A 52,916-nucleotide genomic window follows, 5' to 3' on the forward strand; every position below is an offset into this window, starting at 1 on the left:
GAACGCCCCGGTCGGCCCGGCGGGCGGCCCGCCCGCGTTCGTGACCATGATGTGGACGGCGCCGTGCTCGGCGGCGGCGTCGTCCACCCACGCCCGCGCCGCCTCCGTGTCGCGCACGTCCAGCGGGCGGGTCCCGACCTCCGCGCCGAGGTCCGCGCGGATCGCGTCGCGGGCCTTGGCCAGCCGGCCGGGGTCGCGGCCCGCGATCGACACCGTGGCGCCCTCGCGCACCAGGTCGCGGGCGATCGCGAGCCCGATGCCCGCCGACCCGCCCGCGACCAGGGCCACCTTCCCGTTCAGTCCGAGGTCCACGTCACACCCTCTTCTCGTAGCCGTACCGGTGCAGCAGCGGGAGCGCCATGAGCGTGGTCGCGGAACGCTGGGGGCGGGGCAGCGCGGCCTGCCACCTGCGGTCCTCCTCGATCCGGGTCCGGCCGCGGCCGAACCGGTTGGGGTTGCCGGTGACCGTGTGGTTGCCGCCGAGTTCCACCGTCCCGTCGGCGGCGACGGGGTTGCGGCCCTCGTGCCCGAGCAGGTCGAGGATGGTGCCGACGGCGGCGCGGGGGCTGCGCACCAGGGCCTCGTAGCGCATGTGCAGCGAGCGGTCCCGGTGCGCGCGGCCGACCGCCTCGGCCGCCAGGTTGAAGCCGGTCCAGTGCCAGGTGCTGTTCAGCGCGGAGCGGCGGCCCGTGTACGCCTTGGGACGGAGCCACGACCAGGCGACCGCGCGGGGATCGCGGATCAGGTGGACGTAGCTTCCCTCGACGCCCGGCAGGGACGCCAGCAGCGCGGCGTCCGAGGCGAACTTGGAGCTGTCGACGATGACGCGCGCCCCCGAGACCCGGGCGATCGCGCGGTAGGTGGCGGCGAGCACGTCGGGCCAGCCGTCCCGCGGCGGGTCGCGCAGCACCCGCCAGGTGTGCCGGGTCCGGTACGCGCCCTGCCAGGCGACGACGTCGGCGGCGTGCCGTTCGAGGGACGTCCCGGGCGGGCGGACCTCCTCCAGCACCTCGGACCAGAACGGGCATTCGCGGTGGCCGAGCCCGCAGCCGCACCGGCCGTTGCTGCCCGTTCCGAGAACCCCGTTCAACCAGAGAAAACGCAGTTCGCCGACGTGCACGATCCCGGGGACCTCGGCGAGGACGTTGCCCAGCATGGTGCTGCCGCTGCGACACCAACCGGTGATGTAAAGCACCTTCATTGGCAAACCGCGACCTTCCGGGGTGTACCGGCACAAGCTGGTCGGGAACATAAAAACATGATCTTCCGTAAAGTGGAACCATCACGAGTGAAACAGGATTGATCCGTCTTTTTGTGACGTCATGACATAACAGAGGGCGGTCACGACGGTCCGATCGGCCAGCGCTCCGCAATGTCCGCGGGCGTCAGCCGCCCCAGCCGGGACGCTCGATGATCTCGACGGCGGCGCACGTCCAGGCGAACCCGGCGCCGATCCCGACCAGCAGCACCCGGTCGCCCGGCCCCGCCTGCCCGGTCTCGACCAGATGGGTCAGGCCGGTGAGCTGGTCGGCCGCGCCGACGTGCCCGGTGCGGCGGCCCCACTCCCACGTGGTCCGCTCCACGTCCAGGCCGAGCGGCTCGGCGTACCGGGTGCGCAGCACGTGCAGGCCGACGTTGGGGAAGGCGAACCGGGAGACGTCGGCGAGCCCCAGCCCGGCCTCGTCCAGCGTCCGGCCGACGGCCTCGCTCAGGCCCGACGTGGTCCGCTCCGCCAGGCTTCCCGCCAACCGCCTGGCGTGCGCGGCGAACGCGGCGCGGCGGGCGCGCACGTCCACCGGGCGGCCCGGGCCCGCGGCGAACGGCTCGTCGCCGCGGTACATGCCCTCCAGCGCGGTGTCGACGACCGTCGAGACGGCCAGCAGCCGCGCGAAACCGTCCCGGGCGAGCACCGCCGCGGCCGCGCCGTCCCCGTAGACGATGCCGCGCACGTCCCCGCGCCACCGGTCGAACCCGGGGTCGGTGAACCGGTCCGCGGTCGTGACCAGGGCGGACGCGCGGGAGGCGTCGGCGGCCAGGTAGGAGGCGGCCAGCTCCAGCGCGCCGAGGGCGCCCGCGCACATCTGCTGGACGTCCAGCGCGGGCGCGCGCCGGCCGTCCTCGCCGAGGACCTCGCGGTGCACGTACGAGGCGGCCGGCCAGTAGTCGACGCCCTGGAACCAGGCCGACGCGTGCAGCAGGAGCGCGACGTCCGACGGCGGGATCTCCGCCCGGCGCAGCGCGAGGCGGGCCGCCGCGGCCGCCATCTCGGGCGGGGCCTCGGCGGCGGCGACGGCGACGGAGGCGTACGCGTCGGCCTTCCGGTCGGCGGGGTCGTAGCGGCCGTCGTCCACCGCCCCGTCCACGTCCACGGCCGCGGGGATCCGCTGGGCGAGCCCGGCGAGGAACAGACCGTCGCAGCGCATGTGCGGACCTCCGGGAGGGTGACGGCAAACAAATCACACATTATGTTGATCTCCTTCGCGGGGCGAGAGCCGTTTCCGGTGGCGGAGGGAGATCGCATGGGCGATGGACGGCACTCGGTGCCGCTACCCGGAACGCGATGGACGGTTTGGCGAGATGTGCTGATCCGCTCCACCGGATTCCCCGCGGACGGACTCGCGCTTTTCGCCGCGCCGGAATGCGCCGCGACCGCCGATGATTTTCTCGACGGCACCACCGGTGAAACCGAATTCGCGCAGGCCATGGACGCCGCATTGGCGGACGCGAGCCGCGCCGCCGCGATGATCGCCGCCAACCCGCTCTTCCGCGAGGCGGTGACATGGCAGAATCCCGCCGCCGCGCTGCATTTGGCACGTCTCGCCGACGGCGCGGCCGTCCGGCCGGGGAAGAACCCGAGGCTGGAGCGCAAGAAGCGGCGGGGGCGCGAGAACACCCTCGTCCGCTACTGGCAGCGCTACTGCGGCAAGAACGACACCGCGGGCTTCTTCGGCCCCGTCGCCTGGGGCACCCTCGACCCGGAGGCCGCGGACGCCGTCGAGGCGCGCCCGGGTGAGGGGCTGGTCAGGTCCCGCAAGGTCGACTTCGAGTTCTGGGCGCTGGAGGCGTACGTCGCCGCCCTCCTGGACGACCCCGACGTGGCGCCGTGGCTGCCCGCCGGCGTCCACCCGCACCTGCTCACCGACGGCGACCGCGTCCTGCGCCCGGGGAAGGACCCGCGCCCCCTGACCGCCGCCGAAGCCGAGGTGCTGTCCGGCTGCGACGGCACCCGGGCCGCGGCCGGGATCGCCCCCGACCCGCCCCTGGCGGCCGCCCTGGACGGACTGGTCGACGAAGGGATCGTCTGGCGGGGCGTGGACATGCCGTACAACCCGCAGGCGGAACGCGTGCTGCGCGGCACCCTCGACGCGATCCCCGAACCGATGGCCCGGGAACGGGCACTGGCCGGACTCGCCCGGCTCGACCGGGCACGCGCGTCCGTGGCCGCCGCCGCGGGCGACGCCGGCGCCCTGGCCGCCGCGCTGGAACACCTGGACGCCGAGTTCACCGCCGTCACCGGAGCGGAGCCGGAGCGGCGCAGCGGCCAGATGTACGCGGGGCGGCGGCTCTGCTACGAGGACACCGTCCGCGACCTGGACGTCACGTTCGGGCGCCCGCTCCTGGACGCGCTCGCCGGCCCGTTCGGCTCCGTCCTCCTGCCCGCCGCGCGCTGGCTGTCGGCGACCCTCGCGGACGCCTACGACGCCGCCTTCCGCGACCTGTACCGCGACCTGCTCGAACCGGGCGCCGGCGGCGTGCCGATGCCCGCGTTCTGGGACGCGGCCCAGGCCCTCCTGACCGGGCCCGACCGCCCGGTGGACGCGGTCGCCGCCGAGTTCGCCCGCCGCTGGAACGCGCTGTTCGGCCTGGACGGCGCGCCGGGCGAGCGCCGCCTCGCCTTCACCGCCGCCGACCTGGACGAGCCCGCCGCCCGGCTGTTCGCCGCCGAGCGTCCCGGCTGGGCGGGCGCCCGCATCCACAGCCCCGACCTGTGCCTCGGCGCGGCCGGCGCCGAGGCGATGGCGGCGGGGGAGTTCACCCTCGTCCTCGGCGAGATGCACACCGCGTGGCCGACCCTCGACTGCGCCGTCTTCGCCGACCGGCACCCCGAGCCGGACCGGCTGCGCGCCGCGGCGGCCGAGGACATCGGCCCCCAGTTCCGGCCGCTGTACCCGACCTGGTGGCCCCAGTACACCGCGCGCATCGCGCCCGTCCTCGGTGCCACCGACCACCAGCTCGCGTTCGCCGCGGCACCCGGAGCGGACCCCGCCCGCGTCCTGCCGCTGGTCGCGCTCACCGTGGCCGAGCACGACGCGGCCCTGGAGGTCACCGGACCGGGCGGGCTCCGGCGCCCGCTCCGCGAGGTGTTCGCGCTGCTGTTCGGCTGGCTCGGCGCCGAGGCGTTCAAGCTCGCCGGCGCCGGCCCCCACCACCCGCGGCTCACCCTGGACGGGCTCGTCGTCGCCCGCGAGACCTGGCGCACGACCGTCGGCGGAACCGGCATCGCACCCGCGCACGGCCCCCGCGAGTACCTCGCCGCCCGCCGCCTGCGCCGCGCCCTCGGCATGCCCGAACGCGTCTTCGCGAAGGTCGGCACGGAGGTCAAGCCCGTCTACGTCGACTTCACCGGCCCCCGCTACGTCTCCTCGTTCGCCACGCTGCTCCGCGCCGCCCGCCAGACGTCCGGCGACGACGTTCCCGTCGTCTTCACCGAACTGCTGCCGGACCTGGACGAATCATGGCTGCCCGGCGCGGACGGCCGGCGCTACAGCTGCGAGCTGCGGCTTCAGCTCTGCGATCCGGAACGTCCCTGAGCGCGGAAGGCGGCCAGCGCCACGAGCATGCAGGCGGTGAACGCGACCCCGGCCGTGAACGCGTCCCGCATGCCGTCCACCTCCGACGAGCCGCCATGGTCCACGGTGACCAGGACGGCGACGCCCAGCGACCCGCCGATCTGCTGCATGCTCTGCAGCAGCGCCGAGGCGGCCCCGGATTCCCCGGGCGCCACCGACCGCATCGCCGTGAACGTCGCCGCCACCGCCACCAGCCCCGTCCCGGCCCCGAACAGCAGCACCGGCCCGAGGATCACCGCGACGTAGGAGCTGTCCCGCGACACCTGCGTCAGCCACACCATCCCGGCCACGCACAGCACCGCCCCGGCCGCCATGATCGGCCGCGGCCCGTACCGGGGCAGCAGCCCGGGCACCGCCCGGCTGGCGGCGATCAGCGCGATCGTCGTCGGCAGGAACCCGAACCCCGTCGCCAGCGGCCCGTACCCCAGCACCCCCTGCACGTAGAGCGTCAGGAAGAACAGCATCCCGCTCATGGCCGCCGTGAGCAGGAACCGCATGAGGAAGGCGCCCACCCGGTCCCGGTCGGCGAACAGCCGCAGCGGGACGATCGGCTGCCGCGCCCGCGACTCGATCACCGGGAACAGCGCCAGCAGCACCCCCGCCCCGCAGAAGGCGCCCACCGTGAGCGTCCCGGACCACCCCCGCTCGGCGGCGCGGATGAACCCGTAGACCAGCAGCGCCGACCCGACGGTGCACGCGAGCGCCCCGCCCACGTCGAACCGTCCCTCCTGCCTGGGTGACTCCCGCACGGCCCGCGGCACGAGCAGCACGATCGCGAGCCCCACCGGCACGTTGACGAACAGCACGGCCCGCCACGACGCCCACGCGGTCAGGACGCCCCCGAGCACCAGCCCCACGACCATCCCCGCACTCGCGACCATGGAGAACACGGCCAGCGCCCGGCTCCTGCGTTCCGCGTCCTGGAACGTGGTCGCGATGAGCGCCAGCGCCCCCGGCCCGGCGAACGCGGCCCCGACGCCCTGCAGCGCCCGAGCCGCCAGCAGCCACCCCGGCGCGACCGCGAACCCCCCGGCCAGCGACGCGACGGTGAACACCCCCACCCCCGCGGCGAACACCCGCCGATGCCCGAGCAGATCCCCGGCCCGCCCCCCGAGCAGCAGCAACCCCCCGAACGCGAGCGTGTACGCGTTGACCACCCACGAGAGCCCGGCGTCACTGAACCCGAGCCCCCGCTGAATGCTGGGCAACGCGATGTTCACGATCGAGGCGTCGACCACCAACGTGAGCTGGCACCCGCACAACAACGCCAGCGCCAACCCCCCACCGCCCCCGACCATAGGACGCCGCCCAGAAACCTTCGCAGGAAGCATGGATTCCCTAACCACGAGCGACCAGCCCAAAAACTAACCAACCCTCACGCCCCTACCAACCCCCAAAACCAGGGGATTTCGCGCCTTGCCCACATGAATGCGGCGCTACCTGGTGGAACTGCTGAAGCCACGAGTTCGCTACTGCTCGTGCGGGTCTGTGTCCTCGTTGTTCTGGGCGAAGGCCCGCAGCCTGTGCAGATCAACCACCGTGATTTTGCGCCAGCCAGTACGAATCAGACCCTGCCTGCGCAGGCGGGCCAAGGACCGCGCGACGGTCTCACGGGAGGCGTCGATCCAACTGCCGATCTCCTCCTGGGACAGCTGGGGTGCTATTTCCACGCTCCCGTCCGCCCTCGGGGGGCCGTGCACGGCGGAGAGCTCGGCCAGATCGAGGAGCAGCATCGCGAGGCGCTGGGCCCCCGTGCTGGTGACATGTACTTCCAGGCGCCGATCCGCGTCATCGAGCCGTCTCACGAACGTGCCGCTGACCAGCATCCATGCTTCGGGATGCGCGTCCAGAAAGGCGATGAATCTCGCTGCGGGGAACACCAGGGCGTTCACGGGGGAAAGGGCTGTGACCGTCGCCGAACGAGTCCGGGCGCCCAGAACCGCGCTTTCGGCGATCAGGTCGCCGGGACCCCGCACGGCCAGGACCACGTTGTGACCGTCTTCCGTGCTGCTGGTCACCTTGGCCCAGCCCTCTTGGATGATCAGCACGTGGTCGGACCCGTCGCCTTCGTGCACCAAGGGCGTCCGGGCATCGAAATGCCGTAGACGCCCCACGTCACGAAGCGCGGCGCGCTGTTCGGACCCGAGGGCGTACCAGAATCCACGCCGAAGGGAGGACGCGTCCGCGGAAGCGCGCCCGCGTCCTCCCCTGTGTGAGATCTCCTCGGCCATCTACCCGCCGTTGAGGGCGCGGATGATGACTGGAAGAACGGCGATGACGCTGGCGACCGCCGTCAGAACTGCGGCGGCGGCCGTGAGTACCGCCGCGGGCCGTAAGGCCGGGGCGGTGAGAGCGCGATGCACGATGAAACCGATGAGGACGAAGAGCGCGATCGCGATCACCGTGACTGCGATGACCACGCCCGTGTTCGGATCCTGTGAGGCCAAGGGCGATCTCCTCTTGTGCCGGTGCCTGGACTGCCGTCGCGGGGCTGACCCGCCGCCGGTGCTCACGGTGCTGAGAGGAGGGAGGGTGGAGCCTCCACGGTCTTCAGCGAGCTCGGGCTGCGGGCTACTTTGGACGGTAGCCCTCGGCCAATGAAGATCGGAAGGGCCGCGGAAATGCCGAAAGGGCGGTACGTCTTCGGGCTCCACCCCGTAGACCCGCCCTCCGGCCGGCGGTCTGAGTCCAGGCACCGGACACAAGTCACGCCTCGGGTTCATTGAACAGGTAGTTCTCCGGCGTCATTGTGACGCCAGGTCACGGATCGCGAGCCGATTCTCGCCGCCTCTTCGAACCGGAGACCGGGGTGACCTCCAGGATAGATTTCCGGGACCGCGGCCGGACGCGCGCTGGGCACGGAGATCTGCAGAGCGCTTCGTCCGGGGTCAGTGGCGGGTGTAGTGGGCGATGATGACGCCCTTGGGGGTGGTGACGGTTTCGGTGAGGTCGAACTCGGTCAGGGGAGCGGGGCCCTCGAAGAGGCGCTTGCCGGTGCCGAGGGTCAGGGGATGGATCAGCAGGGTGTAGCGGTCGATCAGGCCGGCGGCGTGCAAGCTCTGGACCAGGGCGGCGCTGCCGTTGATCGCGAGATTCCCGCCCGGCCGGGCCTTCAGTTCCGCGACCGTCTCCGCGGCGTCGCCGCGCAGCAGGATCGAGTTCTCCCAGGCGTCCGCGTCGTCCAGCGTCATTGACGCCACGTACTTCGTGGCCGCGTTCATGTGCTTGGTGAACGGGTTGCCGTCGGTGGCCCGTCCCCAGGCGTTGAGGAAGTCCTCCCAGGTTCGGCGGCCGAACAGCATGTCTCCTGCGTTGGCCATCCCCTTGGCCATCTCGCGGCCCATCACCTCGTCGTTGTACTTCGGGCCCCAGCCTCCGTGGGTGAACCCGCCGCGGGTGTCCTCGTCCGGGCGCCCCAGCCCCTGGACCACTCCGTCGAGGGAGACGAACATCGTGACGCTGATCGAGCGCATAGACCTGATTCCTTCCGCTGCGCGGGCCGCTCTGCCGCGGCCCTGTCACCCCCTACACGAACGCCCGCCCCCGAAATCGACACCGCGATGGAGAGACCTCGGCCGGGAGTCGTCGAAGCGCTTCGCTCAAACTTCGGTCGGTGGGCCGGATTCGGTCAGCTAGAGGATTTTATAGCGGAGCCGTGGCCTGTGAGCGCGTTCTATCGGGAATGGCGGGCGAGTGCGGGGTGGCCGGTGGCGGGGTGGGCGGATGCTGTGCGGAGGTCGGCGGCCGAGGAAACGCTCGAACGTGGGCAGGGTATTGACCCGAGAGTTCACTCGGCGTTGGTGGGACGGTGGATTTTCCGGCGGGGGCATCGAGTGGAGTTCGGCTCGACCACATATGTGCTGACCAGCTGGTATGTTCTGCGCTTGGCGCCGTGGAGTTCGGGGTGGGCTCGCCGGCCGGATGTGGCGTGGGCGATGGTGGGCGTGCCCGGTAGACGCCGGGGCGGCTCTGTTGCGGAACGGCGTCCTCGGACGCGGAAAGTCTTCATGTCCGGGCCTCGGGGGCGTTAATCCGCGCACCCTTCCGGCTTCGGGGTCGCGTGCCGTGCATCCGGCTCTGGATAGCTAGTAATTAGTATAGTAAATTGACGCCGATCGGCGATCCCGCCTGCAGAAACACGGGGGAGAAGGCCATGGTCGGCATCGAACCGTTCTCGAACCTGCGCCGAAGGGCGATCGTTCTCATCGCGCTGGCGGCGACCGCCGCCGGGCTGGTCGCGTCCCCACCCTTGGCGGGGGCCGACGCCGGGGCCGGTGACGTGGTCGTCAGCACGTCCAGCATCAAGGGACGCGACGGCACCACCTACACCGTCACGAACCACGTCGTGCGTGCGAAGGGCGAAGGCCGGCGGAAGGAGTGGCTGCTGGTCTGGACGGGCGACGCGAGCGTTCCCGGCGGCCCGGTCGGCGCCGCGAGCCACGCCGCCCACCGGAAGGCCGACGGCGAGGGCTCCGCCGACCCCGACTTCCTCGCCGTGATCGACGCGACGAAGGGCTCCCGCGACTACGGCAAGGTCGTCAACACCGCGACCATCGGGCCGCTGCTGCAGAACGAGCCGCACCACATGCAGTACGTGTGGCACAAGGGCGACAAGGTGTACGCGGGCGGGCTGCTCAGCGACACGACCTACGTGTTCGACGTCGCGCGGCTTCCGCAGGTCAAGCTCAGCGGCGTCGTCACCGCCACGGACACCCCCTGCGGCACGGCCCCGGACGCCTTCACGACCCTGAAGGACGGCACAGCGTACGGCGCCTACATGGGCGGTCCCAACGTCCCCGGGCCGTGCACGTACACGCACGGCGAGGTCAGGACCGGCAACGGCGCGGCCGGGACGCCCGGCGAGGTGCTCCGGCTGGACCAGAGCGGCCGGGTGCGGGTCGAGTACCCGGCGGCCACGGAGGCGGCCGAGCCCGACACCTGCCACAGCATCCCGCAGGTGGACCCGCCGACCTGTGCCAACCCGCACGGCATCCGGGTGCGCGAGGACCTGAACCGGCTGGTCACCAGCGACTTCGCCGAGGTGCGGAGCCTGATGCTGATCCCGTCCGCCGACTTCTACATCGCCCGCGACACCGTGCGGATCTACGACATCGCGCACCGCGACCGTCCCAGGCTGCTGTCGGTCTCCCGCCTGCCTGACGGCCCGCGCAAGGAGCCGTTCCTCATCGAGGAGGAGCCGCGCGTGGTGATGGAGACGGCGCTCACCAACGAACGCCACCACAAGGGCGGATTCGTGTCGACGATGGGCGGAGCGTCCATCTACTACACACCCGACATCACCGATCCGAAGCCGAAGTGGCGTGAGGTCTTCGACGACACGACCGCGTTCACCAGGCTCGCCCCCGAGCTGGACAACCGCGTCGGCATGGACGGCGGCTCCTGGCTCCAGACCAGCGCGGACGACCGGTACCTGTACCACGTCGTCATGCGCCGGGGGGACGAGTCGTCCGGCGGCAAGGACACCGGCATGGTGTACGTGCTGGACGTCCGCAAGCTCGTCGACGCGGGCAAGCGGACCCGGTGCAACATCGACACTCTGGAAGAAGTCAAGCGCGGCGGCGCCGAGCCCGACTGCCCGTCGCTGGTGAGCGTCCTGCCCGTCGAGGACCCGACGACCGGCGGCCCGCACTGGGCGGCGCTGGACAACTTCCGGCAGGGCCCCGGCGGCTACTACCAGGAGACGCGGCAGCCGACGCGGCTAGTGCTGGCGAACTACTTCGTCGCCGCTTCGCCGTTCGACGGCGACCACCGCGTCTGCATGGTGAACATCTCGCCGCGGCAGCAGCTCTCCCTGGACCGGACCTTCAAGGACGAGCACACCGGCCGGCCGTGCGTGGAGTTCAACCGGTCCGCGTGGCCGCACGGCGAGACCGGCGACGCCCGGCCGCACGGCGTCCTGTTCGCGGTCTCCGATGCCGACGTCCGCTGACGTCCTGCGCGTTCCGGCGGGGGCGGCGGCGCTGCTGCTCGTCGCCTCCCCGGCGTGGGCGGACGGCGGGCACGGCGGCCACGGCGCGGTGCCGGACGACGGCTGGACGACCACGGCGATCCGCGTCGTCGCCCTGCTCGCCACCGCCGTCGTGGCGGGCGCCGCGCTGCTCCGGCCGCGCACCGGCCCGCCGTCCCGCAGGCTCACCGTGCTCGTCTCCGTCGTCGCCGCCGTCGCGGCGGTCGGCTACCTCGTGGCCGTGGACCGCGTCCTGGTTGCCTTGGCGCTGGCCGCGGTGGCGCTCGCGACGCCCCGCGCGTTGCAGCACCCCCGGCGCTCCGTCGCGTCCGGTGCGGTTCTGGCCGCCGCGCTCGCGACGCTCACCGTGGGCGGCTCGCTCGCGGTCGTCCGGGACCGGGTCACCCCCGGCGTGCCGCTGTTGCGCGAGGTCGACGTGGCCGGGGAGCGGATGCCGGTCCTGGTGACGCCGCAGCGCCCCGGCTGGAACCTCGTCCACGCCGGCGACCGTCCGGTGTCGGTGGGGACGTCCCGCGATCCGGCGAGCGCGACGTCGCGCATGCCGGGCGCGCCGGGGACCTGGCGGCAGGTGTGGCTCCCGCCCGGCCGCAGCCGGATCAACGTCGGCTCCGGTGGCCGGACGGCCTCCATCACCGTCGACACCGGCCGGGACGCGGCCGCGTCGCCGCAGCTCCGCACGGACGGCCCGGAATGCGCGAGCGCCGCCCTCGGAGCCCTGGTCTCGGGCGGCTCCCCACCCGCGTGTCCCGCCGACCGCCTCGGCACCGCGGACGCCGCCGCCCTCCGCGCGACGGTCGGCTTCCTCGCCGGACGCGGGGTCCGTTCCGTCCACCTCATCGCCGACGGATCACCCCGCTCGCGGGCCGCGGCGCTGGCCGTCCGGGAGGCGACCGCGCGAGCCGGAATGAAGATCACGACAGCGGGCGCGAACCGGCCGGTCGTCGTCGTCTCGGGCTGGTCGAAGGCGGACGCGGTCCTCCGCCAGATGGCGCGGGGCAGCCTGCGCGGGCAGGGCGCCTACCTGGCACCCTGGCTGCTCAGCGCGCCGCTGCTGGCCATCCCGGCCGCCCAGATGCTCCCGCTGCGCTTCTCGCCGCGCGCCCCGGACCCGCTCCGCTACGCCGCCGAACTCCGGGCCCGCTTCCCGGACGAAACGCCCACCGCCGCCGGCTACGCGGCATGGCGCGGCAGCAGGGAGGACGACGACCCGCCCCGCCTGTACGCGGCCTCCCTCGTCACCTTCATGCCGTCGAGAACCCCGGCGCAACACACGCACACCGGCACCAGCTGGCTCCCCGGCGGCACCATCACCGTCGCCACCGGCCCCCTCGCCTGACCCCTCGGGAAACAACGGGCGGCCACGCCGCCTACCCGGCGGAACCGGTCTCGACGCGGCGCGTCACGATCGCGGCGATGAGCCGTCCCAAGGCCGGCACCTCCAGGGGCAGGAGCGACGTCGCCGGATGGGTGCGGCGGCGCCCTCCCCTCTCGACGGCCTTCACGATCGCCTTGGCCGCCGACTCGGGGGTGACCGGCGGCGGGGTGCGCATCGGCCCGGCCCGCCAGGGGAGCAGATCGATGTCGCGGGCGGCGGTGTCCGTGGCGCCGGGGACGATCTCCAGCACCGACACGCCGGTGCCCTTCAGTTCGTTCCGCAGCGTGAGGGTCAGATGCGCCAGGGCGGCCTTGGACGCGCCGTAGTAGCCGAGAAGCGGGATCGGCACGGCCCGCAGGGTGGAGGTCACGTTCACCACCACCCCGCCGCTGGAGCGCAGGGCGGGGAACAGGTGGCGGGTCAGGGCGAGCGGCGACCAGAGGTTCGTCTCGAACAGCGCCCGCGCCTGGTCGTCATCACCGGTGATGCTCTGCGCGGCCACCAGACCGGCTCCGGCGTTGTTGATCAGAATCTGGACACCGCCCAGCGCGGACATCGCGTCCCGCGCCAGTTCGGCGGCCGCGCCGGGACGGGAGAGATCCGCCTCGATCACGCATGGACGTACCCGTCCGGCGTCCTCGATCTGGTCGGCGACGTCTTCCAGGGCCGCCCGGCGCCGGGCGGCGATCGCCAGCCGCCCACCCCGCTCCGCCAGGGCGAACGCCACCGCTCGGCCGATCCCGCTCGAAGCGCCCGTCACCAGGATCGGCGCCCCTGCCACTGATCGACGGCTCACCCGCCCGCTCCCGCCGCAATGGTGGCGCCCATCAGGCCTCCCAAGTTGACTGATTATCAATCAATCTGGACGGTAATACCGCTCTCCCGCACCGTCAAGCAAGAGCCGGCGCCCTGCGCCGCATCCGAGCTCCGCGGCCGACCGCCGACGCGCTCTAGGCTGCTGCCATGACCGGCCCGCAGCCCGACGGCTCCGAGACGCCCCGCGTCGACCGGCGCGTCCGGCTCGTCACGGCCGCCTCGCAGCTGTTCTCCGAACGCGCCTACGACGAGGTGACCACCACCGAGATCGCGCGCCGAGCGGGCGTCGCGTACGGGCTCATCGCGCACCACTTCACCAACAAGCGCGGGCTTTACCTGGCCACCATCCGTGCGGCCGGCGAAGCGCTGCGAATCCTTCAGGAAACCCCGCCCGAAGGCGAGACGCCGGCCGAGCGGCTGCGCGACGCCATCAGCCGGCACATCACTTACATGGACCGCCACGCCGCGGGATTCCTCACCCTCATCCGCGGCGGAAACGGTTCGGACCCCGAGGTCCGCGCCATTATCGAAGACCTGCGCTGGCAGGGCGCTCTCCGCATTCTCGACGCCCTCGGCGCCGGACACCCCGTCCATCCCGTACTCCGCGCCTCCATGCGCGGCTGGGTCGGTTATCTCGACGAACTCATCGTCGACCACATCCAGCACCACGACGTCCCGCAAGAGCATCTCGTCCGGCTGGCGACCAGCGCCCTGACCGCCACCTTGCGCACGGCCTGCGCCATCACCCCCGACGTCGGGATCGCCCCGGCCACGGTCGATCGTCTGGAGGACACCTCGGCCGGCGCGCCGGGGCCGAAGACGAAGAGGCAGGCCAGGGAAGGAACGCCATGACAGAGCGCACGCCGTCCGGGGAGATCCCGCAGGTCGTCGCCGCCGCGCAGGAAGCCGCTTCGGCGGCCGGATTCACCCGGTCGTGCACCGACGAGGTCGGGCGGTTGCTGCGGGTTCTGGCGGCGGGAAGCGCCGGGCCCATCGCCGAACTCGGGACGGGCTGTGGAGTCGGCGCCGCGTGGATGGCGGCCGGCAAGCGGCCGGACACCCGGCTGGTCACCGTCGAGGCCGACGCCCGGTACGGGGCCGTCGCCCGGGACGTCCTCGGCGGCGTCCCCGGCGTCGAGGTCATCACCGGCGACTGGTCCTCCGTGCTACGCCACGGCCCTTTCGCCCTCGTCTTTCCAGACTGCGCCGGCGCCAAGGAACTGGGCGACGACCTCGCCGACTCCATCGCGGTCGGCGGCCTCGTGATCATCGACGACCTGACGCCCGCATGGCGTCCCCGCCCGGCGGACCGCGCGGGAAAGGACCGCGACGAAGTCCGCGAGTCCTGGCTGCGGCGCCCCGGCTTCGCCGGAACAGAGGTGCTGGTGACGCCCGAGTCCGCCGTGCTCCTCGTGTCCCGCCTGGCCTGATCCGGGTCTCGGCAGACCACCGACGCCCGCCTGTACCGGGGCGTCCTTCGGACGAAGCTTCTGCGCCCTCGCGGAGAACATCCTGTTCGCCCGGCTCGCGCTGCGCAGCCGTCCGGGCTTCCCGGGCACGGGCTCGATCCCGGGCGGGCAGCCCCTCGCCCACCACACCGCCGTCCTTCACCCAGTGCCAGAACCACATGTGACGCCGGCCCTTCCCGGAAAGACATACGATTCCGAAAATGAGTTCCCTCTATCCGGTAGAGATGAGCCTGAAGGAGCGCCACCGCCTGGTCGGCAGGCTGGACAACAGCAGCCGGTCATTGCGAGAGAACGGCGACGTCGCCGAGGCCGGCGAATACAGCGCGATACTCGACGAATTGTGGGAGCACACCGGCCACCACGCCATCGATCTGCCCGAGGACACCACGGTCACGGTGTCGTTGACCCCCGACCACTGGTTCCTGCTCTCCGGCCTGCTCGACATGGACGCCTTCCAGTCCGCCGCCCGCGAGCCGGAGGAATCGACGCTCGTCCGGCGGCTTCGGGACCGCATCGGCGAAGCCCTCGGCGACCGCCTGCCGGCGCCCCGGCAGCCTTCGGCGCCGCAGCACCGCACCGTCACCGTCCAGGTCGACGAGCTGGGGTGTTACGTCCTGTTCGCCGCTCCCGGCGTCGATCACCCTTTCCCCGTCACCGCGTACCGGTTCGACTCCTACGCCTGGCTGGACGAGGGCGACGGCGTCGCCGTCCGCTCCCACATCCTCACCGGCACGCGCGACGGCGCCGTCCGCCTCACCGCCGAACTCCTGGACGGCCCACCCTCGCTGGACACCGAGCCATGGGACGGCGTAGCCGAATACTCCTGGACGTTCCACACCGTCGACGTCCCCGGACCGCCACCGGCGGCGGCCACGCTCCGGGCCGCCGCACCCGGGCAGGAGGCGGTCAGCCTCTTCGAGTTCGACCTGGTGTGGCCGTCCACGTGCATGTACCGCGTCCGCGCGAGCGTCCGAGACCGCGACGCGGGCGCCGACGAGCAGCACCTCGTCCAGCTGTGGCGGGCGCCCTCCGCGCCGCCCCGTCTGATCAAAGCCACCGGCCGGCGCCGCCGCGGCGGATCGTAGGCGGCGCGCCGTCAGACGCGGATGAAGTCGTAGGTGAGCGTGTTCGTTTTGGCGTCGTGGCCGATCGCGACCCAGTCGTTCCCGAGCCCTTGCAGCCAACCCGGGAAGCGGCCGAGGCGACGTCCCGTGGACGCGTCGTAAATGAGCACGAACGGGTGGTCGCCCTCGGCTCCGCTGACGGCGACGCGCCGCTGCGTGACGGCGGTCTCCCAGCTCGCGGACGTCCCCGGCAGGCCGGGATCGGGCGCCTTCCACAGGACGCGGCCGGTGCCGAAGTCCAGCAGCGCAAGGGCGCCGGTGTCCGCGTGATCCCTGACCAGGAGCGTGTGCCCGTCACCGTCGATCGGGACGCCCGGAGCGTCGCCGCGCCAGACCGTCCGGCCCTTGACGAGATCGAAGACCTGCGGCCTGCCGGTGTCGGTGGACGCGGCGATCCGGCGGCCGTCGCCGATCAGGTCGAGGCCGGTGCTGGACGGGGCGAGCCGCTTCTCGCACTCGCCGCCGGCCTCCCGTCCCGCGAAGACCTTCCGGGTCCATTCGCGGTGCCCGGTCCCCGCGTCGGCCGCGGAGACGGTGACCGTGCAGTTCTCGTCGCCGGACGGAGGATCGTGGTCGGTGCTGATCAGCGTCCGCCCGGCCACGACCGAGTACCAGCCGCTCCCGCCGGAGGCCTGCGGCACGGGCCGGTCGTCGCCGCGGCGGGAAACGTAGATCCGCCCGGTCTCCGGGACGGCCGGCGGACGCACCCCGACCGCGGTGTTCGCCAACCGCACGCCGTCGCTCCCGAGCTTCCAGCGGACCTTCCCGGTGCGCAGATCCCTCCGCGTGATCTCGCAGTCGGTGCCCTCGCCGCAGACGGTGGTGAGGACGGCGTCCTGCGTGACCTGCACCCTCATGGCGGGACCGTCCTGCCAGAGCGTCCGGCCGTTCGCCGCGTCGATGACGCTGAACCGGACCGCGTCGGCCCCGGCGGCCTTCCGCCGGTGGACGATCAGGTCGCCGGCCACGTCGACCTCGTCGTCCTCACCGGAGGGCACCCGCCACAGCTCCCGCCCGGACCCTGGGTCGACGCCGAGGACCGCCCGGTCGTTGGCGATCACCGCGACCCGTCCGGCGATCGCCGTGGTGTTCTCACCGGTCGGCACGGACAGCGACCAGGCCGCGCGCGGCCCCTCGCGGGTCGGAGTCTTCAGCGAGGTGCCGGAGCAGGAGGCCCCCGCCGTGGACACCAGGAGCACGAGGGCGGCAGTCCCCAAACCGAGCCGGGAGCGAATCATCCCGACATCATTCCGGCCTTCGCCCCTCGACCGCCATCGGGCCTTGGGAAATGCCGGCACGCCTCACGTCCAGCAAGAGCGTCGGGCCGGATCACGCCGCGGCGCTCACCCGCCACAGGTCAACCGCTCTGCGGACCCGTCTGAGTCGGGTCCTCCGGGAGGATGCTGGCGGCGTTGTGCAGGAAGGAGACGACCGCGGTGATGAGCGCCGCCAGGCAGGCGTAGCCGAAGGTCTGCCAATATCCGGTGGAAAGGACGACGGTGCCGGCGCCGGCGCTCGGGAATGCGCTCGCGAGCCCCTGCAACAGGGTGCGCAGCGCTCGCAGCGAGGCGGTCCTGAGCTTGGCGGCGAACGTCTGCCCCGGTGAACTGCCGATGAGTGCGCTCGTCACGGCCATGATCCGTTCCTCCTGACGCGAGGGTGCGCACATGGATCGACCGCCGTCACGGCCGCCTGGTGAGGGGTGTGCGGGCACCCGACTCCCGTGGCGAGGATCCACAGCTCTCGCGCTGGGCGTCAAGACGCTCACGTCGTGCGCCCGTGGCCACGTCCGGCCTGTTGAACGCGTTCAAATAGTCGCGCTAGGCTCGTCGTACGAGACGGGGAGCCGCAATGAAGATCGTGATACCTGGGGGAACCGGGCAGATAGGCCCGATCCTGAACCGCGCGCTGACCGCCGCCGGCCATGACGTGGTCGTCCTGACCAGGCGCCCGGCGAGCGAGCACGAGATCGGCTGGGACGGCGAGACACCGGGCCCCTGGACCGAGGCGATCGACGGCAGCGACGTGGTGATCAACCTCGCCGGACGCAGCGTGAGCTGCCGGTACACGCCCGCCAATCTGCAGGACATGATGGATTCGCGGGTGCGCTCCACCGAGGCCGTCGGCGCGGCGATCGCCGGCGCCGCGAAGCCTCCCGCCGTCTGGCTCCAGATGAGCACCGCCACCATCTACGCCCACCGCTACGACGCCCCCAACGACGAGGCGACCGGCATCATCGGCGGCAACGAGCCCGGGGTTCCCGGCTACTGGGCCTACAGCGTGAAGATCGCCAAGGACTGGGAGCGGGCGCAGCAGCGGGCCGAGACCCCGTCCACCCGCAAGGTCGCCCTGCGCTCCGCCATGGTGATGAGCCCCGATCGCGGCGGAGTCTTCGACTACCTGCTCTGGCTGGCCCGCCTCGGCCTCGGAGGCCCGGTCGCGGGCGGCGCGCAGTACGTGTCCTGGATCCACGACCAGGACTTCGTCCGCGCGGTGGAGTTCCTGATAGCCAGGGACGACATCGTCGGCCCGGTGAATCTCGCGGCCCCGGCCCCCGTGCCGCAACGCACCTTGATGCGGGAACTGCGCGCCGCGTGGGGCGTCCCGATAGGCCTGCCCGCGACGAAATGGATGGCCGAACTCGGCGCCCTCGCACTGCGCTCAGACACCGAACTACTACTGAAAAGCCGCCGCGTAGTCCCCGGCCGCCTTCTCGAGGAAGGCTTCACCTTCCACCACCCCGGCTGGCAGGTGGCCGCCGAAGACCTCGTCCACCGCGTCCGCACGTCCCGCTAGCGGTGGATCACCCGTCCGCGCGGGAGCCCCGGCGGTGGACACTGACGGCGTAGCCGCCGCCGCGGTAGTCGTCGCCGTCCCAGGTGGCGAAGCGCCGGTGGAGGCTCAGCCCGGCGGCCGCGCACCAGGCGTCGTAGCTCGCCAGATCCACGCTCGGCGGCACCGGAAGGTGAGCGGCGTCCAAGCCGAACCCCGCGACGAGAAGGCCGCCTGGACGCAGGAGCTCGGCCAGTGCCCGGATCGCCGCGGGCTCGGTGCCCTGCGCCAGCAGGGGGATGACGTTGCCCGCGGCCACGACGAGATCGAAGGGATCGGCGTCCGGCAGTTCGAAGTCGGCCAGATCGGCCCTGATCCAGGTCATCTCGGGGGCCGCCCGGCGGGCCTCGGCCAGCATGGAGGCGTCCAGGTCCACTCCGACGCAGGTGTAGCCGAGTTCGGCGAGCCGGATCGCGACCCTTCCGGTACCGGTGCCGGCGTCCAGCACTCGCGAACCCGGAGGGACCAGCGACGCGCACAGCCGCGCCTCACCGTGCACGTCCGCCCCGGTGGCGGCGAGGTCGGCGAACCGGGCGGCATAGTCCGCCCCGGAACTCCCACCGGTCAGATCGGACCAGCGGCTCATCGGCACCTCCTTCGCAGTGGCCGGGTACGCCAGGGTAGCCGAGCACATCCGACGCTCTGATCCACCTCGACGCCTCCGATCCCGACCGCGGCGAGCCGCCGGCCTCCCGCCGGCGGGCGTTATCGCAGCGCAATGCCGCTGGACGTTTCCGCGGGCGCTTCTGAGAAAGATCTCTGCGTGTTTCGTCGCCTCCGCCGAGGGAGGACGGCCGGTCCTCGCACTCGGTGGCGGGGACACTGCGCGAGGAGGACTGAATGGGCATGCGGGTCGTCTGGGGCCGGATGGGCAGGCGCCGCCGGTTGCGCCGGGTGGCCAGGGAGGTCTTCGGCTGGCCGGACCTGCGCCCGGGCCAGGGCGAGGCGATGGAGCACCTGCTGCGGGGCCGCGACGTCCTGCTGGTCATGCCGACCGGCGGCGGCAAGTCCGCCGTCTACCAGGTCCCCGCCCAGCTGCTTCCCGGGCCGACCGTGGTGATCTCGCCCCTGATCGCCCTGCAGCGGGATCAGATGGTCGCGCTCACCGGCCGCGACGCAGGCGGAGCCGTGATGGTCAACTCCGCCCAGTCCGACGGGGCGAGCGAGGACGCCATGGACCAGATCCGGGCGGGCCGGGCGGAGTACATCTTTCTCTCACCCGAGCAGCTGGCCAAGCCGTCGGTCGTGGAGCGGCTCGCCGCCGTCCGCCCGTCCCTGATCGCCGTGGACGAGGCGCACTGCGTCTCGTCGTGGGGCCACGACTTCCGCCCGGACTACCAGCGGCTCGGCCGGGTGATCGAGCAACTCGGGCACCCCCCGGTGATCGCGCTGACCGCGACCGCCTCGCCGCCGGTGCGCGACGACATCCTCGCGACACTCGGGCTGGGCGAGGCACAGCAGATCGTCCGCGGTTTCGACCGGCCCAACCTGTCCCTGGAGGTACGGCGGTTCCACGAGGAGGCGGACAAGCGGCGGGCGCTGGTCGAGGACGCCGCCGGACGGAAGGGGCTGGGCCTCGTCTACGTCGCCACCCGGCGTGACGCCGAGTCATACGGCGAGGAGTTGGCCGCGGCGGGCCTGCGCGCCGCTTCCTACCACGCCGGGATGAAGGCGGCGGACCGTCACCGGGTGCATGAGGCGTTCCAAAGCGACGAACTCGATGTCGTGGTGGCCACCTCGGCGTTCGGCATGGGGATCGACAAGCCCAACGTTCGCTACGTGCTGCACTCCGCTCCGCCGGAGTCCCCGGAGTCGTACTACCAGGAGATCGGCCGTGCCGGACGGGACGGGGAGCCCGCGACGGCCGTCCTGTACTACCGCTCGCAGGACCTGGGCCTGCGCCGATTCTTCGCCGCGGGTAAGCCCGACGAAGAGAAACTTCTCCAGACCGCGACGCTCCTCCAGACCCACGGTGGCCCCGTTCGGGCAAGCGAGATGCGTACCACCCTGGGCGTCGGCGCATCCAAGCTCACCAGCATGGTGAACCTGCTGGAACAGACCGGAGCCGTAGAGACGACAGGCCGCGGAAACCTGCGCTACGTCCAGGAGGGTCCGCCGCCCGAAGATGCCGTGGCGCGTGCAGTGGAACTCGACGAGAACCGCCGCCGCGTCGACGACTCCCGCATCGACATGATGCGCGCCTACGCGGAGACAACGGACTGCCGCCGCCGTTTCCTACTGGAATACCTGGGCGAGCCCCACCCAGGCTCATGCGGCCACTGCGACGCCTGCCAAACCGAAACAACCACCGAACCGGCCCGCGCCGACGAACCGGCCGCATCCCCGAGCGATGCCGACGACGCCCCGTTCCCCCTCCACGCCGAGGTGCAGCACGCCACGTGGGGACCCGGAACGGTCATGCGACTAGAACCCGACCGCATCACCGTCCTCTTCAAGGACGCCGGCTACCGCACGCTGGCCCTAGAGGCGCTCCAACGAGACAACGACCTCCTAACCCTCAACCCCGGCAACCCCCGCCCACGAACCCGCCGCGGCCGGACACCCCGAAAACGCCGAGACAAGGCCACCGCAGGCAGCGAGAAATCCACCACCGGCGTCTCCTGACCCTAGGCGCAGATGCTGTGCTGATAGCAGCCGAGATCACGGCTGGGGGCGAAGAGTTGTCACCGTCCGGCAGCGCCGTAGGCCGGGCACGCACATCTTCGACGCGAAAAAGGTCGGCGGCGCGGGGAGGTCCCCGCGCCGCCGATCGGTCGGTGCCCCGCTCGGGGGCGTTCGAGTGGTGTGGCCCCTCGGCTACATCATGCTGATGACATGGCAGAGGGGCTGGCCGTCCCGCAGGATCAGCAGCGAGCTGCCCCTCTGCAGGCCCCGGTCGACCTCCCGCCACTTGTCGGCCAGGAGGACCGCGATGTCGAAGGCCACCGCGGTACCGGTGATGAGCGTGCACGGCATCGCGTGCCCACCGCACCCACTGGCGTCCTGAGAGGGGAACAAAGGCGACAGTTCGTAGCCGCCCTCGGTCACCGCCAGGCCGCACTCGCGGGCCAGCTCGGCCAGGTGTTTCGGCGCCCAGTGACCGATCGCGGTGAGGGTGATGTCCACGGGAGCCGTCGGGTCGATTTCTCTGGTTTTTGTGATCATGCTGTCTACCGTCGGCGCTTCCGCCCGACCGGCAAGCCACAGGCGCTGTCGGGCACGTACGGCGTTACCGGTGACCCGGCAGGCGGGAAGTGGGCGTGTCGGCGAGCTTTCGGCACGGTGGCGCATCGGCGACGGCCGGTATGGAAAGGTCGACTTCCTTGCCTACACGGGGACCTTCCACAGGTGGATGGTGCCGTTTTGGGTGCCGGTGGCGAGGGTGTGGCCGTCTGGGCTGAAGCGTACGGCGAGGACGGCGCCGTCTTTGCCCGTGAGCGTCGGGCCGCGCTGTCGGTGGCTTGTTACGTCCCAGAGCCTTGTGGTCCCCTCCGAGTCTCCGGTCGCGAGGGTGCGGCCGTCCGGGCTGAACACCGCCGTGTGGCAGCGGCCGTCGCACTGGAACGGAGTGCCCTTCTGCAGGCTTTGGGCCACGTCCCACAGGCGAACGATCTTTCCGCCCGCCGTCGCGAGTGTGTGCCCGTCGGGGCTGAACGCCACGTCCTCTATCCAGGAGTCGTGCCCGGACAGGTTCCCGCTGAGCTTCTTGCGGTCGTACACCTCCCACAGCTGCGTCACACCGCGGGTGTTTCCGGTGTTGGGATCTTCTTCGGTGCCGGTCGTGCCGATGGCCAGCATCCGGCTGTCCGGGGCGAACGCCAGGGCCTGCACGTTGCCGGCGCCGGTTTCCAGGAGCGGGCCCACCTTCGCGTCGTCGAGGTCCCACAGCTGCACGGACTGGTCCGTGTTGCTGGTGGCCAGGACGCGGTCGTCCGGGCTCAGGGCCAGGGACGTCAGGGGTCCGAGATCGATGTCGAGGTCGGTCGGTTCGCCTTTGCCCGACACCGGGAAGAGGCGGAGGCTGCCGTCGTCGCCCGCGGTGTACAGGGTGCTGCCGCCGTGGCTGATCGCCAGCGCGTTGACGCCGTCGGGGTGGTCGAGGGGCGCGCGGCGCTGCTTCCCGTCCGCGACGTTCCAGAGCCGTGCCGTTGAGTCGTCGCCGGCACTGGCCAGCGTCCGGCCGTCCGGGGTGAACGCCAGGTCGCGCACGGACGCGGTGTGCCCGCGCAGCGAGCGGCTCGGCAGCGGGGCCGCGGACTGGTGCGTCCCGGAGTCGCTCCGGGCAGCCGATCCAGACCATGGCGACACGACGAGGGTCGCCACCACCAGGGCCGTGGCCAACGCCGCCAGGACACCGCCCGCCGCCAGCGCGCCGCGCGGGGAGCCGAGGGCGGGGCGGGGACGGCGCGTGTAGACGAGGGTCGCCGCAGGCTCCGGGCCGGGCACCCAGCCGATCCAGGCGCGCCGCTCGTCGATCATCCGCTGCACCGCGGGCGGCCACGGCTGCGCGGCCGGGGCGACCCCGCCGACCATCGCCGCCAGCCGGGTGGGGGTCGGCCGCCTGGCCGGGTCCTTGGCCAGGCATGCCGCGACGGCCGGGCGGAGCCGGTCCGGTACGCCGGACAGGTCGGGTTCGGCGTGCACGACGTTGTAGAGCGCCTGCGCCGGGCCGGGCCCGTCGAAGGGGCCGCGGCCGGTGCAGGCGTACACCAGCACCGACCCCAGGGAGAAGACGTCGCCGGCCGCGGTCGCCGACCCCTCCTCGGCCTGTTCCGGCGACATGTATCCGGGCGTTCCCGCCAGGACGCCGGTCGGCCCGTCGCCCTCGCTCTCGGCCGCCCGCGCGACCCCGAAGTCGATCACCTTCGGGGCGTCGGCGGCCAGCAGCACGTTGGACGGTTTGAGGTCGCGGTGCACCAGCCCGGCCCGGTGGATCTCCACGAGCGCGGCGCAGAGCCCGGCCGCCAGCCGCAGCACCGCCGGCTCCGGCAGCGGCCCGGCCGCCCTGACCGCGTCCCGCAGCGACGGCCCCGGCACGTACACCGAGGCCAGCCAGGGGGTCGGCGCGTCGGCGTCCGCGTCGAGGACGGCGGCCGTGTACGCGCCGGACACGCTGCGGGTGGCCGCCACCTCGGCGCGGAACCGCTCCCGGAAGCCGGGGGTGCCGGCCAGCCGGGCGTGCATGAGCTTCACCGCGACCGGCCGCCCGTCGGGCGCGGACCCCAGCAGCACCCGGCCCATCCCGCCGCGGCCGAGCTCGCCGAGCATCCGGTAGTGCCCGACCCGCTGCGGGTCGGACGCGGCGAGCGGTCGCATGGTCACGTTGCCCACCGATGGTTCAGGCGCGGGTGCGGCCGGCGACGTCGTAGAGCCACACCTTCTCGTCGCCGCCGACGGCGAGGGTCTTCCCGTCCGGGCTGAACGCGACGGCGGCGGCCTTGCCCGGGAGGGTGATCGGCTTCCCGACCTCCTTGCGCCCGGCCACGTCCCACAGCCGCGCGGTGGTGTCGTTGCCGACGGTGGCCAGCAGCCGTCCGTCCCCGCTGAACGCGAGGCCCTGCGGGGCGTGGTCGCTCGCGGGGACCATCTCACCGAGCGGGGCCGCACGCGGGACGTCCCACAGCCGCACGGTCATGTCGGCGCCCCCGGTCGCCAGCGTCCGGCCGTCCGGGCTCATCACCGCCTTCGTGATCTGGACGCTGTGCCCGCGCAGGGGCTGTCCGACGTCCTTGCGGGAGTTCACGTCCCACACCCGCACCACATCCCGCTGGGTGAAGGCCAGCAGTCGCCCGTCCCCGCTGAACGCGATGAACGACATGATGTTCGCCGTGTCGAAGGTGAGCCCGCTCACCTCCTTGCGGGACTCGGTGTCCCACACCTTCAGATGGGAGCCGATGGCCGCCAGCCGGTCCCCGGCGGGGCTGAAGGCCACGTCGCTCACCGGGGCCGGGTCGTCGGAGAAGTCGAACATGGGGATGCCGAGGGTCGCGCCGACCTGCCGGCGGGTCCGCACGTCCCACACCTTGACGCCGCCGTCCATGCTGGCGGTGAGCAGCAGCAGCCCCGTCCTGTCGAACCTCGCCTTGAGGGCCGACTTGGGGGCGATCTTGAGCGGCTGGCCGGACGGCCGCCGGGCCCTGGCGTCCCACAGCCGTACGGTGCCGTCCTCCCCGGCGGTGACCAGGAGATCGCCCGCGCGGGTGAACTCCGCGTGGTGCACGGAACCGGCATGGCCTTCCAGGACCGCCACCGGCTTCGCGTCCTTACCGCCGCTCCCGCCGGACACGTTCTTCTGCCCGGATGCCGGTTCGTCGTCACCGCGCAGTGCCCAGGCGGCGGCGCCGCCGAGCGCGGCGAGGCCGAGGGCGCCGCCGCCCGCCATCAGCAGGAACCGTCTCCTGTCCGGGGCCGGCGCGACGGCCGTGGGCGTGGGCATCGCCGCGGGCTGGACGTGGGGCGCCGGGGCCTGCGGAGCCTGGAGCAGCCGGGCGACCTCGGCGCCCTGCCGCGCGATGGTGTCGTGCACCGGGTCGGGCCAGGGCCGGGCGGACGGAGGGACCTCGCCGATCCACCGCAGCAGATCGGCGGGCGACGGCCGTGCGGCCGGATCCTTGGCCAGGCAGGCGGGGACGATCGTGCGGATCGGCTCCGGCAGTTCGCCCAGCACGGGCTGGGCGTGGATCACGTTCTGCAGGGTCTGCGGGGTGCTCCGCGCGTGGAACGGGCCGCTGCCGGTGCAGGCGTACACCAGCGTCGCTCCCAGCGAGAAGACGTCGCTGGCGGTGGTCAGGTCCCGCCCCAGGGCCTGCTCCGGCGACATGAAGCCGGGCGTGCCGACCAGGGCGCCGGTCCGGGTGAGCTGGGTGCCGTCCTCGCCCTCGGCGGCCCGCGCGATACCGAAGTCGATCACGCGGAGGCCGTCCTCGGTGAGCAGCACGTTGGACGGCTTCAGGTCGCGGTGCACCAGCCCGGCGCGGTGCACCTCGGTCAGCGCGGCGGCGAGGCCTGCGGCCAGCCGGAGCGCCGGCCCGGCCGCGAGCGGACCGGACGCGGCGACGACCTCGTGCAGCGACGGGCCCGGAACGTACACCGAGGCCAGCCAGGGCTCGGCGGCCTCGGCATCGGCGTCGATCACCGCCGCGGTGTAGGCCCCGGCGACCTTGCGGGAGGCGCGGACCTCGCGGCGGAACCGCCCGCGGAACCCGTCGTCGTGCACGAACTGCTCGTCGACGAGCTTGACCGCGGCCAGCCGGCCGTCCGGCCCGCTGCCGAGCAGTACCCGTCCCATGCCTCCGCGGCCGAGCTGGGCGAGCATTCGGTAATGCCCGATCTGGCGGGGATCGGACGCCTCCAGGGGTCTCACGGCACACCTCCTCTGTCAAACAGACAATAGCGTCTGATTGATCGGCGCGGAGGCGCCCGCAGCCATCCGTCACCACCCCGCCACCCCGCCGCCGCGCGCGGAGAAGAACGGTTCGCTCTCTCTGCGTGCGGCGGCCGCCCGCGTTCGATCTCGTGCCGCGGCTGGTCCGGCCGCAAGAAACGACGCGGACGAAAAGAACGCTTTTTCGGCTTTCTGGTGCTGGTCCTGCGATGTGGAAAAGGGCAACTGAACACCATGTGGCGGGCGACCGAATAGGTCTACCTTAGGTGACGCACGCGCGCATCCAGGGCGCTGGTTCGACGGTCACACGAATCGGCCCTGTCCGGCAGGATCGCCCTGGCTGCCGGTGATAGTGCGTAAGCTTGGGCTGTATTGCGAATGTGATCGCAAGGAGTTGCGGTGACGGCCGACCCCCCGAATGTTGTTGAAGAATCGGCGTTCAGCATCCCTCGGCCACCCCGCTTCTGGCCTTCGCCACTCGGCTGCGGATCGGTGGTCGCCGTCCTTGTCGCGCTGGTCTGTGCGGGGGCGTCGCTCGTGGTGCTGGTCGCGCGGCCCGGTCCCGTCGTCACGATCCGCGGGATCATGGCCTCCAAGCAGGACTTCTTCAACGACGAGAAAGTCCAGGACCTGTTACTGGAGCACCACATCCGCGTCGAGGTGACTCCGCGCGGCTCGGGAGAGGTCGCCGCCGAGGTACTCGGCCAAAAGACCGAGTCCTACGACTTCGCCTTCCCGTCCGGACAGCCGGCCGCGGATCTGATCAGGAAGGAGCGCAGCAGGCGGCACCTGTACAACCGAACGACCTACTTGTTCACCAGCCCGATCGTGCTGGCCAGTTATCGCGAGTACGCCGAGACCCTGGTAAGGCGCGGCATCGCGGAACGGCATTCGGGAGGGCCCGACGATGCGCTCTACTACACGCTGAGGACGGCCGGGTTCGTCGGGTTGGGCCGGCGGGGCAAGACCTGGAACGACATCGGGATCAAGGGCATCACCAACGGCAACCGGGTCCTCGCCCGGACCTCGGGGGTATGCCGGTCCAACTCCGGCCTCACCTACCTCGGCCTGGTCGCATACGTGGTCAACGGCAGCAAGCCGGTGCAGACCGAGAGCGAGGCGGACCAGATCGCCGAGGAGATCGGACCGCTCATCACCGGGACCGGCATGCCGGAGTCAGAGCTCTTCTCGGTCTACGTCACGCCCGAAGGCAAGAGCCAAGGACCCGTCGTGGTGGTCTACGAGCATCAGTTCTTCGCCTACCAGCAGGAACAACGGCGTAATTCCGGGCGTGTCGACACCGAGCGGGTGCTGCTCTATCCGGAGCAGGAGTTCCAGACCGATCCGGTATACATTTCCCTCAGACGCGGCAACGGTGACAGGCTCGGCCAACTGCTGCGCACAGATCCCGCGCTGAGGCGCCGCATGCTGGAGCTCGGCTTCCGGGTTGTCGAACACCCCTCGGATCCCGGGACCAAACCGCTGTACGGGCTGCTCGAAGACAACGGCGTGCCGGTGCCCGACGAGCGGACGGACTACACCCGCGCGGAGCTCCCAAGGCTGGATCTTCTGCAGCGGCTGGCCGACAGGGTGGACGAGTGCCGATGATGAGGCGGCCTTCGCGAACGTTAGCCGGACTGATGGCCTGTGCGATGCTGATCGCAAGCAGTGGCTGCACCTCGGACGAGCCCGACACCAGGCTGCGGGTGCTGGCGAGCTCCGAACTCGCCGATATGCGCCCGCTGCTCGACGAGCTCCGGCGTGACACCGGTATCGCGATCGAGCTCGACTATCGGGGCACCCTGGAGGTCTCGACCTCACTTTCCCAGGGGGACGACGACCACGACTTGGCCTGGCTGTCTGACGACCGCTATCTGCAGCTCAGGTTGCGAGCGGCGGGCGGGCCGAGGCCGCGGCCGCTGTCGACCGAGATCATGACGTCCCCGGTGGTCCTGGGCGTGCGGCCGCAGACGGCCGAGCGGCTCCGCCGCAACGCCCCCGACCCGAAACTGTCCTGGGCGGACATCGCCGACGGCGCCGCCGAAGGGCTGGTGCGCTTCGGCATGGCCGACCCCCGACAGGCCAACAGCGGGCTGGCCGCCCTGGTCGGGGTGGCCAGCGCGGCCGCCGGCACCGGCAGCGCGTTGCGTCCGGAGGATGTCACGTGCGACCGGTTGCGCGGGCTGTTCTCCGGCCAGACGATCACCGCCGCGTCCTCGGACGGGCTCGTCGATGCGTTCGTCGCGGACCAGGGCAAGGCCGACGCGCTGATCGGGTACGAGTCGACGCTGCTGTCCCTGAACGCGAGCGGGAGGCTGCGCGAGCCGCTGGAGATCATCTACCCCGAGGACGGCATCGTGCTGTCCAGGTACCCGCTGATGCTGCTCGATCCATCGCGCCGCGCCGCCTATGACAAGGTCGTGGCGTGGCTGACCCGCGCCGGCACGCAACGGAAGATCATGCAGCGCACCCTGCGCCGCCCGCTCGATCCCAGCGTGAGACGGGATCCGCGGCTGCGCACGGAGATCGGCAACGCGCTGTACTTTCCGGACCGGCCCGAGGTCATCGACCGGCTGCTGGCCAACTACGACCCGAGTGCCCGTACGCCCGGTCAAGTGATCTTCGTGCTCGACTACTCCGGTTCCATGAGGGGCGCGCGGATCAAAGCGTTGCGGTCCACGTTCGAGGGCCTCATCGGCGGCGACGGATCGTCCGTCGGCAAGTTCGTACGGTTCTACCAGGGCGAGAAGTTCGTTCTGATGCGCTTCGGGGCGAAGGTCCACGCGGAGCGCGACGTCACCATCGCCGGCCCGCATGACGCCGGCGCCATCCGCGACTTCCTCAGTATCGACAAGTTCGAGCGGAACACCGCCGTGTGGTCGGCGCTCGACCACGCTTACCGGCGCGCCGGCGAGCTGAAGCGCGCCGCTCCGGGGCGGCCGGTGACCATTGTGCTGATGACCGATGGTCTGAACAACGCCGGCATCGGACTGAACGAATTCCTCAGCCGATACCAGGCCCTGCCACCGCAGGCCAGGGCTGTGCATGCGTACACCGTCCGGTTCGGCGAGGCCGACCCGGTCGAACTGGACCGCGCGGCCAGGGCGACCGGCGGACACATGGTGGACGCCAACGCGTCCTCCCTGAACCTGGCCTTCAAGCAGACCCGCGGCTGCTTCTGACACCGGGAGGCACCGATGATGCCGTTGCTGCTAGCGATCTCAGCCATTGCCGCATGCTCCGCAGTGGCGCTCTACTGCGCGCACAGGGTCAGGGTGAGTCGCCACCTGTCGGCTTGGGTGATGAAACAGAAACCGGGGTTCTGCTTTTATCTCGACGAGCGAAACGCCATGGACCTCTATCTCCAGGGGGACTACCCCTACCTGCAGCGCTCGGTGGAGAGGACGACCCGCCGCAACCTCGTGTTGGAGTTGCTGTTCCGGCCCCTGCGCGGGGGCGTACGGCGTGTGGCCGGGGAAGAGCAGGTCACCAAGTACTTCGAGGAGACGAGATCGATCACGGTCATCGGGCGCATCGTCCGTGCGCTCGACAAGGAGAACGACATCGTGTACGTCAACCTCCTCACGCGCACGATCGCGCCGAACGCCGGCCTTGACCGAGCGCTGAAGCCGCTGCCCGGGGGGCGATCGAAACGGGTGGACATGGCCCGGCTGCGGGACCTGGAACCCGCCGCCTTCGTCTCGGTCGAGGGACGGTTCGCGGTCAGGGACGAGTCCGGGGAAATGACCACGTTCTCGGCCCCGTACGGAGACTCCGGCGACCATGTCGTCAGCGTGACCTGCGTCACCGATCAGCTGCGCGACGGCAAGGTCCCGGACGGCGCGTTCCGGGCACGCTGCCTCGGCAAGATCAGCTGGGATCCCGGAACCGGTGACGTGAAGATCTCGCCCGTGCTGGCCATCTTCCAGTGACCTACGACGTCACCCGGAGGGAGGATTTCCTGACGCTCCAGGTCTGTGGTTCCGCGGGGACGAGTGCCGGGAGGCCCCGACCTGGAGCAGCGTGGCCGGGCGAACGGGCCCCATAACCATTGATGGGCATCCGTGATGTACTCACGAATGCCCAAGACATAGCGGGGTGCGCCGTCAGGGACTTGAACCCCGAACCCGCGGATTAAGAGTCCGCTGCTCTGCCAATTGAGCTAACGGCGCCTGTCGTACGGGCCTCGGCGGTGGGCCGGGGTCCCTCGCGACAGGAAGAACAGTATCAGGCCCCGTGGACCAGTGCGAATCGGTTTACTCGCGGCCCGGGAGGACGCTCATCATGCCCCGCCAGAGGGCGATGGCGGTGGCCCGGGAGCCGACGCCGAGCTTGGCGTAGATGCGGTTGACGTGGTTCTTGACCGTCTTCTCGCTGAGGAAGAGCTGGCGGGCGATCTCGCCGTTGGAGCGGCCGGTGGCGATGAGGTCCATGACCTCGGCCTCGCGGGCGGACAGGCCGAGTGTGGTGCGGGACGCGTGCCGGACGCCGCGGACGAGGTCGTGGGCGGTGAAGGCGCCGGGGACGAGGTGGCCGCAGGCGCCGGCGCGGAGGGCGGCCTCGACGGCGGGCTGGTCGTCCGGGGCGAGGACGAAGACGCGGGAGGACGTGCTGAGCGGCAGCGCGTGATCGGCGGCCGCCGCGTCCAGCAGGACGATGTCGGGGCGCAGTCGTTCGGCCAGCGGAGCCGCCGCGGCGGGATCGGAGGTGTCGGCGACGACCTGGAACTCGTCGCTGGCCTCCAGTACGGAGATCACGTCCGCCCTGCCCCGGGGGTCGCCGTCCACCACGAGTACGCGCAGCGGAGCCGTCTCGTCGACACTCATCCGTCGCCCTTGGCGTCTCGTTGACATTTCTAGGGTCGGAGCATAACCGCATGATCTTCGAAGGTCGATGAACCGGCGCCGACGGACGCCTTATCGAGACCGGAACGACGTCAGGGACTGATCGTCTTGGGCTGCCAGGCCCCGCGGAGTGGCGCGACCGGCAACGCGGGGCGGTGTGTGGTCGGCTCTTTCTGCCGTTTAGGCTCGCCAGCGTGGATTTGGGTGAAGCTGTGCGTATGTGGGAGCTGGAGCCGGGATGGCTGAATACCGCTAGTTACGGTGTGCCGCCTGAGCCGGCGTTCGAGGCGCTGCAGGGGGCGTTGGGCGAGTGGCGCCGGGGGGCCAACGGCTGGGACAAGTGGGACCGGTCCACCGGTCGGGCGCGCAGTGCGTTCGCGCGCCTGGTCGGCGTCGCGGCCGACGACGTGGCCGTGGGGGCCTCCGCCTCGCAGGTGCTGGCCCCGGTCGCGGCTTCGCTGCCGCCCGGCTCGCGCGTCGTCGTCCCCGACATCGAGCAGACCTCGAACCTGTTCCCCTGGCTCGTGCACGATCTCGACGTGCGCACGGTGCCGCCCGCTGAGCTGTCCAAGGCGATCGACGAGCGCACGGACGCGGTCGCTTTCAGCCTGGTCCAGTCCGCGACGGGCGAGGTCGCCGCCTCTGAGGAGGTCGTCGCGGCGGCGCGGGCGCACGGCGCGCTCGTCGTGGCCGACGCCACCCAGGCGGTCGGCTGGCTTCCGGTCGACGCGACGGCCTTCGACGTTCTCGCCGTCTCGGCCTACAAGTGGCTGATGTGCCCGCGCGGCACCGCCTTCTGCTATGTGAGCCCAGCCGTGCGCGACCGTATCCGTCCGCTCGCCGCCAACTGGTACGCCGGTGACGGCGACGCCTCCTACGGGCCGCCCCTGCGGCTGGCCAAGGACGCCCGCCGATTCGACATCGCCGCCCCCTGGTTCTCCTATGTCGCGGCCGCCCCGACGCTGGAGCTGCTGCTGGAGATCGGCATCGGCCAGATCCACGACCACGACCTGCGGATGGCGAACCGGTTCCGGGCCGGCCTCGACCTGCCGCCGGGTGACAGCGCGATCGTCACCGTCGCGCGTCCGGACGCGGCCGAGCGGCTCGCGGCGGCGGGTGTCCGGGCGTCCGTCCGCAAGGGCGCGGCACGCCTGGCGTTCCACCTCTACACGACCGAGGCCGACGTGGACACCGCCGTCGCGGCGCTGGTCTGAACGGATGCGAGACGCAGAGAAGCCCTGGTCATCGTTGCGGTGACCAGGGCTTTTCGCTGGGGTGAGTGAGGGGACTTGAACCCCCGACATCTTGGACCACAACAGGGGATCACATATATCGTGCAGCGCCGTTCAGACCTGTACGAGCAGGTCAGAGTCAATATCAGCAGTGTTCGTTGCCGTACCTCGCCGTGCCTGGGCGCATCCTGCGGGAGCCGTCCGCTCCCACTCTCGCTCCCATGTCGGGGGCTCGGTCGGCCCAGCTGGCGATCGGCAATTCGCGTGGTCGCTGGCGCGCGCCTCTGGTGTAGCGCCCGCGAGGCGAGGATGCTCGATACTGGGGCGCGGCAGCGAAGCCCCCTCGCCCCAGGCTGCACGCCCCTACGACCTGCGTCATGCCTGTGTGTCCACCTGGCTCAACGCCGGTGTTCCCGCACCGCAAGTCGCCGAGTGGTCCGGCCACAGCGTTGGCAGTCCACGGGTCTACGCCAAGTGCATTGAGGGGCGGGCGAGACGGCCGGGTGCCGGATTGCCCGAGCGAGGGAGGATGAGCAAGCCCGCTACGCGCAAGCAGAGGGTGCTGTGCTCCGAGGAGTCACATGGCTCAAGGCTTCTCCTGAGCGACGGGCCACTGGTCAGGAGAAGCCTTCAAAAAGGCCCAACTCCGCAAGGGCTCACGACAGCTTGAACGAGCCTCCACCAACCACCTGTCGTGCCTGCCTGCTTCCTCCTCGCGGCGTTCAGGCAGGTCGCATCCATCTCTATGACGCTGGGCGGCAGCAAGGTCGATGTGCTAACCGTCCTTCGGAGCGAGCCACGGGACTGCAGGACGGCCGGTGAGCCGGTCAGCGCGCCTCTGGAACAGGGATGACGGAGGCTCCGTGTACGGTGAGCATATGATCGAAGGCGAGTTGAGTGCAGTGGCTGGGGCACCAACGGCGGCGACAATCAGCCACGAGCAGGTCTCAGCCGTTGCTGAGTTCCTCATCCGACGATACGGCAGTTCAACTCCTCAGGCCATGAAATGGGACAATCCGCTGTTTTGGAACGTGGATGCCTCAAAGGCTGAGCGTTGTCAGTTTATTGCAATTGGCAACGCTATGAACTTCCGATTCTGGACTCTCAAAAACGGTGAGATGGTCCCAGCAGTGGGATCGATTGAGGGGGAGTCTTATCGCGGGTCGATGTATCTTTGGCGTCGGCTTAGGGTTGGGGTTGCGCGGAACGAATTCAGTTTGAATGCTGAGTGGCTGAGCGCGCTCACAGAAGATGGACTAGAGCGAGCGTTTAAGGACGATGATGGCAATTGTCCTCTGGTTCCAGGTATTGCTGACCGGGCGAAGAATTTGCGGGATCTCGGAGCAGGACTGCTTTCCTCATGGCAAGGGCGGTTCGATAACGTAGTGAGAGCGGCTGACGGATCATTGAAGAGCTTCGCGGAACTATCTGCTGCGTTTCGCGCATTCGATGATCCGGTACGGAAGTTGACTATGGTGAACGCCATAATGTTGACGGGTAGTGGGTTGGCGCAGTTTGATGAGAATCCACTACCAGGTATTGACTACCATCTAGTTAAGCAGGCGGTGCGGCAAGGCTTGGTCGTGCCATCTGGTGTTTTGATCGACAAACTCAAGGCAAGACAGTTCCTCACTGCCTCGGAATCGGTGGTATTGCGGCAGGCAACTCTGGAAGCGCTACTGCAGCTTTCGAGAGAAGCTGGAATCTCAACTGACATAATCGACAACGCTTATTGGCTTAACGGTCGGGTATGCGACGACCGCCTGCCGGCATGTCAAGCGATCGGTGGCCCTCAGTGTCCGTTTGAGCAAGTATGCTTGCAACGTACTGACCTAGGCTCTCCTATTGAGGAAACGCGCTACTATTGATCATTTCACGGTTAATCTGTGGGCCGGGTTAACGCAGTTCTCACTTGTCGTAAATCGCCATGACATTCAGGCCAGGTTCTGATCGAACAGTCCCGACTATGCGGACACCATGTCTGTAGCCGCGTCTTATTAGACTGTACGCGAAGATGCCTGTGTCATAATTGCCGTATCCCACTACGTTGAGGTGAAGTGTCAGTCCGTCTTGCACTGGAACTCGATAGTTGACCCAGCGGGGGCGCCCTGTCTTGCTAGTTGCCTTTTCTAGGGCGGCGAGAACCTTCATTGCATTCCAGTGCTCATCGAACCAGCGCCAGTACTTATTACTATTCTCGTCGAAATCTGAATCGTCCGGGTCCATTGGATAGCTCGGACAAGGATCGCCGCCTTGGATTTCTAGATCCCTGACCAGATTCTCGTATACTGCATGCACACCCTCATCAGTCTCAACTGCCATCGGTATAAACTTTGTCCCCTTAGGGAAATCGAGGAACGCAAGCATTCGAGGTCGGGTTTCGATCACGGCTCGGTCTGGCGCTTGCCAGGGCTTCTCTTTAGCGGCGCGCAACTCCTTCCAGATTCTGTCTTGATAATTGCTGTTTTCCAAGTAATGCAATGCAAGTTCGATGAGCTTACGCGGAGCATTCTCGATCGGCTCCAGCGTGGTTGCACGACCATGCTTTGTTGACTCCGAGAAAGAGGCTTCACTGCGCACGGCGGCCTTGAGACCTGGAAAGAGATCTGCAGCGCTCAGTTCAAGGGAGGTCTTAGCTCCCGACGTTACGGTTTGCTCCTTCGAAAGGGCTACCTGAATCTCCCGGTACTTAGGTCGCAGCACAGCATCGTAGAAGAAGGAAACAAGGCGATCGTCGATAAACATGGGTGCGTCGGCAAGCCAGTTGAACCACTCCGGGAGTTCAGGAGTTTCGGGCTCGGGGGCCGATGACTTCTTAAGCCATGCTCTTGTTGCATAGCCCAAGAACCATCCGATGACCAGAGATAGAACTACTGCGAGTAGGATTCCCATAGATTCACGGTACCAGGACAGTTGTGTTTCCGTGAAATCGCGCGGACGTCGAGCGTGTCGCACTACTGCAAAGGTCGGAACAACACCAACTGCCCCAGCTGCTGACGAACTTCACTCAGGTGCTTCTGAGCTGGCTGGTCACGGCCATCCGCATATGTGTAGCCGTTTGTCCATGCGCCAGCCAACATCTCCCGCATCTCCATGGATGACTACCCTAGTTTCCTTACTGACAGAAGGAGCACTGAAGGCCTGATCTGGCCTACCGAACTGGAGTTCCGCCTGAACAATCAGGGCGCACAGTCGTTTGAGTTTCGAACATCGATCACGATTACGGTGACGTTGTCCGGGCCGCCGTAGTCGATGGCGAGTTTGATGAGGCGGTCGGCTGTGTCGCCTGGGTTGGTAGGCGAGGCCAGATGGGCCTGTATGAGATCGTTGGACACGACTGGGCTTAGCCCGTCTGAGCACAGCAGGAACCGGTCACCAACATAAAGGGTTCTTGTGGTCAGATCGGGTGATCGGCCGTCAGGGCGTCCGTCGAGGAAGCGGGCTAGCCGCTCGGGCAAGTGCGGCACGCTGGAAGCGTCGGACACCAGGTTGCCGTAGATGTGGTCCTCGGTGATCGGGATCATCTGTGGGGCGCTGCTGGGGCGCAACAGGTAGCCGCGAGAGTCGCCCACGTTTGCCAGCACGAACTTCGATCCGGACCACAGCATCGCTACCAGGGTGGTGCCCATTCCCGCCAGCTCTGGCTCAGCTTCGATCTTGTTGCGCAGAGCTGTATTGGCTGCACTGACTGCCTGCCCGGCAACACGTGCAAGGTCCGCCTCGGCGACATGGCGGTCATAGCGTCGCAGAGCCTCGATCGCAGTGGCGCTGGCTGTATCGCCGGCCACGTGGCCGCCGAGGCCGTCGGCGACCGCGAACAGTGATTTGCCTGCATAGACCGAGTCTTCATTGCGACGGCGTACGAGCCCGACATGCGTGCGCGCAGCCGCTTCGACCGTGAGGCTCATGCCCGCTCACCTGTCCGTCTGCGTGTCGTCGGCACCTGTGGATTCCTCCGGCCACGGCTCCTGTGCTGACTCATCGCGATGCAGAACATGGACGGTCTCGACACGATCGCTGGCCACGATGTACTCCGTCACCTCTATGGGCTTGTCGTCTCCTCCCGACGTGCCCACCCGCACGATCTCCAGCACCGGCAAGCTGAGCGGGATCTCCAGTAGCCGTGCTTCGTCTTTGGTGGGCATGCGGGCGCGGTGGAGTTCCATCCAGGTGATCGGCCAGTGGCCGGCCTTCTCCAGGCGATACAGCCAGTCCCCGGGGCCAGGTGCTTGGGATGCAACCTCCGGGGCGGCTTCGACGCCGCGAGGGTGGATCCACGAGATGTTGATCTGAAACGGAGGTTCGGAGGCCGGGCCGGTTACCCGGAAGCGACGCATTACCGAGCTGCCTACTGGGACCCCCAGCAGACCCGCGATCCGCGGGTCGTTCAGCGGTTCATGTGAGGAGGTCGGTGGGACGTGATGCTTCCACACCTCCTGGCCAGACGCCGATGGGAAGGAGTAGCCGGGGTTGTCTGTGGCGACGTTCCGCTTCACCAGGTTCCCTCGTGGCCTGCGTAGCCGCATCATGCCGTGGCGGACGATGCTCCCTCGGCCCTGGACGGCCCAGACGTAGCCTTCCGTTTCCAGAGCTCCGATCGCCCGCGCGATCGTGTCTCGGTTCGCGCCGTACTCGGCAGCGAAGTCGTCCAGCCGTGGGAGCTTGGCCCCCGGCTCCCACTCGCCAGCCTCGATCCGTGCCCTGATCTGGGCGGCGATGTCCAAGTAGCGCGAGTGCACGGCCACCGAGCATCCCCTCCTCTCGCAATTGTCTTGGGATAATCCTTGACAAGCCCTGCCCTGGCACCAACTATTGTCCCAAGACTATCCCTCGGGACGTCGCAGGGCGAGGACGGACGCCGAAGCGTCGTCCGAACGCCCTGCCACAACTGCACATGGCATCGGTGGTCGGAGCCCTGGAGTGTCCGGGTTGACGAATCACGAGGTCCCTGGACCGGCACTGATCAGGTGATGCCACCCAATGCTTGCAGCGCTTGCGCTGCCTGTCCTGTGCGGAACGGCGGTCCGATCTGGACACGTCGGTCCCCGTACGGGGTGGGGAAGGCAAGCGCCAACATCTGGAGGGCCCTGCCCTATGAGGCATAACGGACAGCCGGTCATTCTCGTCAGCAAGTTGCCTCCGAACCTGATCAGTCTTTCCGAGCGCAGTTGCGCGCTGGTGGTGTGTCCCGGGTGCGGTAAGTGGAAGTCGATCAAGCGGGGCATGGTCACCGCGCATCGTGGCCCGCATGTGCCAGGCGCGGACGCCTGGCCGGCGGAGTTCCGCCCATCACCCCCGCGGTGTCCTGGAAGCGGGCAGCGGGTGCGTGTCGACCTCTCTGTCGATGAGTGGCGGGGACGGCTCGCCGACGGGAGCCGGGAGGCTGACCGTCGCCGCTCCACGCGAGTGATCCCCCGGCCTAAGCCGCCCGTCCCGCGGGCTTTGGTCCAGGTCGCTGCCAGCTGACTCTCTCTCGACTCGTTGCGCCCCGGCCTGCGTCAGGCCGGGGCGCTTCTGCTTTGTCCGATACGACCAAACGGAAGTGATCGACAGGTGATGTTCCGATTCCATGACATCGATGACCGTGAGCGGGCGTCGGATGGGGTGAGCCGGTACGGCGCCTACCTTCGCCAGAACATCGGCCGGTTCGCCGACTGGGGTGAGCAGGTGACCGCTGACCCGGCCGTGTTCTCGCGGGCGGCGTGGGAGGTCGCCACGTCCCCGGTCATGTCGCCGCCCTACCTGGACTGGACGGCCGAACGCGTCCAGTCGGTGGCCTTCACTGCCAGCGAGCACGACGGTTCGCTGATCGCCCGCGTTCAGTTGGCGGTTCCCCGCCCCGCCGCGCTGGCCGGCGTTCGGGGGTTCGCCGAGTGGGACCGCTGGAACGGCGGCTACTGCGAGCCCTACGACGACGCGGTGGCTCGGTGCCCGGCGATGCTGACCAGCACCCTGGTGCTGTTCACGATCTCGACCGCTGACCTGTGGCGCCCCCTGTACGCCCCTGACCTGGATGTCCGCGACGCCAAGCGGGCGGTGAAGCGGCTGGCCGCCGCGCTGGAAGCGCGACTGTCGCCGATCATCCGGACGCTGGACACCGCGCCGATCGGGGCCGCCCGGTGAGCGGGCACCGGCCCCGGCTGGTCAAGGTGCGCCTGTCCGGCGACGTCGGCGACGTGACCGCGCTGGCCGACCTGCTGACTGACTAGCCCGGCGACCGCTGCGCGGTCGGTGAGGTTTCAGCCCCCTACCCGAACCAGCGTGACAGCGGCGTGCGCCGCTACATCGACGTCGTGTTGACCGGCCCGGCCGAAGGCTAGGGCCCCGCAGAGTTCCCCCAAGACCCGGGACGCCGACGCCGGCAAGCAGTGACGTCCCGGGCCCCTCCCAACAGGAAGGAAGTCCCATCATGCAGCACCTTCGATTCCTCCGCCACGCCTGGACCACGGTGACCGCTCAGGCCTGCCACATGTGCGGCGGTGGCGGAACCTACCCCGGCGGCAAGAGGTGCGGCGTGTGCAACGGCACCGGCAACTGCCCCGGCGGACGCTGACCCACTTCACCTGCACTCGCCGCCGTTGACATCGAGTCCGGGCGGCCCCGTCCCGCTGCGACAGGTTCGCGGTGGGGCGGGGCCGTCTCACCCGGTGCCAGACGCCCGGACCCTCGTCATCCGACCCCCGGGAGGGGGAGGAGGGAGCGCTGCGCGCGATGACGACTCTGAAGGCGATGCCGGTCGCGACCGGCCCGCGCCACATCCCGATCGGTCCTGCCCACCCGGCCACGACTGGCGTGACGGACGGGTGTTCCAACTGCGGAAGTGTCCGCAGCGTTCGGGTACTGCCCGACGGGCGGTACCGGTGCGGGTGCGGACACCGCTGGACCCCGGCCGCCGGTCACACGAGCCCGCCGACGAGCGGGCACCCCGCCGATGGCACGCCGTAGCTCGGCGCGGTTCTGGGACCCGTGCGGGGACCGGTACGGGATCCCCACCTATCCGTGGCGGCAGGCGCCGCCGCACCTGGCCACGCGCCGCCAGCTCGCCGCCGCCGGGCTCCGGCCCGGCGGCTACGTGGTGGCGCAAGTGCTGTGGCACCGGTGGCGCGGCCAGGGGGTGGCTTACCTGTACGACCGGCGGCGTGCGCTGCCCAAGCGCACCCCGAGTCCCGCTCAGCGCGCCGCGCTGGCCAAAGCGCTGGCCGCGCGGCGCACGTGCCCGCGCTGCCGCACCGACGTGGGTTACGTGCTGCCCCGGCGGCTGGGCTGCTGCCTGGAGTGCGCCAGCGACTGGGAACGCGACGCCGCCTGACCGCACCCCGCCGCCCCTCTCCTCTTTCCGGGCCCGCCGCGACCGCGGCGGGCCCGGCCTTTGCCTCTTTCCTTCGACTCGACAAGGACGCCTGCTATGAGCGTTGACCTGACCGCCACCCGCCCCGCCGACGCTCCGGCCGCCACCGGCACCGGTGCCGGGCCGCTGATGCTGCCCGAGGACGGGATTGTGGACCCGATCGCGATCGAGATCGCCGCGAGCGGTACCCGCCCGGTCGCTCTCACCCACACCGAACGCGTGCTGGCCGCGGCCCGCATCCTGGCCGCCGGCGGCGGCGCGAACACCATCGCGGCCCGTCTGCACGTGTCCGGCAGCACCGCCCGCACCCTGGCCCACCAGGCCCGCCGTATCGGCGACGCCGGCGACCTCTGGGCCGCCTGACCTCCGTCCCTTCCTGCTTCCCCTTTCTCAGCAGAGGAGTTGTCCCATGCCCGAACCCGTCCCGTTCTTCCCCGCCCCCGCCCCCGGCGGCCCCGATGCCGACGACCTGGCGGCCCTGCGCGACGCCGACCGCCGCCGCACCTTGACCCGTATCGCGTTCGCGGTCGGGTTCGTCCTGATCGGTGCGGCGCTGGCCGCGCCGGTCCTCGCGCAGGTCCCGCCCCGGCAGGCCGCTACGGCGCTGCTGGTGGCGCTGGCGCTGACCGCGGTTGTCGGGATGTGCGGCGACGCGCGGCAGTGGCTCGCCGATCGCTACGAACTGGCCCGCGGCACCGGGCCGGGGGCGGGTCGGCGGATCGTGCGGCGCTGGTACGCGCCCGGCTCGCTGGTCTGGTACGACGACTTCATCGGGGGCACGACGCCGCTGGTGGTGCTGGGCTGGGTGCACGATCCGGCCTGCCACCAGCCGTGGGCGCTGGTCTACGACGGCACCGAGCCCGACCCGGCCACCGGCGTGTGGGGCGCGTACTGGGTGCCGCTGGAGGAACTGGCGTCCCATCCCGCCGACTACCCGGCCGGGCCCGCCGAGCCGGACACGGCGGCGGGGCCCGGCGGGTTCGGGGTGGTGGCATGAGCCCCCGGGAGATCCTGGCCCGGCTCGGGCTGATCGACGTGGTCATGCTCGCCGGTATCGCCGCCGGGGCGGTGTGGCTGGTCCTGACCCACCTCACCGCGGTCGACCCGGCCGCCGCGGTGATGCTGGCTGGGCTTGCCGCGCTGGCCGCGTTCAGTGCCCTGCACAAGCGGTTGCGGCACACGCCCGGCCCGCGGCACACCGCCTTAACCGGTTCCCGCGCCCCGTCCGGTGAGCGCATGCCGCCCGGTGATCAGACCTCACGCGAGTGAGGCGTCCGCGGGGCCCGCGCCCCTGACCGACCCGTCCCGCACCGCCCCCGAGCCGCCCCGGCTCGGGGGCGGTGCGGTGAAAGGAGACCGTTTCCATGAACGCCGCCCCGACGTCCCCTGCCCGGGTGAACACCGGCCCCGAACCCGCCGGGACGCGTTCACCCCGCACCTCCGCCCCGTTCACGGCCGACCGCGAGCCGTTCACGGCCGACGGTGCCCTGTTCACGCCGGATCCCGGCGCGATTCGCGGTCCGGTGAACGCCGATCAGATCCGTTCGGCTGAGCGTGCGTTGTCGGCGGGGACGTGGTTGATCGTGTTCGGCGCCATGCTCTACTCGGTGCTGACGGTCACTCCGCTGATGCGGGCCCACACCCCCGACCGTTGGGACTGGACGGCGCCGATTCTGCCGCTGGTGGTGGACGCCGCTGTGGTGATCGTGGTCCGGCTTGACTCGGTCCTGGCCCGCCTGGGCCAGGACGGCGGCCGGTGGCCCGCCGCGCTGCGGTGGATGACCGGCACCATGACGCTGTCGCTCAACATCGCCGAATCGGCCCTGGACAGGGACATGGTCGGGGTGGCGGTGCACGCGGTGGCGCCGCTGCTGTTGATCGTGACCGCCGAAACTGGGCTGGCCTACCGGCGGGCCATCACCAAAGCGCTGACCGCCCGCGAGCACGCCGCCGCCGCGCGTGTTGAGGCCGAGCGTCAGCGGGCCTGTGAGGAACGCGAGCGTCAGGCGCAACTGGCCCGCGAGGAACGCGAGCACGAGGCCGCCCTGGCGCGTCAGGACGCCGAGCGCCGCGAGCGCGACGAGAGTGAGGAACGCCAGCGCGCCGAAGCCGCCGAACGCCAGCGGCGCGCCGAGCGTGAACGCGCCGAACAGGAACGTGAACGCGCCGACCGTGAACGCCAGCGGCAGCAGGCCGAAGCCGAGCGGCGTGAACGCGAGCGTGAACACACCCGCCTCCAGGCCGAGCGGCAGGCCGCCGAAGCGGCCGAGCGTGAACGGCGCGCGCTGCTGTCGGCTGGCCCGGCCACCGGCAAGCTGCCCGAGGACCGGGCCCGCCAGGTGGTGGCCGCGGCCTACGACGCCGGCATGTCGGTGCGCAACGCCGCCGAGCGGTGCGGCTGGTCGGTGGGCTGGGTCGCGGCCCGCTACCAAGAGCTGCGCGAGACCCCGGCCGCTCCGCGCGCCGCCACCGTCTGAGTCCCCGCCCCGGCACCAGACGCCCGCCGCCGGGGCCCTCCCTCCCTATCCCTCCTTTGTCCGTCGCCGCCCTGGGTCGCTTCCCTGCGCCCCGGGGCGGCCTGCTCATGCCCTGTTCTGTCTGCACTCGAAGGGATTCCAACTCATGGAAGTCGGCAAGTGGATCGTGTTCGCGTTCCTGACCGGAGTGGTCATCGTCGGGTTCAAGACCCGGTCGCTCAAGGGCTGGGAGTTCGCCGCGTCCGGCGCGTTCGTGCTGCTGCTGGACCAGTTGGTGTTCAAGGGCCAGATCTCGACCTGGCTGGGCAACCTGGGCTCCAACGTCAAGGGCGCGGCCGGGAACGCCTCGGCCGGGATGCTGCTGTTCACCCCTGGCGCCTGGCCGCGGGCCCGCCGGTTCGGTGCCCACATGTGGAAGCACCGCCCCGGCCCGGCCGACCTGGCCATGTACGGCGCCGCGATCGTGCTCATGCACGTGTGGCTCGGCGCGCCGTGGCTGGTGGCGGCCCTGACCTTCACCGGCCTGCCGATCGCCTTCACCGCGATCAGCGCCGCCACCGCCCCCCAGCCCCGAACCAACGCCCCCACCGTCCACACCGCCCGCGCGGCCTGCACGGAGCCGGAGGGGGCGGGGGACGGTCCGGTGTGCCCGGTGTGCGGCGACCCGGCCACCACCACCGACTCCAGCCCCGACAGCGGGGACGGAGCCGGGGCGGCCGGGCCCGGCGGGGTGGAGATGTGGCGGTGCCGCGAGGGGCACCGGTTCGCCCTCACCCCGGACGGGCACGTCCGCGGCCTGACCGTGCGGGAGTGATCGCCCATGGTCGATCCCATCATCGGCGGTGCCGTGATGTTCCTGGTCCTGACCGGCGGCACCAAGACCGGCCGGGACGCCGTCCGCAATGCGGGCACCTCGGCCTACAAGGCCACCGGCTGGAAGTCGCCCAAGACCGCGATCGTGCACTACTCCGGCCGCGCCGGGGACAAGACCGGCGCCGCGTTCGCCGCCACCGCCCGCAAGACCCGCAACGCCGCGGTGAAGATCGCCGAACGCCGCTGGAACAAGCGAGCCACCAGCGACGACCCGGCCGGCACTACCCCGCCGGTCCGGCGCGTCCAGCCCGACCGGCCCGCCCCGGGCCACGGCGCCCCGGGCCCCGCTGGCCCGCCGCCGGCATGGGGCCACCCGCCCCAGCGCCAGCCAGGGCCCGCACCTCTGCCCCCGCCGGGGCCGGCGGCGGGCTCCGCGCCGGGTGACCCCCGCGTTCCCGACCCGTTCTTCGGCTCGGTCGTTCACGACGACGACCTCTACACGCTCAAGCCCCGCAACCCTGCCACCGGCCCCACCGGCCGCGGCGGGACCGGCGGGCCTACCACCGGCGAGACCGCCGCGACCGCAAGGAGGACCATGACCAGCCGTTCGGGTTTCCGCATCGACCTGGAGAAGCCGACCACCGACGCCGAGTTTCTGGAGACCTGCGTGACCCTGGCAGACGCGCTGCGGTCCTTCTCCAAGCAGGTGGAGGAATGGGCCGCCGACGTGTCCGGGCTCGGCCTGCCCTCCCAGGTCACCGCGCCGCTGGACGCCGTCTCCGAAGGCGTCGGAGAGGCCGCCACCGCGGTCAACCGCGCCGCGTCCACCTTCGCCGACCTGTTCGAGGAGCCCCGCGAGATCGCCGCGCGCGGGATGAAGTTCACCGGCGAAGACGCCGCCTGACCAGGCGGGGCCGCGCCCCCGCTGTGGTCCCGCCCGCTCCCGTCCGTGTTCCTGCTGTGTCTCGCACGGCCCCGGCCACCCGGTCGGGGCCGTGCCCCTTTCTCGACCCTGGAGGAGGCTGCCTCGATGGTGCGCCGCACCCGTCAGCACCGTTCCGCCACCAGCTGGCGGGACGCCGCCCACCGCAACCGCACCCGCCGTGAGGGGCCCACTGTCGGGACCGTCGCGCTGACCGCTGTACGCGGATATGGCCGATGGGTGGCGCGCTCGCCCGACACCCGCGGCCTGGCCAACGCCCTGGCCGTGCTGTATCCGCTCGGCGAGATCGGCCACCAGGCCGGGGCTGACCCGCTCATGCTGGGGGCGTTCGCGCCCCCGGCGGCGCTGGCTGCCTGGGTCGGCACCCACAAAAAGCACGCCAGCCCCCGCTACTCGGCCACCGTCGCCGCGACCGCCGCCGGGATCCCCGCGTGGCTGGCCACCGCCGCCCAACTGGGCATCGTGAACCTGCATACTCTGCTGGCCTACACCGTCTCGGCGTCGGTGACGTGGTCGGCCTACACCTGGTCCGACGTGCTGAAACAGCGGCGCGCATGGGCCCGCGAGCAACTCAGGTGGGATGAGCTGGCCACCGCCGCCGGGCTGGAAGGCTCCCGCCTGGTCGGCATGGACGACACCCGGCTCGGGGTCCGGTTCCGCGTCGATGTCCGCGCCACCAACAAGCGCGCCAGCCAGCTGGCCGGGAACGGCAGGGGACTGGCCGAAGACATCGCCGCGCAGATCGGACTGCCCGCCGAACGGGTCCGCATCACCACCGACGACAAGCACGCCGGGATCATCCGCGTCCTGGTCCAGATGACGGACCCCTGGGCCGGGCCCGTGCTGCACCCGGCGATGCCTGCCCACCCCGACCGCGCCACCGTGCCCGCCTCCAGGGAGGAGATCGCCGCCGCCGGGCGGTCGATCAAGGGGATGCCGCTGGTGGTCGGCGCGGAGCCCGACTCCGGCGACGACATGTCGGTCACCCTCTTCGACCACGAGGGCGGGCATCACGCGTTCATCGTGGCGCCGACCGGCTCCGGAAAGACCACCTTCTACAACAACCTGATCGAACAGGCCACCGTCTGCGCCGATGTGCTGGTGTGGGGCATCGACCTGGGCAAGGGCACCATTGCCCGGTTCTGGGGCCCGACCCTGGACGCCGCCGCCGGTATCGGCGAACAGGACGAGGCGCTGGAGCGGCTGCGGTGGGCGTGCACGGTGATCGATGAGCGCTCCGACGCCTCCGGCGGCAAGAACCACACCCCCAGCCCCACCGAGCCGGTCATCCTGGTGTTCGCCGATGAGTTGGACACCCTCACCGGGATGCACTCACCCATCGCTTACGAGGCCAAACCGCTGGTGGAACACATCTGGCGGCGGGGCCGCTCGGCCGGGGTGATCCTGCTGACCGCCTCACAGCGTGGCGTCCAGCAGTACACCGGATCCAAAGACCCCAACGCCAACGCCGACTACCGCATCGTGCTGCGGATGAAGCGCGCCAGCGAGATGGGCAACGCCATCGAGGACTGGGAAGCCGCCGGCATGCCCAACATGGCCACCTACGCCCGCGGCGTGAAAGGCGTCGCGCTGGTGGTGGACGGTGAGAACACCTGGACCGCCGGACGCGTCCGCGACCTGTCCGACCTGGACACCGTCAAAGACCTTGCCAAGCGCCGCGGCGCGCCGGTCGCCACCCTGGAACCGGCCATCGCCGCCAAGCTGCCCGGCTACGCCGACCGGCGCCGTACCCCCGCCCACACCGGCGGCCGGTCCGATGGCGGGTCGGGCGGACACACGCCCGGCCACGATGACCCCGGCCCCACCGCCGCCCGGCCCGCAACCAGCGGGGATGGGTTCGGGGTGGATCCGGGCGACCATGACGCTGTGGACCGGCTCGCCGGTGAGTTGGTGGCCGAAGTGGAAGCCCGGCTGCGCGACATGCCCGAACCGCCCAAGCAGGGCATCCCGCTGGCCGACCTGGTCAAGGCCAACCAGTCCATCAAGGTCCCCGACGACGCCGCCCGCACCATCCTGGCCCTGCTCACCGAACGCGGCCCGGACGGAGCCCGCCGCGACGAACTGGTGACCGCCCTGGACAAGCCCGAGAGCACCGTCAAGAAGTGGCTGGCCGCCATGCGTAGCCACGACCTGATCACCCGACACGGCAGCACCAAAGCCGCCCGCTACTACCTCCCCGACCACCACCCCGATAACCACGCACAGTGACCAAACCGGGGCCGACTTGGTCCACGACTTGGACCACGACTCGGCTCTACCACTTGGATCCACCGCCCCCTAAAGAGGGGTCAACGAGCCAAGAGAGCCAAAACCGAGAGAGCCAAAACGGCTCTCACACTCCGTAACCAACCTGCGGGCCCGCACCCCCGGACGGCACGGCCACACGCCGCGCTGCCCGGGGGGTGTTTCGCATGCCCGTACCCATCTGGAAGGCACCCGTCCATGCCGCTGTCCGCGCTCCACTCGCTCGCCCCGCTCGCCGCCGACACCGCCCCCCAGGACGACGGCGGCGGGCGCGGGTGGCTGCTGCTGATCCTCGCCGCCGCCGTCTACGGCCTCGGCTACGCGATCTCCATCCGCATCCACCCCTACAAGAACTGCCCCCGCTGCAACGGCGCGGGCCGCCACCGCGGCGCCCTGTTCAGCCACGCCTACCGGGCCTGCGACCGATGCGGCGGCAAGGGCCGCGAGTACCGCGTCTTCGCCCGCCGCCCCTACGCCCAAAACGAGCACAAGCGCCGGGGCCGTCGATGACCGCGCCGGACGCCACCGGCTGGGAGCCGCTCGCCCCCACCAGGTCCGCCGAGATCCGCGAGCGGTGGGGCCTGACCGGCACCCGCGAGCAGTCTCCTCGCCCGACTACCGCCCCGTCCGCGGATGCTGCCCCCGTCCAACGCGCGTCGATAGATAACGCTGCCTGCCCCGAGCACGGCGTCAACTGGACGTGCGGCTGCGACGGATGCGAGGCAGCTCTGACCGCCCCCGCCGGTGAGGGGGCCGCATGGACCGCGTCGGCAACGGCCTGAACTGGCACTCCGCCGCGCACTGGGGCGGCGGCCGCCGCCTGCCGTGCGTGCACTGCGGCCACGGCGCGTTCTGCCGCGACGACAACGGCCGCCCTTGCCACAAGACGTGCGCCGAGACCGCCATGCGACGCGCCGCCGCGCCAGACACTGCCCCGGACACGGCTGGCACCCTGGGGCTGGGCGGTGAAGCCGCATGACCGTGCCCGCCGCCCCGGCGCCGCTGTTCTGGACGGGCGTTCCTGCCCCAGCATGGGTCTTCGGGACCCGCCGGACAGAGCCCTACGCCATCGACTGGCCCGCGTTCCCGTCGTTCACCACGATGGGCCAGGTCCGTAACCTGCCGCCTGCGCTGACCGACGCCGCGATGGACTCGGGCGGGTTCACGCTCGTGTCCAAGTACGGGGAGTGGCCGGTCACCCCTGCGCAGTACGTGAGGTTCCTTCGCCGCTACACCGCCGAGTCGGGCCGTCTCATCTGGGCTTCTCCGCAGGATTGGATGTGCGAGCCCGAGATCATCACTGGCGGGCGGCGCGGTCCTGAGGTCTACGCCGGAACTGGGCTGTCGGTCGCCGAACACCAGCGGCTCACTGTCGAGAACTACCTCACCCTGCGAACCCTCGCACCGGAGTTGCCGATCATCCCCGTCGTTCAGGGATGGGAGGTCCACGAGTACGAGCGTTGCGTTGAGTTGTACGACGCCCACGGCATCGACCTGCGCGCCGAGCCACTGGTGGGCGTCGGGTCAGTCTGCCGCCGCGGCGACACCCCGACCGGCGCGGCGATCTTCGCGACGCTGGCCAAGGCGGGCCTACGGATGCACGGGTTCGGCGTCCACGCCCGCGCCATCCTGCGCATCCTGCGTGCCCTGGCCGAGATCGGCCGGATAGACGCGCTGATCAGTACCGACAGCATGGCGTGGTCCGCGCTCGCCCGGCGTCGCAACCTCCGCCTGCCCGGCTGCCACCACGGCGTGACCGGTGACGGCAACTGCGCAAACTGCCCAGTGTGGGCAGGGCTGTGGCGGGGCGAACTCCTAGCCGACATCGACCGGTGGCACCGGGACCTGACCACCGGGCCGCTGCAACTCGCGATGGGCGGCGCGGCATAACCCACGCCGCTGCCGATATCACCCGAGTGGAGCCCAGCATGACCAACCTCCAACCACCGCCCCCCCGGCCTGCTGGTCCGCTACGCGCTGGCCGCCGCCGCCCGCGGCTGGCACGTCTTCCCACTGGCCCCCCGCGACAAAGAGCCGCCCCACGGCGTGCGGTGGACCAAGGTCGCCACCACCGATCCCGAGGTGATCCGACGCATCTGGGCCCGCCGCCCCTACAACATCGGGATTGCGTGCGGGCCCTCCCGCCTGCTGGTGATCGACCTGGACATGCCCAAGCCCGGCGAGCACCCGCCGCCCCGGTGGGCGGTGCCCGGCGTCAACGACGGTGCCGACGTGTTCGCCATGGTGTGCGAACAGGCCGGACAGCCGATGCCGCTGGAGACCTTTCACGTCCGCACCCGGCGCGGCGGGTCTCACCTGTACTTCACGGCCCCGGACGGCATCCGGCTGACCAACACCTCCGATGACCGCGGCAACGGGCTGGGGTGGAAGGTCGACACCCGCAGCGACGGCGGATACGTCGTCGGCCCCGGCTCCTACGTCGACCTCCCGGACGGCGCCGGCACCTATGACCCGATCCACACCCCGGCCCCGGCGCCGCTGCCCGGCTGGCTCGCCGAACGGCTCCGGCCCGCGCCGCTGCCGCCGCAAGAGCCGGTCACGGTGCGCCTGGCGACCGGCAACCGCGGCGCCTACCTGAACAAGGCGATCACCGCCAGCCTGAACGCGATTGCCGACGCCCCCGAGGGGCGCCGCAACGCCATCTTGTACGGCGCCGCCGTCGCTCTCGGCCAGCTGGTGGCCGGGGGCGCCCTTGACCCCGACGACACCGAGCAACTGCTGACCGCTGCCGCCGTGCGCGCCGGGCTGGCTCTCATGCCTTCCCGCCGGACCGTCCGGTCCGGGTTCCGTGCCGGCACTCAACGCCCCAGGAGCGTCCCCGCATGACGACCAAGCCGCACCTGCAAGTCGGATCCGGCCCCGAGACCATCCGCGTGCTGAAGTCCGAACTCGCTAACGGCGCCCTGCCCGACACCTACGTCTCGGCCGGGTCCCTGGTCCACATGGAGACCGTCTCGGGCGGGCAGACGTCTCCGGCGGCCGACGAGGACTCGCCGCTGCCGGTGACCGCCAGCCCGGTCACCCCGGCCACCCTTGCGGGTTTGCTGGCCGAACACGCCTACGTCTACCGGCTCCGGACTCGCAGGAGCGGCCAGGGCAAGGAAGAGGTGGAGTTCTACGAGGAGGAGGTCACCCCGCCCCGCGAGATCCTGTCCTCGGTCCTGGCCGGGAAGACCTGGCCCGGCCTGGCGCCGCTGCACGGCGTCATCGGTGCCCCCGTGCTCCGCAGAGACGGCACCCTGCTCCAGAAGCCCGGCTATGACCCGGCCACCGGCCTGTATCTGGCGTCCAAGGTGACGCTGCCGCCGGTCCCCGACCGGCCAACCGCCCAGCAGGTGGCGGACGCCCGCGACTTCGTGCTGAACCGGTTCCTGCGCGACTTCCCCTGGTCCAGCGCGGCCGACCGTGCCAACTACCTGGCGCTGCTGGTCACCCCGATCCTGCGGCACTTCACCCGGTCTCTGACCCCGTTCGCGCTGATCGACGCGACCATGCCCGCGTCCGGCAAGTCCATCCTGACCGGTGGGCCGGGCATGCTGTACGGGCAGCGCGTCATCCCCTGGGCCTACACCGAGGAGGAACTCCGCAAGTCCATCACCGCCGTGTTCGCCGAACAGGTCGGTGTCGTGGTGTGGGACAACCTGGCCGAAGGCACCGTCATCGACTCGGCCACCCTGGCCCTGCTCGTCACCGCCGGCGTGTGGTCCGACCGCCAGCTGGGCGCGTCCCGCAACGTCGCCACCGTCAACGACCGGCTCTGGATGGCCACCGGAAACAACCTCCAGGTCGGTGGAGACATGGCCTCCCGCACCGTCCGCGTTCACCTCGACCCCAACATGCCCCGGCCCGAGCAACGCGACCAATCCCGGTTCGGAATCCCGCACCTGGACCAGTGGATCACCGACCCCCGCAACCAACTCACCGTGCTGTGGCACCTCCTAGTCCTGGTCCTGGACTGGACCGGGAACGGAGCGCCGCGAGCCGACACCGTCTCGATGCGGCAGTTCACCCCGTGGGCCCAAGCCCTCGGCGGATTCCTCGCCCACCACGGAATCGACGAGTTCCTCGCCAACGCCGCCGACGTCCGCGGCATCGACGAGGACGAGAGCCGTTGGCATGCCTTCATGGCCTGCTGGCACGACCTGCACGGCACCGACCGCATGACCGCCGCCGAACTCCGCCGCTCCGGCGAACCCGAACGGGTCGGCCTGGACGAACACGACCGGTGGGACGGCCAGTTCATCACCACACCCGCCGGACGCCTGCCCAACGCGCTGGGCCTGGGAAAACTGCTGACCGGCCAGATCGGACGCTGGCGCGGCGACTACGTCATCCGCTCCGCCAAGAACCACCGCGGCGACCGCAACATGTTCTGGGTCGAACACCGCGGCGACGATGACCCGGAAGAGCGCTGAAACATCTCCGCATCTCCGCATCTCCGCAGAAACACCCTTCTACCTGCGGTGATTGGTTGCGGAGATAGCCCACCGCAGCAGAAACCCATCTCCGCATCTCCGCACCCGCTGCGGAGATAGACCCCGATTGCGGAGATGGCACCGGCACCGCCCCGACCATCTCCGCACCCATCACCGCAGGTCACGACCCACAGTGCGGAGATGCGGAGATGGGGAGATGTTTCAGCTCCTCCCACAACAGCGCAACGGCCGCCCCCACCTTCCCAGGGGCGGCCGTCCCTCACTCACCACATTCGAACGGCCCCGGCGGACACACCACCAAGCACACCCGCCGGGGCACCACCTCACTAGGAGGCAACAGCACCATGCCCGCATCCGGCCCCCAGGTGCACGCCGTTCAGCAGAACCGTGACGAGATCCGGATCCACACCAAGGAAGAGGCCGCCGAGATCCTGCGCGTCAAAGTCAGCTGGCTGGAACGACGTGCCGCAGCCCGTCAAATCCCCTTCACCATGCTCGGCGGCGCCTACCGCTTCACCGACGCGCACTTGGCCGAGATCGTGCGCCTGAACGAACGAGGGGCACTGGTGACACCGGTCGCACCCGCAACTGGCCGACGGCCTCGACGCCGCACCGCTCGACCCGCCGCCCACACAGGCGGATTCATGCCGCTGCGTCCGCGACCCGCCGCCAGAAAGACGACCTGACCCGAACGACAAAGCTGACCCTGAACGAGAGGAACTGCGTTGGCATACGCCGAGAAGCGCGGCAACCTGTGGCGCGCCCGGTGGCGCGGACCTGACGGGCATCTGGAGTCCAAGCCCGGGTTCCACACCAAGAAGGACGCTGAGAACTACGGCCGGGACCAGGAAGCGGCCATCCGGAACAACACCTACGTGGACCCGCGGGCAGGAAAGATCACGCTCACCGAGTGGGCGAACACCTGGTTCCCAGCGCTGGACCTCGAACCCAACACCCTCGACAACTACCGGTACTACATCGAGGTGCACATCCTCCCGACGTTCGGTGACCGCGAGCTACACTCCCTGGAACGCGAAGAGATCGCCATCTGGGAGAAGCGACTACCGGTCAGCAAACGGACGGCTCGGGAAGCCCGGTCGACCCTCACTAACATGCTGAACGACGCCATCCCGCGCTACATCCAAGCCAACCCGGCCGCCCGCCGCCGAGGCAAAGGCCGCAAGGGACAGCGGCGCATCGCCGAAGCAGAGCGCACCCAGAAAGCCTGGGCGACGCCGCTGCAAGCTCTGTTGCTCGCCGAACGGTGCGCGCTGCTCACCGGATCGGACACCGATTTCGTGATGGTCGTCACCGCAGCGTTCACCGGCGCCCGCTGGGGTGAGCTGCTGGGTCTACCGCCCGAACGTGTCCGCCCCGGCGAAGTCGATATCCACTGGAAGCTGTACGAGCTGAACGGCAGGTTCTATCGGGGTCGCCCCAAGGACGGGTCCATGCGAACCCTAGACGTCCCGCCGTTCCTCGACGACTTGTTGGCCCGCCAGCGTGCGATGTCTCGCAGCTGTACATGCCACGGCACGGAAGATCCTTGGTGTCGTGGCGGCCGGTACCTCTTCCTGACCCCGAAGCGCACGCACTTCCGACGTTCTAACTACAGCGACCGGGTATTCAGGCCCGCCGCTGACGGCTGGTATCCGAAACGTGCCCCCAAGCCCGCCATGCCGGTGCTGGTGGCTGCGAGGGAGGGGTGGCCAGGAAAGCCCGTCCCGCCCTGGCCGGCGGCCGTGCCTGGAGAGCCGTTCTCCCCGCCAGCTGGCCGCGGATTCACTCGGCTGGTCAGCAGAGAAGGACGTGGACGGTGCTCGGAGTGCAGCCGGAACCAACTTCTTCGTATCGACGGCACTCTCATCAGCCACAGAGCGGTCGGCGCTGAGTGCCCCGGATCGGGGAAGCTACCGGCCGAGGATGAACCGCTCGCGTGCTGGCTGCCGCTCTGCCTTGGCCTAACGCCCCACGGACTCCGTCATGGTCACCAGCCGTGGATGGACAACGGGGGCATTCCCTACGTGCTGCAATCCGAGCGGATGGGCCACGAGGTACCCGGCATGCGTGGCACCTACGCGCACGTGACCCTAGAGATGCGGGAAGCCTTGCTGGCAAGGCTCCAACTCCTCTGGGATGAATCAATCCGAGCGCGGGCCCGCTTTTCCACCAGTTCGGACGTTCCCGCGCTAGACGAGCTGCTGAGCGGTGGTAGGCGGACGCTTTAGACTAGCCACTCGGCCGGGCGCGGCCATATGGAGCGCCCCGCCTCGCTGTCGCAATCTCCCACCGCTAGGACGTGACTGGTCACGGTAGCCGAGTTGCTGCTCCTCTAACTCGTTACTGTGGTCGGTTTTGCTAGGTTGTATCCGGCGCGTCCCCTTAGCCCTGGTACGTCCCAGAAGACACCTTCACAGAAGAACCCTAGGAAGGCTCCAGATAGTTCGGGTGCTTACTGTCCTAGCGAGCTAGACCTGGCAGGTGCGTGCGTCTCGGGCGGGGTTCGCCAGGGGTGGAAGCCTGGAGGGACCCCGCTCCGCATATCCGGCCCCCTCGCACTCTGTTGATCTTTATTTCCGCAGGTCAGCGTGGGTGTGGCGATGCCGGGGTTGTCTGGTGGCGGGGCTGGTTCTCGACCGCTGGGTTGTCTGGTGGCTGGGTTGTTGGCCAGGTTCTAAATCACTGTGGCTGGTCGGTA

At 70.4% G+C, this 52,916-nt stretch carries 48 protein-coding genes, 1 tRNA gene and 1 pseudogene (1 of these 50 running past the window's edge); 31 read left to right on the plus strand and 19 right to left on the minus strand.

Annotated features, from left to right (window positions below):
• The 3 genes from AB0C84_RS07455 to AB0C84_RS07465 form a co-directional block, all read right to left on the minus strand.
• Positions 1–312: the 5' portion of an SDR family oxidoreductase gene (locus AB0C84_RS07455; RefSeq protein ID WP_258940462.1), read on the minus strand. Its footprint begins 462 nt before the window's first position; the window shows 312 of its 774 coding nt (coding positions 1–312); its start codon is at positions 310–312; its stop codon lies off the left edge, out of view.
• Position 313: 1 nt separating this feature from the next.
• The gene (locus AB0C84_RS07460) at positions 314–1,252 is read right to left on the minus strand and encodes a sulfotransferase (RefSeq protein WP_361062270.1); all 939 of its coding nucleotides are present in this window, start codon (positions 1,250–1,252) and stop codon (positions 314–316) included.
• Positions 1,253–1,385: 133 nt separating this feature from the next.
• The gene (locus AB0C84_RS07465) at positions 1,386–2,423 is read right to left on the minus strand and encodes a ketoacyl-ACP synthase III family protein (RefSeq protein ID WP_361062273.1); all 1,038 of its coding nucleotides are present in this window, start codon (positions 2,421–2,423) and stop codon (positions 1,386–1,388) included.
• 96 nt (positions 2,424–2,519) lie between these two features.
• Between AB0C84_RS07465 and AB0C84_RS07470 the strand changes: the two genes are divergently transcribed.
• Positions 2,520–4,811: a lantibiotic dehydratase gene (locus tag AB0C84_RS07470; RefSeq protein ID WP_361062276.1), complete on the plus strand. Its 2,292-nt coding sequence runs from the start codon at positions 2,520–2,522 to the stop codon at positions 4,809–4,811.
• Here the strand turns inward: AB0C84_RS07470 and AB0C84_RS07475 are convergent.
• From AB0C84_RS07475 to AB0C84_RS07490, 4 genes are all read right to left on the minus strand, one after another.
• Positions 4,784–6,181, minus strand: a complete 1,398-nt coding sequence (locus tag AB0C84_RS07475) for an MFS transporter (protein ID WP_361062279.1) — start codon at positions 6,179–6,181, stop codon at positions 4,784–4,786. The two genes, AB0C84_RS07470 and AB0C84_RS07475, sit on opposite strands and share 28 nt — an antisense overlap.
• A 138-nt stretch (positions 6,182–6,319) precedes the next feature.
• Positions 6,320–7,081, minus strand: a complete 762-nt coding sequence (locus AB0C84_RS07480; protein ID WP_361062282.1) for a Crp/Fnr family transcriptional regulator — start codon at positions 7,079–7,081, stop codon at positions 6,320–6,322.
• Positions 7,082–7,297 (minus strand): hypothetical protein, encoded by a 216-nt coding sequence (locus AB0C84_RS07485; RefSeq protein ID WP_361062285.1) that lies wholly within the window; start codon positions 7,295–7,297, stop codon positions 7,082–7,084. It abuts the gene before it with no gap.
• A 441-nt stretch (positions 7,298–7,738) separates the two neighbouring features.
• Entirely contained in the window at positions 7,739–8,323 is a 585-nt protein-coding gene (locus AB0C84_RS07490) for a dihydrofolate reductase family protein (RefSeq protein WP_361062288.1), read from the minus strand.
• 680 nt (positions 8,324–9,003) lie between these two features.
• Here AB0C84_RS07490 and AB0C84_RS07495 point away from each other — a divergent pair.
• The gene (locus AB0C84_RS07495) at positions 9,004–10,800 is read left to right on the plus strand and encodes a hypothetical protein (protein ID WP_361062291.1); all 1,797 of its coding nucleotides are present in this window, start codon (positions 9,004–9,006) and stop codon (positions 10,798–10,800) included.
• The gene (locus tag AB0C84_RS07500; protein WP_361062294.1) at positions 10,784–12,175 is read left to right on the plus strand and encodes a hypothetical protein; all 1,392 of its coding nucleotides are present in this window, start codon (positions 10,784–10,786) and stop codon (positions 12,173–12,175) included. Before AB0C84_RS07495 ends, AB0C84_RS07500 begins: the two co-directional genes overlap by 17 nt.
• Positions 12,176–12,206: 31 nt before the next feature.
• On the opposite strand, the gene AB0C84_RS07505 is transcribed toward AB0C84_RS07500, so the two are convergent.
• Positions 12,207–13,010, minus strand: a complete 804-nt coding sequence (locus tag AB0C84_RS07505) for an SDR family NAD(P)-dependent oxidoreductase (protein WP_361062297.1) — start codon at positions 13,008–13,010, stop codon at positions 12,207–12,209.
• A 167-nt stretch (positions 13,011–13,177) separates the two neighbouring features.
• On the opposite strand from AB0C84_RS07505, the gene AB0C84_RS07510 reads away from it, so the two are divergent.
• From AB0C84_RS07510 to AB0C84_RS07520, 3 genes are all read left to right on the plus strand, one after another.
• Positions 13,178–13,882 carry a TetR/AcrR family transcriptional regulator gene (locus AB0C84_RS07510; RefSeq protein WP_361062300.1) on the plus strand — a complete coding sequence of 235 codons (705 nt, stop codon included), beginning with the start codon at positions 13,178–13,180 and terminating at the stop codon, positions 13,880–13,882.
• Entirely contained in the window at positions 13,879–14,460 is a 582-nt protein-coding gene (locus AB0C84_RS07515) for a class I SAM-dependent methyltransferase (RefSeq protein ID WP_361062303.1), read from the plus strand. Before AB0C84_RS07510 ends, AB0C84_RS07515 begins: the two co-directional genes overlap by 4 nt.
• 239 nt (positions 14,461–14,699) lie before the next feature.
• A complete protein-coding gene (locus tag AB0C84_RS07520; RefSeq protein WP_361062306.1) occupies positions 14,700–15,584 on the plus strand; it encodes a hypothetical protein in 885 nt (294 codons plus the stop codon).
• A gap of 11 nt (positions 15,585–15,595) precedes the next feature.
• Here AB0C84_RS07520 and AB0C84_RS07525 read toward each other — a convergent pair whose 3' ends face one another.
• Entirely contained in the window at positions 15,596–16,861 is a 1,266-nt protein-coding gene (locus AB0C84_RS07525) for a PQQ-binding-like beta-propeller repeat protein (RefSeq protein WP_361062308.1), read from the minus strand.
• Positions 16,862–16,980: 119 nt separating this feature from the next.
• Positions 16,981–17,259, minus strand: coding sequence for a hypothetical protein (locus AB0C84_RS07530; RefSeq protein ID WP_258940473.1), 279 nt, complete (start codon positions 17,257–17,259; stop codon positions 16,981–16,983).
• Positions 17,260–17,474: 215 nt separating this feature from the next.
• On the opposite strand from AB0C84_RS07530, the gene AB0C84_RS07535 reads away from it, so the two are divergent.
• Positions 17,475–18,419 carry a TIGR01777 family oxidoreductase gene (locus tag AB0C84_RS07535; protein ID WP_361062311.1) on the plus strand — a complete coding sequence of 315 codons (945 nt, stop codon included), beginning with the start codon at positions 17,475–17,477 and terminating at the stop codon, positions 18,417–18,419.
• 7 nt (positions 18,420–18,426) lie between these two features.
• Here the strand turns inward: AB0C84_RS07535 and AB0C84_RS07540 are convergent, their stop codons facing one another.
• Positions 18,427–19,041 (minus strand): class I SAM-dependent methyltransferase, encoded by a 615-nt coding sequence (locus AB0C84_RS07540; RefSeq protein WP_361062314.1) that lies wholly within the window; start codon positions 19,039–19,041, stop codon positions 18,427–18,429.
• Between the two features lie 254 nt (positions 19,042–19,295).
• On the opposite strand from AB0C84_RS07540, the gene AB0C84_RS07545 reads away from it, so the two are divergent.
• Positions 19,296–21,080, plus strand: coding sequence for an ATP-dependent DNA helicase RecQ (locus AB0C84_RS07545; RefSeq protein WP_361062317.1), 1,785 nt, complete (start codon positions 19,296–19,298; stop codon positions 21,078–21,080).
• 192 nt (positions 21,081–21,272) lie between these two features.
• Here the strand turns inward: AB0C84_RS07545 and AB0C84_RS07550 are convergent, their stop codons facing one another.
• The 3 genes from AB0C84_RS07550 to AB0C84_RS07560 all read right to left on the minus strand — a co-directional run bounded on the left by AB0C84_RS07550 (position 21,273) and on the right by AB0C84_RS07560 (position 25,818).
• The gene (locus AB0C84_RS07550; protein ID WP_361062320.1) at positions 21,273–21,620 is read right to left on the minus strand and encodes a hypothetical protein; all 348 of its coding nucleotides are present in this window, start codon (positions 21,618–21,620) and stop codon (positions 21,273–21,275) included.
• Positions 21,621–21,782: 162 nt separating this feature from the next.
• A complete protein-coding gene (locus AB0C84_RS07555) occupies positions 21,783–23,771 on the minus strand; it encodes a serine/threonine-protein kinase (protein WP_361062676.1) in 1,989 nt (662 codons plus the stop codon).
• A gap of 22 nt (positions 23,772–23,793) precedes the next feature.
• On the minus strand, positions 23,794–25,818 hold the full coding sequence (locus AB0C84_RS07560) for a serine/threonine-protein kinase (protein WP_361062323.1): 2,025 nt from the start codon (positions 25,816–25,818) through the stop codon (positions 23,794–23,796).
• Positions 25,819–26,238: 420 nt separating this feature from the next.
• Between AB0C84_RS07560 and AB0C84_RS07565 the strand changes: the two genes are divergently transcribed.
• From AB0C84_RS07565 to AB0C84_RS07575, 3 genes are all read left to right on the plus strand, one after another.
• Positions 26,239–27,447 carry a hypothetical protein gene (locus AB0C84_RS07565; RefSeq protein WP_361062326.1) on the plus strand — a complete coding sequence of 403 codons (1,209 nt, stop codon included), beginning with the start codon at positions 26,239–26,241 and terminating at the stop codon, positions 27,445–27,447.
• Complete coding sequence (locus tag AB0C84_RS07570) at positions 27,444–29,021, plus strand: substrate-binding and VWA domain-containing protein (protein WP_361062679.1); 1,578 nt, start codon at positions 27,444–27,446, stop codon at positions 29,019–29,021. Before AB0C84_RS07565 ends, AB0C84_RS07570 begins: the two co-directional genes overlap by 4 nt.
• A 168-nt stretch (positions 29,022–29,189) precedes the next feature.
• Complete coding sequence (locus AB0C84_RS07575) at positions 29,190–29,771, plus strand: hypothetical protein (RefSeq protein WP_361062329.1); 582 nt, start codon at positions 29,190–29,192, stop codon at positions 29,769–29,771.
• A 167-nt stretch (positions 29,772–29,938) separates the two neighbouring features.
• Here the strand turns inward: AB0C84_RS07575 and AB0C84_RS07580 are convergent.
• Positions 29,939–30,011: transfer RNA gene (locus AB0C84_RS07580), tRNA-Lys, on the minus strand.
• 84 nt (positions 30,012–30,095) lie between these two features.
• Positions 30,096–30,665 (minus strand): response regulator transcription factor, encoded by a 570-nt coding sequence (locus tag AB0C84_RS07585; RefSeq protein WP_179846720.1) that lies wholly within the window; start codon positions 30,663–30,665, stop codon positions 30,096–30,098.
• Positions 30,666–30,946: 281 nt separating this feature from the next.
• On the opposite strand from AB0C84_RS07585, the gene AB0C84_RS07590 reads away from it, so the two are divergent.
• From AB0C84_RS07590 to AB0C84_RS07600, 3 genes and pseudogenes are all read left to right on the plus strand, one after another.
• Positions 30,947–31,897 carry an aminotransferase class V-fold PLP-dependent enzyme gene (locus AB0C84_RS07590; RefSeq protein WP_361062332.1) on the plus strand — a complete coding sequence of 317 codons (951 nt, stop codon included), beginning with the start codon at positions 30,947–30,949 and terminating at the stop codon, positions 31,895–31,897.
• A gap of 361 nt (positions 31,898–32,258) precedes the next feature.
• Positions 32,259–32,402: pseudogene (locus AB0C84_RS07595) on the plus strand (integrase); the annotation flags it as partial.
• Positions 32,403–32,793: 391 nt separating this feature from the next.
• Complete coding sequence (locus AB0C84_RS07600; RefSeq protein ID WP_361062335.1) at positions 32,794–33,783, plus strand: queuosine salvage family protein; 990 nt, start codon at positions 32,794–32,796, stop codon at positions 33,781–33,783.
• Between the two features lie 40 nt (positions 33,784–33,823).
• Here AB0C84_RS07600 and AB0C84_RS07605 read toward each other — a convergent pair whose 3' ends face one another.
• From AB0C84_RS07605 to AB0C84_RS07615, 3 genes are all read right to left on the minus strand, one after another.
• Positions 33,824–34,807, minus strand: coding sequence for a hypothetical protein (locus AB0C84_RS07605; RefSeq protein WP_361062338.1), 984 nt, complete (start codon positions 34,805–34,807; stop codon positions 33,824–33,826).
• 287 nt (positions 34,808–35,094) lie between these two features.
• The gene (locus AB0C84_RS07610) at positions 35,095–35,823 is read right to left on the minus strand and encodes a protein phosphatase 2C domain-containing protein (RefSeq protein ID WP_361062341.1); all 729 of its coding nucleotides are present in this window, start codon (positions 35,821–35,823) and stop codon (positions 35,095–35,097) included.
• 6 nt (positions 35,824–35,829) lie between these two features.
• Positions 35,830–36,660, minus strand: coding sequence for a GntR family transcriptional regulator (locus AB0C84_RS07615; RefSeq protein WP_361062344.1), 831 nt, complete (start codon positions 36,658–36,660; stop codon positions 35,830–35,832).
• A gap of 811 nt (positions 36,661–37,471) precedes the next feature.
• On the opposite strand from AB0C84_RS07615, the gene AB0C84_RS07620 reads away from it, so the two are divergent.
• The 17 genes from AB0C84_RS07620 (at position 37,472) to AB0C84_RS07700 (ending at position 52,446) form a co-directional block, all read left to right on the plus strand.
• Positions 37,472–38,038, plus strand: coding sequence for a hypothetical protein (locus AB0C84_RS07620; RefSeq protein WP_361062347.1), 567 nt, complete (start codon positions 37,472–37,474; stop codon positions 38,036–38,038).
• Between the two features lie 286 nt (positions 38,039–38,324).
• Positions 38,325–38,468 carry a hypothetical protein gene (locus AB0C84_RS07625; RefSeq protein WP_361062350.1) on the plus strand — a complete coding sequence of 48 codons (144 nt, stop codon included), beginning with the start codon at positions 38,325–38,327 and terminating at the stop codon, positions 38,466–38,468.
• Between the two features lie 378 nt (positions 38,469–38,846).
• Complete coding sequence (locus AB0C84_RS07630; RefSeq protein ID WP_361062353.1) at positions 38,847–39,224, plus strand: RRQRL motif-containing zinc-binding protein; 378 nt, start codon at positions 38,847–38,849, stop codon at positions 39,222–39,224.
• 96 nt (positions 39,225–39,320) lie between these two features.
• The gene (locus tag AB0C84_RS07635; RefSeq protein WP_361062355.1) at positions 39,321–39,626 is read left to right on the plus strand and encodes a hypothetical protein; all 306 of its coding nucleotides are present in this window, start codon (positions 39,321–39,323) and stop codon (positions 39,624–39,626) included.
• 46 nt (positions 39,627–39,672) lie between these two features.
• Positions 39,673–40,260: a hypothetical protein gene (locus AB0C84_RS07640; RefSeq protein ID WP_361062358.1), complete on the plus strand. Its 588-nt coding sequence runs from the start codon at positions 39,673–39,675 to the stop codon at positions 40,258–40,260.
• Positions 40,257–40,532: a hypothetical protein gene (locus AB0C84_RS07645; RefSeq protein ID WP_361062361.1), complete on the plus strand. Its 276-nt coding sequence runs from the start codon at positions 40,257–40,259 to the stop codon at positions 40,530–40,532. Before AB0C84_RS07640 ends, AB0C84_RS07645 begins: the two co-directional genes overlap by 4 nt.
• Before the next feature lie 95 nt (positions 40,533–40,627).
• Entirely contained in the window at positions 40,628–41,740 is a 1,113-nt protein-coding gene (locus tag AB0C84_RS07650; protein WP_361062364.1) for a hypothetical protein, read from the plus strand.
• A gap of 145 nt (positions 41,741–41,885) precedes the next feature.
• Positions 41,886–42,554, plus strand: a complete 669-nt coding sequence (locus AB0C84_RS07655) for a hypothetical protein (RefSeq protein ID WP_361062367.1) — start codon at positions 41,886–41,888, stop codon at positions 42,552–42,554.
• Between the two features lie 6 nt (positions 42,555–42,560).
• Positions 42,561–43,457, plus strand: coding sequence for a hypothetical protein (locus tag AB0C84_RS07660; protein WP_361062370.1), 897 nt, complete (start codon positions 42,561–42,563; stop codon positions 43,455–43,457).
• A gap of 126 nt (positions 43,458–43,583) precedes the next feature.
• Positions 43,584–45,725 (plus strand): type IV secretory system conjugative DNA transfer family protein, encoded by a 2,142-nt coding sequence (locus tag AB0C84_RS07665; RefSeq protein WP_361062373.1) that lies wholly within the window; start codon positions 43,584–43,586, stop codon positions 45,723–45,725.
• Between the two features lie 234 nt (positions 45,726–45,959).
• Positions 45,960–46,271 (plus strand): hypothetical protein, encoded by a 312-nt coding sequence (locus AB0C84_RS07670; RefSeq protein ID WP_361062376.1) that lies wholly within the window; start codon positions 45,960–45,962, stop codon positions 46,269–46,271.
• Between the two features lie 247 nt (positions 46,272–46,518).
• Positions 46,519–46,740 (plus strand): hypothetical protein, encoded by a 222-nt coding sequence (locus tag AB0C84_RS07675; protein WP_361062379.1) that lies wholly within the window; start codon positions 46,519–46,521, stop codon positions 46,738–46,740.
• Positions 46,737–47,651 carry a hypothetical protein gene (locus tag AB0C84_RS07680; protein ID WP_361062382.1) on the plus strand — a complete coding sequence of 305 codons (915 nt, stop codon included), beginning with the start codon at positions 46,737–46,739 and terminating at the stop codon, positions 47,649–47,651. The genes AB0C84_RS07675 and AB0C84_RS07680 overlap by 4 nt, the downstream gene beginning before the upstream one ends.
• An 87-nt stretch (positions 47,652–47,738) precedes the next feature.
• Positions 47,739–48,608, plus strand: a complete 870-nt coding sequence (locus AB0C84_RS07685; RefSeq protein WP_361062682.1) for a bifunctional DNA primase/polymerase — start codon at positions 47,739–47,741, stop codon at positions 48,606–48,608.
• Entirely contained in the window at positions 48,605–50,197 is a 1,593-nt protein-coding gene (locus AB0C84_RS07690; RefSeq protein ID WP_361062385.1) for a hypothetical protein, read from the plus strand. The genes AB0C84_RS07685 and AB0C84_RS07690 overlap by 4 nt, the downstream gene beginning before the upstream one ends.
• 365 nt (positions 50,198–50,562) lie before the next feature.
• Positions 50,563–50,904 (plus strand): helix-turn-helix domain-containing protein, encoded by a 342-nt coding sequence (locus AB0C84_RS07695; RefSeq protein ID WP_361062388.1) that lies wholly within the window; start codon positions 50,563–50,565, stop codon positions 50,902–50,904.
• A gap of 39 nt (positions 50,905–50,943) precedes the next feature.
• Positions 50,944–52,446 (plus strand): hypothetical protein, encoded by a 1,503-nt coding sequence (locus AB0C84_RS07700; RefSeq protein WP_361062391.1) that lies wholly within the window; start codon positions 50,944–50,946, stop codon positions 52,444–52,446.
• The last annotated feature ends 470 nt before the right edge of the window (positions 52,447–52,916 follow it).

Source organism: Actinomadura sp. NPDC048955, assembly GCF_040649435.1.
Classification (GTDB): Bacteria; Actinomycetota; Actinomycetes; order Streptosporangiales; family Streptosporangiaceae; genus Spirillospora; species Spirillospora luteofluorescens.

Coding starts and splice junctions, on each gene's coding strand:
- AB0C84_RS07460 (WP_361062270.1), bottom strand. CDS start 1,252: ATGTTCCCGACCAGCTTGTGCCGGTACACCCCGGAAGGTCGCGGTTTG.
- AB0C84_RS07545 (WP_361062317.1), top strand. CDS start 19,296: ATGGGCATGCGGGTCGTCTGGGGCCGGATGGGCAGGCGCCGCCGGTTG.
- AB0C84_RS07515 (WP_361062303.1), top strand. CDS start 13,879: ATGACAGAGCGCACGCCGTCCGGGGAGATCCCGCAGGTCGTCGCCGCC.
- AB0C84_RS07625 (WP_361062350.1), top strand. CDS start 38,325: ATGCAGCACCTTCGATTCCTCCGCCACGCCTGGACCACGGTGACCGCT.
- AB0C84_RS07680 (WP_361062382.1), top strand. CDS start 46,737: ATGACCGTGCCCGCCGCCCCGGCGCCGCTGTTCTGGACGGGCGTTCCT.
- AB0C84_RS07665 (WP_361062373.1), top strand. CDS start 43,584: ATGGTGCGCCGCACCCGTCAGCACCGTTCCGCCACCAGCTGGCGGGAC.
- AB0C84_RS07535 (WP_361062311.1), top strand. CDS start 17,475: ATGAAGATCGTGATACCTGGGGGAACCGGGCAGATAGGCCCGATCCTG.
- AB0C84_RS07670 (WP_361062376.1), top strand. CDS start 45,960: ATGCCGCTGTCCGCGCTCCACTCGCTCGCCCCGCTCGCCGCCGACACC.
- AB0C84_RS07525 (WP_361062308.1), bottom strand. CDS start 16,861: ATGATTCGCTCCCGGCTCGGTTTGGGGACTGCCGCCCTCGTGCTCCTG.
- AB0C84_RS07470 (WP_361062276.1), top strand. CDS start 2,520: ATGGGCGATGGACGGCACTCGGTGCCGCTACCCGGAACGCGATGGACG.
- AB0C84_RS07645 (WP_361062361.1), top strand. CDS start 40,257: ATGAGCCCCCGGGAGATCCTGGCCCGGCTCGGGCTGATCGACGTGGTC.
- AB0C84_RS07575 (WP_361062329.1), top strand. CDS start 29,190: ATGGACCTCTATCTCCAGGGGGACTACCCCTACCTGCAGCGCTCGGTG.
- AB0C84_RS07635 (WP_361062355.1), top strand. CDS start 39,321: ATGAGCGTTGACCTGACCGCCACCCGCCCCGCCGACGCTCCGGCCGCC.
- AB0C84_RS07475 (WP_361062279.1), bottom strand. CDS start 6,181: ATGCTTCCTGCGAAGGTTTCTGGGCGGCGTCCTATGGTCGGGGGCGGT.
- AB0C84_RS07555 (WP_361062676.1), bottom strand. CDS start 23,771: ATGCGACCGCTCGCCGCGTCCGACCCGCAGCGGGTCGGGCACTACCGG.
- AB0C84_RS07690 (WP_361062385.1), top strand. CDS start 48,605: ATGACGACCAAGCCGCACCTGCAAGTCGGATCCGGCCCCGAGACCATC.
- AB0C84_RS07490 (WP_361062288.1), bottom strand. CDS start 8,323: ATGCGCTCGATCAGCGTCACGATGTTCGTCTCCCTCGACGGAGTGGTC.
- AB0C84_RS07530 (WP_258940473.1), bottom strand. CDS start 17,259: ATGGCCGTGACGAGCGCACTCATCGGCAGTTCACCGGGGCAGACGTTC.
- AB0C84_RS07585 (WP_179846720.1), bottom strand. CDS start 30,665: ATGAGTGTCGACGAGACGGCTCCGCTGCGCGTACTCGTGGTGGACGGC.
- AB0C84_RS07600 (WP_361062335.1), top strand. CDS start 32,794: ATGATCGAAGGCGAGTTGAGTGCAGTGGCTGGGGCACCAACGGCGGCG.
- AB0C84_RS07655 (WP_361062367.1), top strand. CDS start 41,886: ATGGAAGTCGGCAAGTGGATCGTGTTCGCGTTCCTGACCGGAGTGGTC.
- AB0C84_RS07620 (WP_361062347.1), top strand. CDS start 37,472: ATGTTCCGATTCCATGACATCGATGACCGTGAGCGGGCGTCGGATGGG.
- AB0C84_RS07500 (WP_361062294.1), top strand. CDS start 10,784: ATGCCGACGTCCGCTGACGTCCTGCGCGTTCCGGCGGGGGCGGCGGCG.
- AB0C84_RS07695 (WP_361062388.1), top strand. CDS start 50,563: ATGCCCGCATCCGGCCCCCAGGTGCACGCCGTTCAGCAGAACCGTGAC.
- AB0C84_RS07640 (WP_361062358.1), top strand. CDS start 39,673: ATGCCCGAACCCGTCCCGTTCTTCCCCGCCCCCGCCCCCGGCGGCCCC.
- AB0C84_RS07510 (WP_361062300.1), top strand. CDS start 13,178: ATGACCGGCCCGCAGCCCGACGGCTCCGAGACGCCCCGCGTCGACCGG.
- AB0C84_RS07570 (WP_361062679.1), top strand. CDS start 27,444: ATGATGAGGCGGCCTTCGCGAACGTTAGCCGGACTGATGGCCTGTGCG.
- AB0C84_RS07550 (WP_361062320.1), bottom strand. CDS start 21,620: ATGATCACAAAAACCAGAGAAATCGACCCGACGGCTCCCGTGGACATC.
- AB0C84_RS07540 (WP_361062314.1), bottom strand. CDS start 19,041: ATGAGCCGCTGGTCCGATCTGACCGGTGGGAGTTCCGGGGCGGACTAT.
- AB0C84_RS07495 (WP_361062291.1), top strand. CDS start 9,004: ATGGTCGGCATCGAACCGTTCTCGAACCTGCGCCGAAGGGCGATCGTT.
- AB0C84_RS07675 (WP_361062379.1), top strand. CDS start 46,519: ATGGACCGCGTCGGCAACGGCCTGAACTGGCACTCCGCCGCGCACTGG.
- AB0C84_RS07630 (WP_361062353.1), top strand. CDS start 38,847: ATGGCACGCCGTAGCTCGGCGCGGTTCTGGGACCCGTGCGGGGACCGG.
- AB0C84_RS07520 (WP_361062306.1), top strand. CDS start 14,700: ATGAGTTCCCTCTATCCGGTAGAGATGAGCCTGAAGGAGCGCCACCGC.
- AB0C84_RS07610 (WP_361062341.1), bottom strand. CDS start 35,823: ATGAGCCTCACGGTCGAAGCGGCTGCGCGCACGCATGTCGGGCTCGTA.
- AB0C84_RS07480 (WP_361062282.1), bottom strand. CDS start 7,081: ATGGCCGAGGAGATCTCACACAGGGGAGGACGCGGGCGCGCTTCCGCG.
- AB0C84_RS07465 (WP_361062273.1), bottom strand. CDS start 2,423: ATGCGCTGCGACGGTCTGTTCCTCGCCGGGCTCGCCCAGCGGATCCCC.
- AB0C84_RS07660 (WP_361062370.1), top strand. CDS start 42,561: ATGGTCGATCCCATCATCGGCGGTGCCGTGATGTTCCTGGTCCTGACC.
- AB0C84_RS07650 (WP_361062364.1), top strand. CDS start 40,628: ATGAACGCCGCCCCGACGTCCCCTGCCCGGGTGAACACCGGCCCCGAA.
- AB0C84_RS07605 (WP_361062338.1), bottom strand. CDS start 34,807: ATGGGAATCCTACTCGCAGTAGTTCTATCTCTGGTCATCGGATGGTTC.